54 protein-coding genes are annotated in these 53,717 nt (G+C 67.0%); 27 read left to right on the top strand and 27 right to left on the bottom strand.

From position 1 onward, the window contains the following. Positions 1-366 precede the first annotated feature (366 nt). Positions 367-795 (bottom strand): PaaI family thioesterase, encoded by a 429-nt coding sequence (locus RBT54_RS14315; RefSeq protein WP_320367749.1) that lies wholly within the window; start codon positions 793-795, stop codon positions 367-369. 234 nt (positions 796-1,029) lie between these two features. Between RBT54_RS14315 and RBT54_RS14310 the strand changes: the two genes are divergently transcribed. Beyond that, positions 1,030-1,305 (top strand): transcriptional regulator, SarA/Rot family, encoded by a 276-nt coding sequence (locus tag RBT54_RS14310; RefSeq protein WP_320367748.1) that lies wholly within the window; start codon positions 1,030-1,032, stop codon positions 1,303-1,305. Positions 1,306-1,379: 74 nt separating this feature from the next. Then, positions 1,380-2,273, top strand: coding sequence for a dienelactone hydrolase family protein (locus RBT54_RS14305; protein ID WP_320367747.1), 894 nt, complete (start codon positions 1,380-1,382; stop codon positions 2,271-2,273). A 107-nt stretch (positions 2,274-2,380) separates the two neighbouring features. On the opposite strand, the gene RBT54_RS14300 is transcribed toward RBT54_RS14305, so the two are convergent. The 5 genes from RBT54_RS14300 to RBT54_RS14280 all read right to left on the bottom strand — a co-directional run bounded on the left by RBT54_RS14300 (position 2,381) and on the right by RBT54_RS14280 (position 6,645). Continuing rightward, positions 2,381-4,018 carry a putative bifunctional diguanylate cyclase/phosphodiesterase gene (locus RBT54_RS14300; protein ID WP_320367746.1) on the bottom strand — a complete coding sequence of 546 codons (1,638 nt, stop codon included), beginning with the start codon at positions 4,016-4,018 and terminating at the stop codon, positions 2,381-2,383. A 44-nt stretch (positions 4,019-4,062) separates the two neighbouring features. Continuing rightward, the gene (locus RBT54_RS14295; protein WP_320367745.1) at positions 4,063-4,488 is read right to left on the bottom strand and encodes a c-type cytochrome; all 426 of its coding nucleotides are present in this window, start codon (positions 4,486-4,488) and stop codon (positions 4,063-4,065) included. A gap of 22 nt (positions 4,489-4,510) precedes the next feature. Then, positions 4,511-5,095 (bottom strand): ferritin-like domain-containing protein, encoded by a 585-nt coding sequence (locus tag RBT54_RS14290; RefSeq protein WP_320367744.1) that lies wholly within the window; start codon positions 5,093-5,095, stop codon positions 4,511-4,513. Positions 5,096-5,129: 34 nt separating this feature from the next. Further along, the gene (locus tag RBT54_RS14285; protein WP_320367743.1) at positions 5,130-5,819 is read right to left on the bottom strand and encodes an RNA polymerase sigma factor; all 690 of its coding nucleotides are present in this window, start codon (positions 5,817-5,819) and stop codon (positions 5,130-5,132) included. Positions 5,820-6,021: 202 nt separating this feature from the next. Further along, entirely contained in the window at positions 6,022-6,645 is a 624-nt protein-coding gene (locus RBT54_RS14280) for a glutathione S-transferase (protein ID WP_320367742.1), read from the bottom strand. A gap of 263 nt (positions 6,646-6,908) precedes the next feature. On the opposite strand from RBT54_RS14280, the gene RBT54_RS14275 reads away from it, so the two are divergent. From RBT54_RS14275 to RBT54_RS14260, 4 genes are all read left to right on the top strand, one after another. Further along, positions 6,909-8,117, top strand: coding sequence for a YbfB/YjiJ family MFS transporter (locus RBT54_RS14275; protein WP_320367741.1), 1,209 nt, complete (start codon positions 6,909-6,911; stop codon positions 8,115-8,117). Positions 8,118-8,340: 223 nt separating this feature from the next. Beyond that, positions 8,341-8,727, top strand: a complete 387-nt coding sequence (gene sdhC, locus RBT54_RS14270; RefSeq protein WP_320367740.1) for a succinate dehydrogenase, cytochrome b556 subunit — start codon at positions 8,341-8,343, stop codon at positions 8,725-8,727. After that, positions 8,724-9,065 carry a succinate dehydrogenase, hydrophobic membrane anchor protein gene (gene sdhD / locus RBT54_RS14265; protein WP_320367739.1) on the top strand — a complete coding sequence of 114 codons (342 nt, stop codon included), beginning with the start codon at positions 8,724-8,726 and terminating at the stop codon, positions 9,063-9,065. The genes sdhC and sdhD overlap by 4 nt, the downstream gene beginning before the upstream one ends. A gap of 17 nt (positions 9,066-9,082) precedes the next feature. Further along, complete coding sequence (locus RBT54_RS14260) at positions 9,083-9,778, top strand: succinate dehydrogenase iron-sulfur subunit (protein WP_320367738.1); 696 nt, start codon at positions 9,083-9,085, stop codon at positions 9,776-9,778. Positions 9,779-9,803: 25 nt separating this feature from the next. Here the strand turns inward: RBT54_RS14260 and RBT54_RS14255 are convergent, their stop codons facing one another. Continuing rightward, positions 9,804-10,544 carry a hypothetical protein gene (locus RBT54_RS14255; RefSeq protein WP_320367737.1) on the bottom strand — a complete coding sequence of 247 codons (741 nt, stop codon included), beginning with the start codon at positions 10,542-10,544 and terminating at the stop codon, positions 9,804-9,806. Between the two features lie 142 nt (positions 10,545-10,686). Then, complete coding sequence (locus RBT54_RS14250; protein ID WP_320367736.1) at positions 10,687-11,181, bottom strand: Rrf2 family transcriptional regulator; 495 nt, start codon at positions 11,179-11,181, stop codon at positions 10,687-10,689. 121 nt (positions 11,182-11,302) lie between these two features. On the opposite strand from RBT54_RS14250, the gene RBT54_RS14245 reads away from it, so the two are divergent. The 3 genes from RBT54_RS14245 to RBT54_RS14235 all read left to right on the top strand — a co-directional run bounded on the left by RBT54_RS14245 (position 11,303) and on the right by RBT54_RS14235 (position 13,789). Next, positions 11,303-11,659, top strand: coding sequence for a hemerythrin domain-containing protein (locus RBT54_RS14245; RefSeq protein ID WP_320367735.1), 357 nt, complete (start codon positions 11,303-11,305; stop codon positions 11,657-11,659). Continuing rightward, positions 11,656-11,979, top strand: a complete 324-nt coding sequence (fdxA, locus tag RBT54_RS14240; protein WP_320367734.1) for a ferredoxin FdxA — start codon at positions 11,656-11,658, stop codon at positions 11,977-11,979. Before RBT54_RS14245 ends, fdxA begins: the two co-directional genes overlap by 4 nt. A gap of 121 nt (positions 11,980-12,100) precedes the next feature. Beyond that, positions 12,101-13,789, top strand: a complete 1,689-nt coding sequence (locus tag RBT54_RS14235; RefSeq protein WP_320367733.1) for a hypothetical protein — start codon at positions 12,101-12,103, stop codon at positions 13,787-13,789. Positions 13,790-13,794: 5 nt separating this feature from the next. Here the strand turns inward: RBT54_RS14235 and RBT54_RS14230 are convergent, their stop codons facing one another. The 5 genes from RBT54_RS14230 to earP all read right to left on the bottom strand — a co-directional run bounded on the left by RBT54_RS14230 (position 13,795) and on the right by earP (position 18,854). Continuing rightward, positions 13,795-15,132: an MATE family efflux transporter gene (locus RBT54_RS14230; protein WP_413788459.1), complete on the bottom strand. Its 1,338-nt coding sequence runs from the start codon at positions 15,130-15,132 to the stop codon at positions 13,795-13,797. A gap of 45 nt (positions 15,133-15,177) precedes the next feature. Next, positions 15,178-16,335 carry a glutaredoxin family protein gene (locus tag RBT54_RS14225; protein ID WP_320367732.1) on the bottom strand — a complete coding sequence of 386 codons (1,158 nt, stop codon included), beginning with the start codon at positions 16,333-16,335 and terminating at the stop codon, positions 15,178-15,180. A gap of 28 nt (positions 16,336-16,363) precedes the next feature. Continuing rightward, positions 16,364-16,891: a hypothetical protein gene (locus RBT54_RS14220; RefSeq protein WP_320367731.1), complete on the bottom strand. Its 528-nt coding sequence runs from the start codon at positions 16,889-16,891 to the stop codon at positions 16,364-16,366. Positions 16,892-17,043: 152 nt separating this feature from the next. Continuing rightward, positions 17,044-17,601, bottom strand: coding sequence for an elongation factor P (gene efp, locus RBT54_RS14215; RefSeq protein ID WP_320367730.1), 558 nt, complete (start codon positions 17,599-17,601; stop codon positions 17,044-17,046). Between the two features lie 65 nt (positions 17,602-17,666). Beyond that, a complete protein-coding gene (gene earP, locus RBT54_RS14210; protein WP_320367750.1) occupies positions 17,667-18,854 on the bottom strand; it encodes an elongation factor P maturation arginine rhamnosyltransferase EarP in 1,188 nt (395 codons plus the stop codon). Positions 18,855-19,259: 405 nt separating this feature from the next. Here earP and RBT54_RS14205 point away from each other — a divergent pair, with 405 nt between their 5' ends. Continuing rightward, the gene (locus RBT54_RS14205) at positions 19,260-20,222 is read left to right on the top strand and encodes a hypothetical protein (protein ID WP_320367729.1); all 963 of its coding nucleotides are present in this window, start codon (positions 19,260-19,262) and stop codon (positions 20,220-20,222) included. 54 nt (positions 20,223-20,276) lie between these two features. Here the strand turns inward: RBT54_RS14205 and RBT54_RS14200 are convergent, their stop codons facing one another. Beyond that, on the bottom strand, positions 20,277-21,011 hold the full coding sequence (locus RBT54_RS14200; protein WP_320367728.1) for a 16S rRNA pseudouridine(516) synthase: 735 nt from the start codon (positions 21,009-21,011) through the stop codon (positions 20,277-20,279). Between the two features lie 60 nt (positions 21,012-21,071). Between RBT54_RS14200 and RBT54_RS14195 the strand changes: the two genes are divergently transcribed. From RBT54_RS14195 to hemG, 6 genes are all read left to right on the top strand, one after another. After that, complete coding sequence (locus RBT54_RS14195) at positions 21,072-21,539, top strand: SRPBCC family protein (protein WP_320367727.1); 468 nt, start codon at positions 21,072-21,074, stop codon at positions 21,537-21,539. 113 nt (positions 21,540-21,652) lie between these two features. Next, complete coding sequence (locus RBT54_RS14190; protein ID WP_320367726.1) at positions 21,653-22,651, top strand: recombination-associated protein RdgC; 999 nt, start codon at positions 21,653-21,655, stop codon at positions 22,649-22,651. Between the two features lie 392 nt (positions 22,652-23,043). Next, positions 23,044-23,487 (top strand): NfeD family protein, encoded by a 444-nt coding sequence (locus RBT54_RS14185; protein WP_413788458.1) that lies wholly within the window; start codon positions 23,044-23,046, stop codon positions 23,485-23,487. A gap of 19 nt (positions 23,488-23,506) precedes the next feature. Beyond that, the gene (locus RBT54_RS14180; RefSeq protein ID WP_320367724.1) at positions 23,507-24,376 is read left to right on the top strand and encodes an SPFH domain-containing protein; all 870 of its coding nucleotides are present in this window, start codon (positions 23,507-23,509) and stop codon (positions 24,374-24,376) included. Positions 24,377-24,441: 65 nt separating this feature from the next. Continuing rightward, entirely contained in the window at positions 24,442-24,813 is a 372-nt protein-coding gene (locus RBT54_RS14175) for a hypothetical protein (RefSeq protein WP_320367723.1), read from the top strand. A 25-nt stretch (positions 24,814-24,838) separates the two neighbouring features. Further along, a complete protein-coding gene (hemG, locus tag RBT54_RS14170; RefSeq protein WP_320367722.1) occupies positions 24,839-25,381 on the top strand; it encodes a menaquinone-dependent protoporphyrinogen IX dehydrogenase in 543 nt (180 codons plus the stop codon). A gap of 67 nt (positions 25,382-25,448) precedes the next feature. Here the strand turns inward: hemG and RBT54_RS14165 are convergent, their stop codons facing one another. Then, positions 25,449-27,152 carry a PglL family O-oligosaccharyltransferase gene (locus RBT54_RS14165; RefSeq protein WP_320367721.1) on the bottom strand — a complete coding sequence of 568 codons (1,704 nt, stop codon included), beginning with the start codon at positions 27,150-27,152 and terminating at the stop codon, positions 25,449-25,451. Between the two features lie 151 nt (positions 27,153-27,303). Then, positions 27,304-27,639 (bottom strand): pilin, encoded by a 336-nt coding sequence (locus RBT54_RS14160; protein ID WP_320367720.1) that lies wholly within the window; start codon positions 27,637-27,639, stop codon positions 27,304-27,306. A gap of 286 nt (positions 27,640-27,925) precedes the next feature. On the opposite strand from RBT54_RS14160, the gene RBT54_RS14155 reads away from it, so the two are divergent. Further along, a complete protein-coding gene (locus RBT54_RS14155; protein WP_320367719.1) occupies positions 27,926-28,483 on the top strand; it encodes a hypothetical protein in 558 nt (185 codons plus the stop codon). Positions 28,484-28,585: 102 nt separating this feature from the next. Here the strand turns inward: RBT54_RS14155 and RBT54_RS14150 are convergent, their stop codons facing one another. After that, on the bottom strand, positions 28,586-30,193 hold the full coding sequence (locus RBT54_RS14150; protein WP_320367718.1) for a peptide chain release factor 3: 1,608 nt from the start codon (positions 30,191-30,193) through the stop codon (positions 28,586-28,588). Positions 30,194-30,354: 161 nt separating this feature from the next. On the opposite strand from RBT54_RS14150, the gene RBT54_RS14145 reads away from it, so the two are divergent. Both RBT54_RS14145 and RBT54_RS14140 read left to right on the top strand, forming a co-directional pair. Further along, entirely contained in the window at positions 30,355-30,966 is a 612-nt protein-coding gene (locus RBT54_RS14145) for a mechanosensitive ion channel family protein (RefSeq protein ID WP_320367717.1), read from the top strand. Between the two features lie 96 nt (positions 30,967-31,062). Continuing rightward, entirely contained in the window at positions 31,063-33,171 is a 2,109-nt protein-coding gene (locus tag RBT54_RS14140; protein WP_320367716.1) for a D-(-)-3-hydroxybutyrate oligomer hydrolase, read from the top strand. A gap of 103 nt (positions 33,172-33,274) precedes the next feature. Here RBT54_RS14140 and RBT54_RS14135 read toward each other — a convergent pair whose 3' ends face one another. Together RBT54_RS14135 and RBT54_RS14130 are read right to left on the bottom strand one after the other, a co-directional pair. Further along, positions 33,275-33,493 (bottom strand): glycine zipper 2TM domain-containing protein, encoded by a 219-nt coding sequence (locus RBT54_RS14135; protein WP_320367715.1) that lies wholly within the window; start codon positions 33,491-33,493, stop codon positions 33,275-33,277. A gap of 240 nt (positions 33,494-33,733) precedes the next feature. Beyond that, positions 33,734-35,116, bottom strand: a complete 1,383-nt coding sequence (locus tag RBT54_RS14130; RefSeq protein WP_320367714.1) for a class II fumarate hydratase — start codon at positions 35,114-35,116, stop codon at positions 33,734-33,736. A 299-nt stretch (positions 35,117-35,415) separates the two neighbouring features. Between RBT54_RS14130 and RBT54_RS14125 the strand changes: the two genes are divergently transcribed. Both RBT54_RS14125 and RBT54_RS14120 read left to right on the top strand, forming a co-directional pair. Continuing rightward, positions 35,416-36,597, top strand: coding sequence for a glycerate kinase (locus RBT54_RS14125; RefSeq protein WP_320367713.1), 1,182 nt, complete (start codon positions 35,416-35,418; stop codon positions 36,595-36,597). Positions 36,598-36,712: 115 nt separating this feature from the next. Further along, the gene (locus tag RBT54_RS14120; protein ID WP_320367712.1) at positions 36,713-37,648 is read left to right on the top strand and encodes an AEC family transporter; all 936 of its coding nucleotides are present in this window, start codon (positions 36,713-36,715) and stop codon (positions 37,646-37,648) included. A gap of 57 nt (positions 37,649-37,705) precedes the next feature. On the opposite strand, the gene RBT54_RS14115 is transcribed toward RBT54_RS14120, so the two are convergent. After that, positions 37,706-38,257, bottom strand: a complete 552-nt coding sequence (locus RBT54_RS14115) for a hypothetical protein (RefSeq protein ID WP_320367711.1) — start codon at positions 38,255-38,257, stop codon at positions 37,706-37,708. Positions 38,258-38,413: 156 nt separating this feature from the next. On the opposite strand from RBT54_RS14115, the gene RBT54_RS14110 reads away from it, so the two are divergent. Next, positions 38,414-40,012, top strand: coding sequence for a glycoside hydrolase family 19 protein (locus tag RBT54_RS14110; protein WP_320367710.1), 1,599 nt, complete (start codon positions 38,414-38,416; stop codon positions 40,010-40,012). A 95-nt stretch (positions 40,013-40,107) separates the two neighbouring features. On the opposite strand, the gene RBT54_RS14105 is transcribed toward RBT54_RS14110, so the two are convergent. Genes RBT54_RS14105 through RBT54_RS14090 form a run of 4 tightly spaced genes read right to left on the bottom strand, consistent with a single transcriptional unit; the run spans position 40,108 to position 44,028 of the window. Continuing rightward, complete coding sequence (locus tag RBT54_RS14105) at positions 40,108-41,190, bottom strand: alkene reductase (RefSeq protein WP_320367709.1); 1,083 nt, start codon at positions 41,188-41,190, stop codon at positions 40,108-40,110. Further along, the gene (locus RBT54_RS14100; RefSeq protein WP_320367708.1) at positions 41,187-42,545 is read right to left on the bottom strand and encodes a polysaccharide pyruvyl transferase family protein; all 1,359 of its coding nucleotides are present in this window, start codon (positions 42,543-42,545) and stop codon (positions 41,187-41,189) included. The genes RBT54_RS14105 and RBT54_RS14100 overlap by 4 nt, the downstream gene beginning before the upstream one ends. An 11-nt stretch (positions 42,546-42,556) precedes the next feature. Further along, positions 42,557-43,357, bottom strand: a complete 801-nt coding sequence (locus RBT54_RS14095) for an ABC transporter permease (protein ID WP_320367707.1) — start codon at positions 43,355-43,357, stop codon at positions 42,557-42,559. Next, the gene (locus RBT54_RS14090) at positions 43,351-44,028 is read right to left on the bottom strand and encodes an ATP-binding cassette domain-containing protein (protein WP_320367706.1); all 678 of its coding nucleotides are present in this window, start codon (positions 44,026-44,028) and stop codon (positions 43,351-43,353) included. Before RBT54_RS14090 ends, RBT54_RS14095 begins: the two co-directional genes overlap by 7 nt. A gap of 256 nt (positions 44,029-44,284) precedes the next feature. Between RBT54_RS14090 and RBT54_RS14085 the strand changes: the two genes are divergently transcribed. Further along, positions 44,285-44,662: a hypothetical protein gene (locus tag RBT54_RS14085; protein WP_320367705.1), complete on the top strand. Its 378-nt coding sequence runs from the start codon at positions 44,285-44,287 to the stop codon at positions 44,660-44,662. Further along, positions 44,659-44,850 (top strand): hypothetical protein, encoded by a 192-nt coding sequence (locus RBT54_RS14080; protein ID WP_320367704.1) that lies wholly within the window; start codon positions 44,659-44,661, stop codon positions 44,848-44,850. Before RBT54_RS14085 ends, RBT54_RS14080 begins: the two co-directional genes overlap by 4 nt. Before the next feature lie 24 nt (positions 44,851-44,874). Here the strand turns inward: RBT54_RS14080 and mscK are convergent, their stop codons facing one another. Continuing rightward, positions 44,875-48,222 carry a mechanosensitive channel MscK gene (gene mscK, locus RBT54_RS14075; protein WP_320367703.1) on the bottom strand — a complete coding sequence of 1,116 codons (3,348 nt, stop codon included), beginning with the start codon at positions 48,220-48,222 and terminating at the stop codon, positions 44,875-44,877. Positions 48,223-48,393: 171 nt separating this feature from the next. Here mscK and RBT54_RS14070 point away from each other — a divergent pair, with 171 nt between their 5' ends. Both RBT54_RS14070 and RBT54_RS14065 read left to right on the top strand, forming a co-directional pair. Next, entirely contained in the window at positions 48,394-49,167 is a 774-nt protein-coding gene (locus tag RBT54_RS14070; RefSeq protein WP_320367702.1) for a hypothetical protein, read from the top strand. A gap of 89 nt (positions 49,168-49,256) precedes the next feature. Further along, positions 49,257-50,456: a YbfB/YjiJ family MFS transporter gene (locus RBT54_RS14065; RefSeq protein WP_320367701.1), complete on the top strand. Its 1,200-nt coding sequence runs from the start codon at positions 49,257-49,259 to the stop codon at positions 50,454-50,456. Between the two features lie 34 nt (positions 50,457-50,490). On the opposite strand, the gene nudC is transcribed toward RBT54_RS14065, so the two are convergent. Both nudC and RBT54_RS14055 read right to left on the bottom strand, forming a co-directional pair. Beyond that, positions 50,491-51,330, bottom strand: a complete 840-nt coding sequence (gene nudC, locus RBT54_RS14060; RefSeq protein ID WP_320367700.1) for an NAD(+) diphosphatase — start codon at positions 51,328-51,330, stop codon at positions 50,491-50,493. A gap of 14 nt (positions 51,331-51,344) precedes the next feature. After that, positions 51,345-52,457 carry an NADH:flavin oxidoreductase/NADH oxidase gene (locus RBT54_RS14055; RefSeq protein ID WP_320367699.1) on the bottom strand — a complete coding sequence of 371 codons (1,113 nt, stop codon included), beginning with the start codon at positions 52,455-52,457 and terminating at the stop codon, positions 51,345-51,347. A gap of 296 nt (positions 52,458-52,753) precedes the next feature. Here RBT54_RS14055 and RBT54_RS14050 point away from each other — a divergent pair. Further along, the coding region (locus tag RBT54_RS14050) for an NADP-dependent isocitrate dehydrogenase (RefSeq protein WP_320367698.1) at positions 52,754-53,717 on the top strand (964 nt) is incomplete at its 3' end.

The following is a 53,717-nucleotide window of genomic DNA, read 5'->3' as shown; positions in this document are numbered from 1 at the left end:
GAGATAATCGGATTGGAATAAAGCCTTCCACTCCTGTTCCGACAGATCTTCGTCAAGAAATAACTTCTTGATGGCAGAGTCCGCGAGTTCCATGTTCCTAAAAATTTGCTCTACAGATGGAACCCATGCTGCTGGTCCGCGACCTTTCCTCTTACGACGTTTCTTCTGCATCTAGAACTGGTCCCAAGTGGCGCCGGAACGCACAGAAAGTTTGGAGGTTTCGGGGGCAGGTCTCGCATTTGCTCATCCGTCAATGAGTGGTTTCGACCCGTTGCGGCCGTTCAAGACAATCGTGGCGTAACAGCAGGTATCTGGCTTTAGCTGCCGTATGCCGTCACATATGACGTTGTCGGCGCCATCTGCTTTTCACCTCGGCCAAAGAATCATCTGGGTGCACCGAAAGAGTGCCAATTTGCGACCACTGGCTTCGTCAGTTACCTCAGCATCCCAGACCTGGGTCGTTCGACCGAGATGTTGTGCTGTTGCGACACAGGCCACGGTGCCTTCGGTTACTGTTCCGAGATGATTGCTTTTTAGTTCTATCGTGGTGAAGGACTGAGCACCATCCGGCAAATGGGCAATGGTCGCGTAGCCGCAACTGGTATCGGCAAGGGCAACCACGCTTGCCGCGTGGAGAAATTCATTAGGCGCAATGTGCAATTTCTGAATGGGCATTCGGCTGCGTAACACATTTGACTGGAGGTCGATGACCTGAATTCCCAGGTATCCCGGGAGATATTCCTTGCCACGCTCGTTCAGAGTTTCAAGGCTGACATCGCTTCTCAGTTTGCTCATTTGATTATCCTCATAGTGATCCAGTCAACCTCATCGAATATAGCAGGACGTCGGTTTCATACGAAGCAACACTGACCTAACTGAGTAAGCAGGTAACCTGACAGCTTCCAAATTCAAGCACCCACTCCAGTGGCATTTTCCCCAAATCACTGATCGGCCGCTTCTGGCTGAATGTGTGAGGTCGGGCTGGGTGCTTAGTAGCTGCCGTTGGCGATCAGGCGGAGGTCGCCCTGAGTGGCCCGTCAGGCCGACAAGGTGGCACTGGACGCCGGCACACTGGTGCCACTTGTATGTAAGCTGGTGGCCCAGAGCCTTCTCCTGCGGGAACGTAGCCCCGAAGACGAACGGTCCGTGATCATTTCCCTCACGGACGCAGGCCAGGCGCTGCAACAGCAGGCCGATGCCGTGTATGCCCAGGCCGCATGTGCCACGCAGTGCACTCTCGAGCAACGCCAGGCTTTGACGGCCCAGCTCCAGGCGCTGCGTGCGGCGCTGAACCATTCACCGTGAGGAATATGGCGCGCACCGCGTTCCGTGCCCAAAGGTCTTTCCCTCCGCAACCCCCAACCACCCAAGGAATTCTCATGAAACTGATGGACTACGGCCTCAAGCCAATCGACTTCCAGAACCCCACTCAAGCCGCATCCGTCCCATCCTCGCGGCGTGAATTCGTCATGACGTCTCTGGCCTTGGGTTTTGCCCTCGCATCCAAACCGGTGCTGGCCCAGGCCATCGTCACTGACAGCAAGGGCCTGGTTGCTGGCGAGGTCAGCGTGCCGGTGGCCGACGGGAAGATTCCCGCCTACCGGGCCATGCCTGCGGGCCCCGGCAAGTTCCCGGTGATTCTGGTGGTGCAGGAAATCTTTGGCGTGCACGAGCACATCAAGGACATGTGCCGGCGCTATGCCAAGCAGGGCTACTACGCCATTGCGCCGGAGATGTTTGCACGCCAGGGCGACGTGTCGAAGATGATCGACATTCAGACGATTCTGTCGCAGGTGGTCTCCAAAGTGCCCGATGCCCAGGTCTGCGCCGACCTGGACGCCACCCTGGCCTTCGCGCGCGCCAGCGGCAAAACCGACGCCCATCGCACGGGTTTGGTGGGTTACTGCTGGGGTGGCCGTACGGCATGGGTCTACGCGCGGCACAACAGCAAGCTGAATGCCGCCGTGGCGTATTACGGGTTGCTGGAAGGATTGAAGGCGCCCGAACTGCGCCCCGAAGACCCGATCGACTTTGCCGACCAGATCAAGGTGCCGGTGCTAGGGCTATATGCGGGCATCGACGCCTTCGTCAAGCAAGAGACCATTGCCAAGATGCGCGGCCTGATCAACAAAGGCGGAAGCGGCTCGGAGATCATTGTGTTTCCCAACGTCGACCACGGCTTCAACGCAGACTACCGCCCCAGCTACGACAAAGCGGCGGCCACGTACGCCCAGAAGCTGGCCAACGATTGGCTGAAGAAATACAAGGTCTGAGGTCTCGGCCAATGCGGCTGCAAGGGAACCGGGGTGAGGCCTATTGCAGCCGCAGGTCACCGTTGGCTAAAGCGGACATCGACCACCCACCAGCGGCCGAGCGGCAGTTAATCGGACCGTTGCCGCACCCGTCGATGGAATTCCGACGGTGGCAGCGGGCGTCCGAACAGGAAGCCTTGCCCGACATCCACGCCCAGCGCGGTCAGCAGTGAAGCCTGTGCCTCGGTCTCGACCCCCTCGGCGATTGTTTCCAGACCCAGCCCGCGGGCGAGCGCCACGACGGCCTGGGCGATGCTGACGGCGGATGGGCTCTGCGGCAGGTCGCGCACGAAGGCGATGTCGATCTTCAGGGCATCGACGGCGAACTGGCGCAGGTAGGCGAGTGCCGTATAGCCGGTGCCGAAGTCGTCGAGCGAGACGCGGATACCGAGCCGGCGCAGCGCCTGCAGCCTTCCGCTGACCAGGGGCACGTCCTGCACCGCGGCCGATTCGGTCAGTTCGATCACCAGCCGGTCGGGCGGCGCGGCGGCAAGGGCCAGGGCGTTCTGCAGGCGGGCGACGAAGTCCGGGTGGTAGAAGTCCAATGCCGAGAAATTGACGGCGACGCTGACCGCCGGGTCGGGGCAGGCGGCGATCTCGGCCAGGCTGCGCTGCAGCACCCAGTCGGTGATTTCCCCCACCAGGCCGAGCCGTTCGGCCAGCGGGACGAACTCGGCGGGCGGGACCGAACCGAGCTGCGCGTCGTCCCAGCGCACCAAGGCCTCGGCACCCACGATCCGTCGATCGATCAGCCGGCACTTGGGCTGCAGCAGCAGCTGCAGCCGGTTGTTGCGCACCGCGTCGTGCAGGCGGGATTCGATGCTGAGTTCCCGCACGGTCGATTGCTGCAGGCCTGCGGTGAACGCATTGATGCGGCCCAGGCCGGCGACGCCGGAACGATAGCAGGCCCACTGCGCTGTGCGCAGGAGTTCGTCGAGCTCGCCCCCACAGCAGGAGAGACCGAACGTGACGGTCAATAGAAGGGAGGTCGTGTCCCACGCATAGGGCTGCCGGAGTGCGGCGGCGAGGGTTTCGATGCGCGACATGGCATCGGCGCCCAGGCACAGCGCGAAGCTGTCCTCGCGCAATCGAGCCGCCGCTTCGTGCGGGCCGAGTGTCGCCTGCAGGCGGGCGGCGATCTCCCGCAAGGTGGCCATGCTCCAGCGTTCGCCATAGGCGACGGCGAAGCGCCGGAATTCCTCGATGCGGAACACGGCCACGCGCCGCTCGCCGTCGGCCGGCCCGGCGCAGTGTTCGGCAAAGCCCCGATGGTTGAGCAGGCCGCTCTCGGCGTCGTGCAGCGCGAGGTAGCGCATGCGGTCCTCGGTGCGCTGGCGTTCGCTCATGTCGCGGACGAAGCCGGTGAAGAAGCGCCGCCCTTGGCGCTCGAAGGTGGAGATGCCGACCTCGACCGGTAAGCGCGAGCCGTCCTTGCGCACGCCCTCGAGCCGCGGGCCGCGGCCGAGCACATGCTTGACGCCGCGGTCCGGACGGAAGGCGCGCAGAAAGCCGTCGTGCTGTTCCTTGAGTGGCGACGGCACGATGATCGAGATGTTGGCGCCGAGGAACTCCTCGCGCTGCCAGCCAAAGAGCCGGGTGGCGGCCGCATTCGTATCGACGATCCGGCCGCGCTCATCGATGGTGAACACGGCATCGAGACTGGTGCCGAGGATGGCGGCGATGGCTTCGGGGTCGTAATCGAACATGTCTCTCTCCCGGTTGTGCGCCGCCCCCTCGCCGCGCCCACGCATCAAGGACGCTGCACTGCGTCCGCCGACAGCTTGCGACAAGGGGCCGTGCCGTTCACCTCGCGCAGGAACACGATCAGGTCCTGCCGCTCGGCGTCGTCCTTCACACCGTCGTAGCCCATGCTGGTGCCGGGGACGGCCGTCAAGGGCGAGCGCAGGAAGCGGTCGAGCGTCCTTTCGTCCCAGACGAAGCCCGCACGGCGCATCGCGGGCGAATAGGGGAAGCCGGGAACGCTCCCTGCGCGCCGCCCGATCAGGCCACAGTGGCGCGGTCCGGTGCGGTCCCACTTCAGCGCGTGGCAGGCCGCACAGCGCTCATACACCCGGGCGCCACGGGCATAGGCGTCGTCCGCGGGGGTATCCGCCGCTGCGCTGCCGGCGAGCGCGGTGCAGAGCAGCAGCCAGCCAACGGAGCCTGTCGCGCGCATGATCGTGGGTCTCCCTCCCGATTCAGGCGACGAAGGCGTCGGGCACCGGCACGTCGCCGACGGCATTGCGCAGGATCGCCCAGTGCATGGCTTCGTCGCCGAGGATGCTGCCGGCCGCCTTGGCGAGGTCCCGGTTGCCGAACAGCGGGATGGCGCCCAGATAGGCGCTGACCGCACCCTTTTCGAGCGCCGCCGCGAAGCGCAGCACATCGGTCTGATTCTTCAGCGTATCGACCGGGAAACTGTATTTGTCCCGGGCAGCGACCGCGCGTCCGCCGAGCTTGCCGATGGTGGTGGCGAGCAGCTCGGCGTGCTGCTTGTGATGGCCCTGGAAGGTGACCGCCAGGTCGAGTACGGCTTTTTCCATGAGGCCGCTTTCGGCGCCGACCTGGTAGGCGGCGATGGCTTCCAGCTCGGCCCCCAGCGCGGTGTTGAGGATGCGCAGGTCGCTTTCGACCGCTTGGTCGGCTTTGGCGGCTTTCGCGGCCAGCGCCTCGCGGCCGGAGAGCAGGGCAACGGCCGTGCCGGAAAGCAGGAGGCCGGCCTGGCCCAGGAAGGTGCGACGGGGCTCGACCGCCGCGATGGCCTGCTTGATCAGCGTGTTCATGTCTTTCTCCTTGGGTGGCGCAGCACCGGGCTGCTCAAACGGATTTCCGCTGCAGGCGTGCCAGCACGCCCGCGACGATCCGGTCGCATCGGTCGCCGGCAAAGGCGTACACCTCGCCGAAGACGGGGTCCATGTCCCGGGCCAGCGCCTGGCTCAGGAGATGTCGAGCGCGGAAGAAGCGGGTGCGTACCGTGGCCTCGGGAATGCCGAGCACGTCGGCCGTCTCTTCGCTGCTGAGCTCCTCGACGCCGCGCAGCACGAAGACCTCGCGGTACAGATCCGGCAGCGCGTCGATGTGGGATTCGAGCACGCGCCGCAGTTCGCTGTTGGCGGCGGCGGATTCCGGGTTCGGAAAGCGGCTTTCGCCCATGTCGTCCTCCTCCTCGCCTGCGGGAGCATCGACGGCGGCAAAGATCGCCCGCTCGCGGCCCAGACGTTGCCGGCGGCGGATCGCGCGATTGGCCACGATGCGGATCAACCAGGTGGATAGCCGCGCCTCGCCGCGATAGTGGTGCATGCCGCGGTAGGCGAGCAGGTAGGCGTCCTGCACCACCTCCTCGGCCTCCTCATCGTCACGCAGGATGCTGCGCGCGGTCCGGAACAGCACCTGGTTGTGGCGCCGCATCAGCGTCGTGAAGGCGTCCTGGTCGCCCGCCGCAACCGCCTGCGCCAGGTCGATGTCGGCGCGGGGAGCCGTGGTGGCGGGGTATCTGTCCGGGATCATGGCTTGCTCCGTTCTGGCCGTGTTTAACCCACTGGATGCAGGCGATGCGAACCGCGTTTCAGTCGAGGCGAATTAAGGGGGAGGCAATAGGATGGAGACAAGCCCCATGACCGAACCGGCCACCGGACCCGTCGAGCAGCGCTTGCGCCTTGCCTTGCCGTGCCGCGGCCGGTGCAACGGCTCGCGGCGACGGTGATCCGGCTCACGACCCGCCGCGCGCCTCGTAATACTGGGCGATGGCAGGAACCCTGGCGATGCGGTCGACAAAAGCCGCAAGCTTCGGCGCCACGGTCTCGACCAGGTCGGCAGGAATGTGGTCCAGCTTGCCGGAGCCAAACCAGCGCAGCATGACGAAGGCCTTGAGGTCGGCGACGGTCAGGCGATGGTCCGCAAAGAACTCGCCGCCGTGGGCTTCGAGCTGGTCCTGCAGCCAGCGCAGATAGCGCGGCAATACTTCCGCCGTCAGGGCCTCGCGGGCGTGCTTGAGCGCATCGCCAGTCAATCCGAAGGTCGCCCCGAGCTTGGTGTTGATGTCTTCCAGTGCGTCCATCACTTCATCGCAGAACAAGGCCTGAAGGTGGTCTTCGGGGTAAAGCCCGGCCAGCTTTCCGGCATAACGCGTGATCGCGTCGCTCTGGGTAACCTGCACGTCATTGACGTGAAGCGTCGGCACCTGGTTTAGCGGTGTGGTCTTGCGCACCTCGGCAAAATCACCGAACGCAAAGCGGTGGTCCTCGAACGGAATTCCGCCGATGTGCAGGGCCAGCCGTGCGGGCTCTGCGCGTCCGCCGGAAAAGTCGAAATAGGTAAGCTTGAGTTTGTCCATGGGTCCGTGTCCTGCCAGCGCGCTGTGTATGTGGGTTGGGGAGCCTTGCGATTGGGTCAGCGCAAGGCGGGTACTACAGGACACACGTATAGGCTACGCGGCGGGGGCGTGCAAGGGCATGCCGGCTGTCGCACGCGAGGGGGCGCAGCAGGCGCTGGCGCGCGATGGCCTGTCCGGCTCGCCGGGCGGCTCCAGGGGCACTCGCAACCAGGCGTCGTCGGCGCCACGTTCCGTCCGCGACCCGATCGGAGTCTAATCTCGCCATGGAACCCCACTCTTCATCCTCCCTGTCGCCCCGATCGATCGTCTTCATCGGCCTCGTCGCGCTCGCCATCGCAATGGGCATCGGTCGCTTCGCATTCACGCCGATGATGCCGCTGATGGTGCGCGACGGCAGCCTGGACGCCGTGACCGGGACGGAATGGGCGACCGCGAACTACGTCGGTTACCTGCTCGGCGCGATCAGCGCGTCGTGGTTTGCGCGCAGCCCGCGGCGGGGCTTGCAGGTCGGGCTGGTGGGCGTTGCCGCGACCACCCTGGCGATGGCCTGGGGCAACGCCGCGCTGCCGTGGGTGGGCATGGCGCTCCGGGGCAGCGCAGGCGTCTTCAGCGCGTGGGTGCTGGTGTGCGCCAGCAGTTGGTGCCTGCCGGAGCTGGCGCGCCGGCACGCGACCTCACTGGGGGGATGGATCTATACGGGGGTGGGGCTGGGGATCGCGGCAACGGGCGTGCTGACCTGGCTGGGCGGCGCGCAGGCGGCGACCGTGCTGTGGGTGGAGCTCGGGCTGCTCGCCACCGTCGGTGCCGTCCAGGTCATGCGGCGTCTGCCCGCGCAGCCCGGCGCCGCCGCGGCTTCCGGCGTGGCAGGTGCGTCGCGGCCCGCAGCTTCCCCGATCGCGAGCGGAAACCTGGGGGTGGTGCTGTGCTACAGCGCGTTCGGCTTCGGCTACATCATTCCTGCGACCTTCCTGCCCACGATGGCCCGCCAGCTGGTGTCCGACCCGCTCGTGTTCGGGCTCACCTGGCCCATCTTCGGCACGGCGGCGGCGCTGTCGGTGGCCTTTGCCGCGCACCGGCTGCACGGCTGGTCGCGCCGCAAGGTGTGGGCGATCGCACAGGGGGCGATGGCGGTGGGCACCGTACTCCCGCTGCTGCAGCCGGCCTTGTGGGTGCTGGCGGCCTCGGCCGTCCTGGTCGGCGGGACCTTCATGGTCACCACCATGGCGGGCCTTCAACTCGCGCGCGAGCGCATGCCCGCCAACCCGACGCCGCTGCTGGCGCGCATGACCACCGGCTTCGCCGCGGGACAGATCGCCGGTCCGCTGCTCGTGCGCCTCATCGGCGACACGCGCATTGCCGGCTGGGATGCACTGAGCGTCGCCAGTGCGGCAGCCGGCCTGCTGCTGGCGATCACGTCCATCTGGCTCTGGCGCGAGGGCATTGGCTCGATGTCGAACGCGCGGTCATCTTAGGACGCGCACGACCGAGCCTCGAGGCGCTGCGCGTGCTTGTCGCTCCCACAGAGGGATCGCGCCATGCGCGGTGGGAGCGGGCAAGCCCGCTTCCACAAGCCAGCCCATCCGTTCGTGCGATCGCCCTGCCCCGACGCCGGCACCACATCGGCCTGTGGTCTATGGTTGGGGTAAGACGCGCTCCGCCGCCACCGGCGGAGGCTCGAACTGCCCGGGAGCCGAAATGGACAGGCCGCCTCCACGCTTGCCGGTATTCCTGAATCTGGCGCAGATCCGCTTTCCGATCGGTGCGATCGCGTCGATCGCGCACCGCGTGGCGGGGGTGCTGCTGTTCATCGCCCTGCCCGTCGTTGCCCTGATGCTCGATGCCTCGCTGCGCACCGAGGCCGGTTTTGCCTCCGTGCGCGATCTGCTCTCGTCGCCCTTCTGGATCGCGACGGCAGCCGTGCTGTTGTGGGCGCTCGTCCATCACCTGCTGGCCGGGGTCCGCCACCTGCTGATGGACGTCGGCGTGGGCAGCGAGCTTGTGCGGGCACGCGCCAGTGCGCGCCTGGTCCTGGTCGCCGCGCCCGCGCTCGCGCTGCTCATTCTCGTCTGGGGGCTGTCATGAGGCTGTTCGACGGGCAGCGGGCATGGGTGGTGCAGCGCATCAGCGCCTTGCTGCTGCTAGTGCTGATCGTGTTCGGCGTGCTCGCGCTGCCCTTTGCGCCGCCGCTCGATTTCGCCGGGTGGCGCGCCTTCGCCGGCGGCGTGCTGGGCGGGCCGCTGATCGCGCTGCTGTTCGGCGCCTTGTGCGCGCATGCCTGGGTCGGGATGCGCGACATCGTGCTCGACTACATCCAGCCGCGCGGACTGCGGCTGGCGGTGCTGAGCCTGATCGCGGTCGTGCTGCTCGGCGTGCTGGTGCGCGTGCTGCTGAGCCTGGCCACGGTGGCACTCACCGCCTGAGCGGCGAAGGGACGGACATGAAACTGAACATCTATCGCTACGACCCGGAGACGGGCGATCCGCCGCGAATGCAGGCCTACGACGTGCAGCCGGAGGCGGGTGACAAGAAGCTGCTCGACCTGCTGATGCGGCTGCGCGTGCAGGACGACAGTCTGTCGTTCCGGCGCTCATGCCGCGAGGGCGTGTGCGGCTCGGACGCGATGAACATCAACGGCCGCAACGGCCTCGCCTGCCTGACCGCGCTCGACGGCCTGAAGGAGCCGATCGTGCTGCGCCCGCTGCCGGGCTTCCCGGTGATCCGCGACCTGATCGTGGACATGACGCAGTTCTTCGCCCACTACCACTCGATCCAGCCCTGGCTGATGAACGACGAGCCCCTGCCCGAACGCGAACGGCTGCAGAGCCCGACCGAGCGCGAGCGCCTGAATGGGCTGTACGAATGCATCCTGTGCGCCTGCTGCAGTGCGTTCTGCCCGTCCTACTGGTGGAATCCGGACAAGTTCATCGGGCCTGCGGGGCTGTTGCAGGCCTACCGCTTCATCGCCGACAGCCGCGACACCGCCACCGCCGAGCGCCTGGACTTCCTCGACGACGTCTATCGCCTCTACCGCTGCCGCACGATCATGAACTGCACCGAGGTCTGCCCGAAGGGTTTGAGCCCCTCGCACGCGATCGAGCGTATCCGCCTGGCGTTGCTGCGGCGTTCGTCCTGACGCACCGCGCGCGGCTGCGTTCCCTTCACTGCGTGCGCGAACGAAAGTGCGCGCTGCAGCCTTCGAGTTCGAGCAGGTGGGGCAGCAGCTCGGAGTGCTGCTGTACGTGGAACACGAAGCGCGGCACATCCCGCCCAGTCGCCTGGGCCATGAAGGGTTCGCCCCAGAAGCTGAGCAGGGCCTCGCAACCGCCGCTGTGCTGGCTGTCCGCGAGGATGAAGGAAAGCGTGCGTTCCAGCTTGCACCAGCGTGGCGGACGGACACGCGCGTGACCGGCGCAGGCGGCGATCTGGGGCGCGATCGTGCTGTCCCACAGCTCGCGCTGGCTTTCATCGAGCACGAACTGGATCGACCCGACCGCCGGGTTGTCGATGGCCGGCCGCAGCAGGGCATCGAAGAGCGCGGGGGTGCGGTACATCGACAGGCACACGTTGAACCAGATCGAGTCTCCACTCATCGCAAGCAGGAAGCGGTGATACGCCGTCTGCAGCTGGCGCGGCCCGATCAGGGCCAGGCCCGGACGCTCGAGTGCGGCCGCCAGGCTGTCGACCGTGTGCCCCATGCGTTCGACCTGCTCGGCGGTCAGCTCGTTGTTACGGCTGTGGCGCATGAAATTGATGAACAGCAGGCCCACGAGCGCCAACAGGATCGGCAGCACGACGGTCTCGTCGACGATGTGCAGCAGGTGCAGGACGATGGCCACGAAGGCGGCGGCGATGCCGGCGATCGCGTCCCACTCCCAGCTCATGGCCTGACGGATCTTCATCGCTTGCCCTCCACTGTTTTTCCAACATAGCACAGCCCCCCGAAAGGGCTCGGCAGCGGCCTTGGGTTCGGTTCAGCGCAAGCTTGAAGCGATTCGATCCGGCCGGCACCGCTCGCGAACCCGGCGTGGGCCCTTGCCTGCGCTATCGTCCTTTCGTCCTGGCCACCTGGCGCAGGATCGTGACCGGCAAGGGCTGACGCCCTGGCGGTTCCAGGCCGAGCACCGCGTGCAGTCGTGCGTCGCTGCCGACGAGGTCCGCGAGCGAAACACGGTCGAGCGCCGCCAGGAAGGCCTGCAGCGCACCGTCGAGCGCGCCCTTGAGCCGGCAGACCGGATCCAGCACGCAGTGCGATTGCGTTCCGAAGCACTCGACCAGTGCGAGGCTGGGTTCGACCTGGCGGACCACGTCGCCGAGACCGATCTCGCTGGGGGCACGTGCCAGCCTCAAGCCCCCGCCCTTGCCACGCGCGCCATCGACGAAGCCCTTCGCCACCAGTTCGGTGACGATCTTCATGAGGTGGCTGCGCGAGATGTCGAAGCGCTCGGCCACTTCCTTGATAGTGACGCGCCGCTCGGGGCATGCCCCGAGGTACATGAGGACCCGAAGCGCGTAGTCGGTGTGCTGTGTGATGTTCATCGCCAGGGTACGCAGAGGAGTGGCTGTCGGCCGCATGCTAACAAAAAAAGATTCATCTTATTTGACTCTTTTAAAGAGGAGTCTTAAATTCCTCTTCAAGGAGTCATCACAGGGATCCACCATGAAGCGCCACACCCGCCTCGCCCAGTTGTCCCGTGAGCATCACACCGCGCTGCGCCTCGGCAGGCATCTGCTTGCCGGCGGCGCCCGGGCCGAGCTCGGCGCCGAACTTCCCGGCATCGAAGCCCATTTCGCCGAGGAAGAGCGCGATCTGCTGCCGCTGCTCGAGACCGATCGCCACGGCGCGTTCGCCGAACGCCTGCGCGCGGAGCACGCACAGCTCAGGCATCTTTTCGCGGCGGCGCTGAGCGGCAGGGACGAAGCGCAGGCCGGGCAGGCACTGATCGATCACGTGCGCTTCGAGGAGCGCGAGCTCTTTCCCGTGCTCGAGACCCTGTTCGAGGAGACAGGGTCATGACCCACGTCGTCACCGAGGCGTGCATCCGCTGCAAATACACGGATTGCGTGAGCATGTGTCCCGTCGATGCCTTCCGCGAGGGCCCGAACTTCCTGGTGATCGATCCCGAGGAGTGCATCGACTGCACCTTGTGCGTGGCCGAATGCCCGGTGGATGCGATCGTGCCCGAGGATGAACTCACCGATGCGCAACGTGAATACCTCGCACTCAATGCCACGCTGGCGAAGGCGTGGCCGCGCATCGTCGAGGCGCATCCGGCGCTGCCCGATGCGGACGAGTGGGCGAAGGTGGCCGAAAAGCGGAAGTGGCTCGAAACCTGAACGCGCGGGACGGGCGCGTGAGCGGCACACGCTCGATCGACCGCCAGCACGAATGACCATCTCCTTCACCTGTCGCTAAACTGCCTGCACGACATCCTGCGACCGCGAAGGGAGACACGCCATGGCCGAGCCCGCCACCGAGCCGATGGTGAAGCATTTCCGCCTCGCCCTGCTGTGGCCGCTGCGGCTACTGCCGGTCGCGGGGAGCTCGGGCGCGCAGCAGCGGCCGTGGCAGATCCTGCGCGACATGGGCGAGGCCTGCCCGTGGCGCGAGCTCGAGCACGATGCCGAGCTGGCGGGCAGCGTCTTCCAGGAGCGCCACTACACCGAGTTCGTCACCTTCCTGCCCTACGTGCAGCAGTTTCTGTACGGCGAGGGTCGCCTGCGCCGCGATGATTCGGACGCCGATGCCGGCCCGCCGATGCGCGTGTTCCGGCGTCGCGACATCGCCGCGGTCCGCGTCGCCGCACGCGAGGGCGACCCGCCGGTGACGCTCGACGTGGTGCATGTGCATCTGTACTTCTTCTTCGACGTCGATGTGGTGATCCTGAACGTCGAGGTCGCCGGCAACGACATGCCGCTGTCGCAGGTGCAGGAGCTGATGTACCGCGCCGGGCGTGCCTACCCCTCGGGCTGGAACGCCGACGGCCGCGCGCTGCACAGCCTGTCGACCGCCGAATGGATCGGCCGCGACGGCAGCGTGCTGGCGCAGACCGATGCGCACGAGCGCGCCGCGTTCATGACCCACGTCAGCCGCCATCGCGCGCCGCGCATTGCCGCGCACTGGGCGTGGCTGATGCAGCCGCTGACGAGTGCCTATGCGGAGCAGGGCGGCGTGCTGCGCTACCGGCAGATCGAATACCACCGCATGCCGCTGGCCGCCTACCTCGCGGTCGATGATCCGCGTGCGCTCACGCGCAATGATTTCGTGCGCCTGGGCCTGGTCACTGGCGCGGGGCCTGCCGACGCCCGCGATGAGCACAAGGTGGAGGATACGGGCCCCGGCGCGCTGCCCTACGCCGCACCGCATCTGGACGACTTCGAGCGCCGCTACTGCTACGACCGCTTCTGGTCTGCCGGCGGCGCGGCGCCCTGGACCCGCTACCTGTGCAGCGGCCACGCGCTGGTCGTGGTCGGCGACGCGAAATCGGCCTACTTCACCGACCGCGAGCGCGGCGTGCTGGCGCAGTTCCGCCATCAGCACTTTTTGCTGTTCCTGATCGCGCACTTCCAGAAGGCGTCGCTGCTGATGTTCTCGGAGCGCCTGGTCGAGGCCCTGAAGCGCCTGCACGTGGCCGACCCGGCGAGCGTGCGCCGCTTCAAGCGCAGGATTCGCGCCAGCTTCGAGGGCTTCCTGCGCTTCACCCACCGCTACTGGTTCCACGACATCGCCGAGCAGGCGCAGACGCGCGCGCTGTTCCGCATGACGACCGCGCATCTCGGCACCGACGCGCTGTATGCCGAGGTGAAGGAGCGCACCGCGGACATGAACAGCTACCTCGACGCCGACAGCCTGCGCCGCCAGGCCAACACCGTGGTGCGGCTGACCGTGGTGACGATCTTCGGCCTCATCGGCACCATCACCACCGGCTTCCTGGGGATGAACCTGCTCGCCGAGGCCGAGTCGCCGATGAGCGAGCGCCTGCTCTATTTCGCGCTGGTGTTCCTGGTATCCACCGCGCTGACGATGTACACGATGGTCAAATCCAAGCGCCTGTCGGACTTCCTCGACGCGGTGTCGGACGAGCGCCTGTCGGCCTGGCAGAAGCTCGGTGCGCTGGCCGCGGTGTGGCGGCGCGGCTCGGACTGAGGCCGCTACGCTGCGCCCGCCGCATCGCGCACATGGCGCCGCGCCACCCCGCGCAGCATGGTGCCGAACAGCAAGGTCGCGACAATCGTGGCCACCACGCAGGCCTCCCAGAACCCGGCCACCGACGGCGCTGCGGCGCGCCACGGGGCGTGGAAGCTCAGCCAGTAGCCACCGGTCAGCCCGATGCCCCAGAAGCAGAAGGTGTGCACCACCATCGGCAGCAGCGTGACCTTGTAGCCGCGCAGGGCGTGCGCGGCCACCGTCTGCAGGCCGTCGAAGAGCTGGTAGAGCAGCAGATAGACGACGAGCCCGAGCGCCACCGCCTGCACCGCCGGGTCTGCGCTCGAGAACGCCACCAGCGGCGCGCGCAGCACCCACAGCAGCGCACCGATCAGCAACGCGAAACCGAGCGCCAGAAACATGCCGAGCCGCGCGGTTCGGTTTGCGCGTCGCCAGTCATTGGCGCCGGCGGACTGGCCGACCAGGACCATGGTGGCAATCGACAACGACAGTGGCAGCATGTAGATCATGCCGGTGAAGTTGGAGATGACGCGGTGCCCGGCCACCGTCTCGGTACCGATGCGGGCCGCGAGGATGGCGATGAGGGTGAAGGAGCTGATGTCGATGAAGGTGGACAGACCCATCGGCAGGCCGAGGCGCACAAGTTGGCCAAGCGCCTTTGCCTGCGGCGGCTGCCAGGCGTGGAAGATGCGATAGGGCCGGTAGGCGGGATTCAGAACCAGATAGACGAAACCACAGCCGAGGGCGAGCCAGCTCACCAGCGCGGTGGACAGCCCGCACCCGGTGCCACCCAGCGGGGCGAAGCCGAGCGCACCGTTGGTGAGCGCCCAGGCCAGCGGAATGTGCGCCGACGTGGCGATGGCGCTGATCGACATCAGCACGCGCGGACGGCCGACCGCGTTGTTGAACGCGTAGAAGGTGCGGTAGAACAGCACCGCCGGCAGGCCGATCGCCGTGGCTGCCAGGTAATCGGCGGCCTTCGCGGCGACGTCGGCCGGCACATCGGCCAGCGCGAGCAGGTAGCCGGGCGAGAGCAGCAACGCAACCCCGGGCACCGCAAGCAGCAACGCGAGCCAGAAGCCCTGCTGCAGGGCCGGGCCGATCGCCTCCTGGCGGCGGGCGCCGACATGGTGGGCGACGGTCGGCGCCACCGCCTGCAGCGTTCCGGTGAGCAGCATCACCACCGAGATGTAATAGCTGCTGCCGATCGCCACCCCGGCCAGGTCCGCGGTGCCGTAGCGTCCGGCGATCACGGTGTCGGCGACCATCATGGTCATCGACAGCAACTGGGCGATCAGGATTGGCCAGGCCAGATGCAGCAACTGGCCGACGATGGCGCGATTGTCCGAGGCGATTTTCCGGTACTCCTACATCAGCCACTGCGGGCGCAGCAACATCACCAGCCCGAGCGCCAGCATCACCGCACCCGACAGCAGCTTGAGCCGGCGCCCGCTGCGCTCGTCGAGCTTGCCGCTGCCCAAGGCGAGCACCGCGGTGCCGACCATCAACGCATCGTCGGCGATATAGGCGAGGATGTAGAGCCCGAGGTAGCCGTAATGCGCAAGCGGCGACAGCGCGTGCTGGGTGAGCACCGCGGTATAGATCGCCGGCAGCCCGGCGGTGCACAGCAGCTCGACGAAATTGACCACCACCGCCAGCACCGCCACCGCGGCGAGCGAGGCGGGCAGGGATTCTGCCTTCAGGATCGCGCGTGCGCGGGCGTAGAGGCCGGGCTTGGCGGATTCGGGAATCGACAGCGACACCCCGCGCCGGAAGGCGAAGAAGTCCTTGACGTTGATGAAGCCGATCAGCATCGCCAGCACCGCCAGGCCGATGCGCAGCGCCTCGCTCATGCCGACGAACAGGAACACGTTGAGCCACGCCGCCATGAAGGCGTAATACACCGCGCCGCTGGCGAGCACGAAGGTGCCGGCCACCATCGCCATGCGCCGTCGGTCCTTGAGCCGCACCAGCAGCGACAGCAGGAACAGCAGCACCCACATCGCGCACGGGTTGAAGCCGTCGAGAAGGCCGAGCGCGAGCGTGAACAACGGCAGGCCGATCTCGCTCGCCTTGAGGGTGCCGAACAGGCTGGATTCGACCGTGTCGGGCGGCGCGCGCGGCGCGGCCTCGTCGAGCAGGCGGACGAGTTCGGCACCGACGTGTTCGGCATCGTCAAAGCCGACCAGCACCCGCGCGCCGAAGGCGAAGGTCGGCACCCCGGGCGGCCAGGCGCCGGCCTGGCGGCTGAGCGCGATCAGCGCATCACGTGCGGCAGGGTCGCCGTCCACTTCGCGATAAACGATCGCGAGGCCGGGCCGGTGCGTCGAAAGTTCGGCCAGAAAGTGCTTGGCGTCAGCACAGTGCGGGCAGCCCTCGCGCACGAAAACTTCGAGCACCGCCCCATCGGCGGCAGCCTTGCCGGCTGAACCTGGCGCGGAGTCTGCCGTCGCTGGCGATCCGACGAGGGTGGCCAACGACAAGCCGCAAATCAGCAACAGGCGGAACAGGATCGTGGAATGCATGCTCGCCAGCGTGCCCTGGCATCGCGCCTCAGCGCGTCGACTCACCCTCGACCGGATTCGAAGGACTGCGCTCCTCCACCGGTGCCGGCAGCTGTTCGGTCTCAACTGCGGCCTCATCTGCAGCCACCTCGGGCTTCGGGCGTACGCTTTCGATCGCACCCTTGCCCACCTCCTTCAGCCGTTGCGCGGCATCGCGCGTGGCGTCGGCGATCCGCTGTGCAGCGTGTTCGGCGGCTTCCTTGGCGTCGCGCACGGTCGCCTCGCCACCCGCTGCCTCGACGCCTTCGCGCACCTTTTCTTCGGTGCTTTCAACCACGGCCTGCACGGCGGCGGCGCCCGCTTCACCGAACTTCTTCGCAGCTTCGCCAGCCTTGCCTGCCGCTTCGCGCGCCGCATCGACGGCCTCCCGGCTCGCTTCCTTGGCATCCTGCCGCGATTGCTCACCCGCAGGTGGGGTCTCTGCCGCCTTGGGCGTTTCCTGCGCGGGCGGTTCCGGCGAGCACGCAGCCAGCAGGCTCAGGGCAAGGGCAGACAGGAGGGGAAGCAGGGTTTTCATGGTGTGGTCGGCGCGAGGGGGCAGTGAGGGGTCAAGTCATGAGGTTACGGAATCCGACGCGGAAAACAATGCAAGGATTCCACACTGCAACATCCAGAAAACCAAACGGGCCCTCACGGGCCCGTTCGTGCTACCGACGAAACGCGTGCGGCTTACTTGACGCGGTTCTTGTACTCGTCGGTGCGGGTGTCGATCTCGATCTTGTCGCCGATCTCGACGAAGGCCGGCACCGGCAGCTCGAAACCGGTTCCGATGCGGGCCGGCTTCATGACCTTGCCCGAGGTGTCGCCCTTGACGGCGGGTTCGGTATAAACGACTTCGCGCACCACGCTGTTGGGCAGCTCGACCGAGATCGCCTTGCCGTTGTAGAACACCACCTCGCACTGCAGGCCGTCTTCGAGGTACTTGAGCGCGTCGGTCATGTTCTCGGCTTCGACTTCGTACTGCTCGTAGTCGGCGTCCATGAACACGTACATCGGGTCGGCGAAGTAGGAGTAGGTCACTTCCTTGTGGTCGAGCACGACGAGTTCGAACTTGTCGTCGGCCTTGTAGACCGATTCCGACGGCGCGCCGGTGAGCAGGTTCTTGAACTTCATCTTCACGACTGCAGCGTTGCGGCCGGACTTGTTGTATTCGGCCTTCTGCACCACCAGCGGGTCGCTGCCGACCATGATGACGTTGCCGGAGCGGAGTTCCTGAGCGGTTTTCATGCTGTTTCCTGAATTGATGGCAGCGGCTCGTGACCGCATGTCCTTGAAAAAATTAGCGCGCGATTCTACCCCGCGCCGTCCTGGATGTGCGAACAGAATTTTGTCAAGCGGTGTGCAAGATCGGGCAGCGCAGCCTGGGCCTCGCACCAGGCCCGGGCGTGGGCCGCGAGCACCGGCAGCGCACCGGCAAAGGCGGGCCATGCGGCAGCCGGCGTGGTTTCGTCATCCGCGCAGTCGTTCCACGCACGCCAGAAGCGCGCCTGCGCATCCGCAACCGCCGGCGGTAGTCCGACAAGGTAGCGCGCGAGGAAGGCCTCGAGCTTGTCGTGGTGCGCGGTGTCCGTCTGCGGGTAAATCTGCCACACGAAGGGCCGCGCCGCCCACTGCGCGCGCACGAAGGAATCCTCCCCGCGCACGAAGTTGAGATCGCAGGCCCATAACAACTCGTCGTAGCCGTCCTGGTCGGTGAAGGGCAGCACGTGAACGCAAAGCGCACCGCGCTCGATGCAGGTGCCGACCGCGGGGATGGCGCAATCGAGCGCGGCGGCAACATCCGGCAGGATACGCGAGACCGGCACCAGCACGTGGATCGGACGCAGACTCTGTTCCCACGCATGCAGCAGCGCGCGCACCGCCGGCTGCTCGTAGGCGAACAGGGACACGACCAGGCCTTCATCGTCCGCCACAGGTAGCCCGCGCGCCGCGCGCCACGCGGCCCGCCCCTGCGGCTGCGTGACGAAGCGATCCCGACGCGCCAGCAGGTCGGGCTCGCGCAGCAATCCGCCGGTGTTGGCGTCGAAGCCGGGAAAGAAGAAATGCTTGACCAGGGCCACGCGCGGATGCGGCGAGGCCAGGCCGTGGCAGCCCGCCACCCAGTCCTCGGCCGACAGGTACTCGAGGTTGATCCACACCGGTGGCAGCGCCTGCGCCGCCATCGCCTCGAGCTGCGCCGGTGGCAGCTCGCAGGCAAAGGCCTCGATCACGATCTCGCCCGGTGCGGACGCGGCAAATGCGGGCGTCCAGTGGCGCAGGTCCACGCCTTCCACCTTTCCGCCCACCGCCGGATCCAATGCGGCCGCCGCCGGACAGATGCGTGCCAGCACCGCCCAGTCATCCACCCAGAGCCTCACCGCGCCTTCCTCGCGCCGAGCCAGATCCCTTGCCAGCCGCCAGCAGACGCCGATATCCCCAAAGTTATCCACAACCTGGCAGAAGATTTCCCACTTCGGGCGGGCTCGGGGTGCTGAATCCATCATCGTGGTGAACAATCCTGGGCAAAGAGGCGGGACAACTTGTGAACAAGGACGCCTGCGGCGCAAGGCCGCAAAACAATGGACAAAGCACGCACAGCCCGCCAAGGGGTTTATCAACCTGTTCTTAGGGACCTGAATGTGGCGACAGTCATGCGCTTGGAGCAGTTATCCACAGTTTTCGGCGCACTGTTAACTTCTTTGTTATTTAAATCAATATAAAAACTAAAGAACAAACCAGAAGCCCGATTCAGCGCAATCCTGCCCTGCACCCGGGGATCGGACAGCAGCGCGGACTTGCGGGTAGAATCCTTCGGAACCAACATGCCGGCATACGCAGCGCGGCCTGGCAGTGTCCGCAAACATTCATCCTGCAGTCCCGGCGCTGCAGGCAGAGGGAGTTTCACCGTGGCAAGACGACATGCCGTACCGCTGCTGTTGATGCTGATCGCCCCCATCGCAAGCGCAGCCGAACCGGGTCTCAGCCCCAATCCTGTCAGCCCCGAGGCGGCCCAGGAGGAAGGCATCCTGGACACCACCCGCGGCCAGGTCCGGGGGTTTTCGTTATGGCTGGGTGAGTCGGTGAACGACTGGTTCGGCGATCGACCGTTCGAGGATGGTGGCACGGTGACCAAGGGTAGGCTCGGGCTGCGCAACCTGTGGCGGCAGGACGAAGGCTGGGATACGAACGTGCGTTTCCGTGCGCGCTTCGATCTGCCCAACCTGCGCGACAAGGCCTACGTCTTCATCGGTCGCCAGAACGAGCGCGAACTGCTGACCGACCAGTCCGAAGCCTTCACCCGCGAGCAACTCCTGCTGGAGGAGCGTGTGCGCGATGATCAGACCGGCTTCGCCGGCCTGGGCGTGGCACTGCGCAAGAACATCGACTTTCGGGTCGGTGTGCGCGGCGGCCTGAAGTTCTTCACCCAGGCGCGCTATCGCAAGCAATGGGCGCTGAGCGAGCAGGATCGCATCGAGTTCCGCGAGACGATCTTCTGGAACAACAAGGACAAGTTCGGCTCGACCACTGCGCTCGATTATGAACATGCGTTCACGCCCAAACTCTCCCTGCACTGGCAGAACGCGACCACGATCTCGGAAAAGACCGACGACTTCGCCTGGGGCAGCAGTCTCGGACTGTTCCGCCGCTACGGCGACGACCGCATGCTGTCCGGGGAAATGGTCGTGACCGGCGAGACCGGGGCTGAGGAGAACGTCGATGAGTACGGCGTGCGCATGAAATGGACCCAGCCCGTCTATCGCGACTGGCTGATCGGCGAGTTCATCGTCGGCCACTACTGGCCCCAGCGCGAAGACCGCGAGCGCGACAAGTCGTGGGCGCTCGGGGTCAATCTCGAGATGCGCTTCTAGGCGCAAACGGCACGCATCGCGCGGCGCGACGGCCAGCGATGCGTGGGTCGGGCATCATGTGAAGTCGGCGAGGCGCTGCAGGTCGGCTGTCTCGAGCCAGCGCCATTGCCCGGGCGCGAGTTCGGCCGGCAGATCCAGCCCGCCGACGCGGCTGCGATGCAGGGTTTCCACACGATTGCCGGCGGCACCAACCATGCGCTTGACTTGGTGATACTTGCCCTCGCAGATCGTCAGCCGCAGCGTGGTCGGGCTGGTGAGTTCGCACGCGGCGGCCGCGATCGGCTCGGGTTCGTCGTGAAGCTCCACACCGGCGACCATGCGATCGGCAAATTCCTGCTCCACCGCATGCTTGAGGGTCACTTCATACACCTTGGGCGTGCGCTTCTTGCCCGAGCTCCACTGGTGGATGAACTGGCCGTCGTCCGACAGCAGCAGCAGGCCGGTGGTGTCCTGGTCGAGCCGGCCCACGCATTGCACGCCGCGGATCAGCAGTTGTGGCGGCAGCAGCGTGAATACCGAGGGGTGAAAGGTCGGCTTCTGCGAGCATTCGTAGCCGGTGGGCTTGTGCAGCACGACGTAGGCCTGGGCGCGGAAGCGCCACTGCTCGTCACCCACCGAGAATGCAATCCCCGGCGAGCCGTCACTGCTGCCAGGATCGAATTCCGCAAAGGGGTCTTCACAGGGTTCGCCGGCGACGCTGACGTGGCCGGAACGGATGAGGGCGCGGCATTCCTTGCGGCTGCCGAAGCCCTGGGCATGGAGGAGGCGTTCGAGTTGCATGGGGCGCATGTTATCGCGGGCGAGGGTGCGAGCGGGTAAACTGCCGCCCTGCCCGTTCAGGAGACTGCCTTGAAATTCGAACACCTGATCGAGGTCAATGATCTCGCCAACCCCCTGCAGGCGCCGCTTTCGCGCGAGGAGCTGTGGTTCGGTCTGCTCTGCCGTGCCGAAGACGCGCGCGCCTTCCTGCCTGGCCTGGAAGCCTGCCGGATCGTCGAACGCAGCGAAGGCCGGCTGCTGCGCGACCTGCACTTCGGCAACGCGGTCATCCGCGACTGCGTCACCTTCGAGGCGCTGTGCTGGATCCGCTTCGAATCCGAAGCCAACGAGCAGCACGCCGGCGGCAGCCTGACGATCACGATCGAGGAGCCCGAACCGGGCGCCCTCTTCCTGCGTTTCGCGTATCGCACCTCGCTGCCCGAGGGCGGCGAGGACGGCCGCTACGCTGAGTTCGTGCGCTCGGCCTACCACCAGTCCGACATCGACACCGTGCGCGTGATCCGCATGATCGCCGAGTCCGGCGGCCTGGCGCAGTAAGCCCCTCCGCGTTCGGAAACGGCATCGGGGGCGGCCTTGCCGTGGGAGCTCCCACGGTTTCAGTCGCCAGCGCACCCTCATCTTCAATCTCACCAACAGGAAACACCCCCGACATGTGGTTCAAGAATCTGCAGATCTATCGCCTTCCCGCCCCCTGGGACATGAGCGCCGAGCGCCTCGAGGAACAGCTCGCGAAGAAGCCCTTCCACCCCTGCGGCAGCCAGGACATGGAAAGCCGCGGCTGGCTGTCGCCGCTGGGTAACGAGGTGCTGGTGCACGCCGTGGGCGGCCAGTTCCTGATCTGCCTCGGCTTCGAGCATCGCCTGCTGCCCTCCGCTGTGGTCAAGCAGGAGGCCGACGAGCGCGCCGAGGAACTGGCCGAGCAGCAGGGCTACAAGCTCGGTCGCAAGCAGATGAAGGAACTGCGCGAGCAGATCACGCAGGAGCTGCTGCCGCGCGCCTTCACCCGCCGCCGGCGCATGTTCGCCTGGATCGACCCGGTCAATGGCTGGCTGGTGGTCGATGCGGGCAGCCAGAGCAAGGCCGAGGACATGCTCGAGCAACTGCGCCACACGCTCGACAGCCTGCCGCTGACGCTGCTGCGTACCGAGCAGTCCCCCACGACCGCGATGGCCGGCTGGCTGGCCGGTGGTGAGGCCCCAGAGGGGTTCACGATCGATCAGGACTGCGAATTGCGCTCGGTGGCGGAGGACAAGGCCGCGGTGCGCTACGCGCGCCATCCGCTCGAAGGCGACGACGTCAAGGCCCACCTGGAAGCCGGCAAGCTGCCTACGCGCCTTGCGCTGACCTTCGACGACCGCATCAGCTTCGTGCTCACCGAGAAGCTCGAGATCAAGCGTCTCGACTTCCTCGACGTCGTGCGCGACCAGGTGGGCGATGCCGACAAGGACGACGCCGAGGCGCTGTTCAACGCCGAATTCGCGCTGATGACCGGCGAGCTCGCCCATCTGCTACCGGCGGTGGTGAGGGCGCTGGGTGGCGAACTGGCGTCTGCGCCGGTGGATACGGGCAGCGTCACGGCAGAACTGCCGCGGTTGCAGTCCGAAAAACCGGTTGTGCAGCCGGTTGCTGCTGACGATCCGCCCTTCTGATCTGCCGACCGGGCAGGTCGGCCCACGGGTTCTGGTTTCTGACGGGAGCGGGCTTGCCCGCCTCGTTGGTTTTTCTTTTTGGTGTACACAGGTTTTTAAATATTTAAAAGATCATAAAGATCATGTACGGCCCGTTTCTGTGGATAAGGGCTTTAAGCTGATTGAATACAGGGACTTGGATGACGGGAAACCCGGTGCACGACCTTTCTGTTAACGCAGGATGCTTTGTTGATGGAAATCTCGCTTTCGCAGTTCCATGCACTTATCCACAATCCGCTGCACTGCCTGACCACAGCTTTTCCACTGCGCGATCAAGGCAGTGCGAGGACGCATCAGCGCATGCAATCCACCTCGTCACCGAGCTGCGCTAAAGTTCGGCCATGGATAACGCAATGACCCTCGAATGGTGGCACTGGGAGATCGCCGGCCTTGCGCTGGTGCTGCTCGAGCTGGCCGTGCCGGCCTTCTTCATCATCTGGTTCGGCTTTGGCGCGATGCTGGTCGGACTGGTGCTGCTGATGGCACCCGGGCTGGCCTTGAGTGCGCAGATCGGGGTGTGGGTGCTGGCCTCGGTGGCGATGACGGTGCTGTGGTTCCGCGTCTTCAAGCGTTCCCAGCACAAGACCCTGATCGGCACCGCGGCCGGCGAGGTGATTGGCGAGATCGGTCTGCTGGTGAGCGCGGTGGCACCCTTCGAGCGCGGCAAGGTGCGTTTCCAGCGTCCGGTGCTGGGCGCAGAAGAGTGGGCGTGCGTGGCCGAATCGGCGATCGCCGCCGGCCAGCGGGTGCGGGTGGTCAGTGTCGAGGGCAGTTACGTCAAGGTGGCGAAAGCCTGATCAACTAGGGAAAGACAACGTGTTCGCATCCGAAGGCCTGGCCATCGCAATCGCAGTACTGATTTTTGTCGTCATCACCATCGCCAAGGGCGTGCGCCTGGTCGCGCAGGGCGAGGAGTGGGTGGTCGAGCGCCTGGGCAAGTACCACGCCACGCTGCGCCCCGGCCTCAACATCCTGATCCCCTACCTCGACCGCGTCGCCTACAAGCTGGTGACCAAGGACATCATCCTCGACGTGCAGGAGCAGGAGGTCATCACCCGCGACAACGCGGTGATCCTGACCAATGCGATCGCCTTCGTGAAGGTCACTGACCCGGTCAAGGCGGTGTATGGCGTGACCGACTTCTCCGAGGCGATCCGCAACCTGATCATGACGACATTGCGCTCGATCGTCGGCGAAATGGAGCTCGACGCGGCGCTCTCATCGCGCGACAAGATCAAGGCGCGGCTGCGCGAGAGCATTGCCGACGAGGCCGTGGATTGGGGCCTGACGGTGAAGTCGGTCGAGATCCAGGACATCAAGCCCTCCGAATCCATGCAGCGCGCGATGGAGCTGCAAGCGGCCGCCGAGCGCGAGCGCAAGGCCGCGGTGACCAAGGCCGAAGGTGCCAAGCAGGCGGCAATCCTGGAGGCCGAGGCGCGCCTCGAATCCGCCAAGCGCGACGCCAACGCCCAGGTCATGCTGGCCGAGGCCTCGGCCGAATCCATCCGCCGCGTGACTGCCGGCATCGGCGATCAGACCGGGCCGATGATGTACCTGCTCGGTGAGAAGTACATTGCCGCGCTCGAGAAGCTGGGCGAATCGAGCAATTCGAAGCTGGTGGTGATGCCCGCCGACCTGCAGGAAACCGTGCGAGGCCTTGTCGGCAGGCTCGGCGCGCGCGGCTGACCCGCTACATTGCTGTTTCCCTTACGAACACGAACCGCAACCGATCCGCAACAAGGAAGACTCCGATGCAGAAAAGCGCACGCACCCTCCTCGCCGCCCTTGCCATCGCCACCGCATCCGGCGGCGCGCTGGCGCAGAAGTTCATCACCGACAAGGCCGAAGTCGAAAAGCTGCTCACCGGCGCCACCTTCATCGGCGTCTATCTGCGCACCGAGTCGGCCTACACGCTCAAGTTCGGCACCGATGGCACGCTCACCGACACGACCGGCGCCAAGGCGCGCTGGTGGGTGGATGAGCAGGCGCGCTACTGCCGCGAATGGCTCGACGGCAAGCTCAAGGGCAACACCGGCTGCATGAACGTCGAGCTCGAGGACGGCCAGGTGGCGCTGTATTCCGAAGGCAAGAAGGTGGTCGAGGGCATCGTCACCGGCAACTGAGTCCCGCTGCCGATCGGGCGCGGTCATGCGTCTGCTGATCCTGTGCTCGACAATCGACGGCCACACGCGCGAGATCTGCGAGCGGCTCGCGGCAATCGCGCGCGCGGCGGGTCACGAGCCGGAGGTGGTCGAGGTCGAGGCCGCATCCACCGCAAAACTCGAGGCCTGTGACAGGGTCGTGATCGGCGCCAGCATCCGCTATGGTCACCATCGCCCCGCGGTGAAGGCCTTCATCGACCGCCACCAGGCGGCGATCGAGGCGCGCCCGAATGCCTTCTTCTCGGTCAATGCCGTCGGCCGCAAGCCGCACAAGCGCCAGGCCGACACCAACCCCTACGTGCGCAAGTTCCTCGGCCAGATCCGCTGGAAGCCGCAGCAGATCGAAGTTTTCGGCGGCAAGATCGAATATCCGCGCTACGGCTTCTTCGACCGCAACATGATCCGCCTGATCATGTGGGTCACCGGCGGCCCCACCGATCCGCGCTCGGTCACCGATTTCACCGACTGGGCGCAGGTCGAGGCTTTCGCGCGGCGCCTCATCGCCACCCGACATCACGAATGTTCGTAGCCCGATCCAGCCCAACTCATCTCGATTTGCGGGTCGTGTGGAAGGAATTCGGGACGACCTGCCTGACCTATGGGGTCGGCCATGCTATCTCTGCAAGATCAGGGTGCTTGTTGCGTCGCTCATCCCAAGCGCGTTGGGCTATCTCGCAATGCTCCTTTGGAACTATTGCGCAGGTACGACTCAACCAAAACTTTGCTTCCTCCACGTCACCGTTCATTGCGAGCACGAACGCCAGTTTATGAAGGTTTGCAACGCTCGGGTAGGATCTTGTAACGGTACGCATCCAGTGTAGTTCATCCTTTGATGGCGGTTTCTGTTCGTCAAATCGGGCCATCCGAAGATTCTCGCGCAATTGCGTAAGCACAATTACATCAGGCGTTCCCTTCGGAGAATTCTTGTTGAGTGGACCTTGCTCGAATTGCAGGGCAAAGTGGCTTGACTCGATCCTAAAATAATCGTTGATTGTCAAGGCAAGCCCGATCGAGACAAGAAAAAGGAAGCTGGCTAGTACCCTTCGACTCGTGACCATGATCGGTACTGAATGAGACGCAGCATCGAGCATACCCATGAACAGCCCGGTGGGGAGCAAGAAATACGCGTAGTGCAATGGATACTCCACCATGGCGTGCAATCCAATGGCGCCTACACAGATCCAGATAATGGACTGTTCGGGTGTTGCCACCGATCGAAATCGGTGCCAGAACCACACCAAGAGGGCAACCGAAAACAGGATTCCGAGTGGTATTCCTACCCAAAGGACGAGATCAATAAATAGGTTGTGCGACTGTGCCCAGGATATTCCGTACGTACCCGGATTGTAAAAGGGGAAGTCCAGTTGTGCAGAACGAAGCTGATTCCACCCATAACCGAATAGCGGCTTAGAAAATGCAGCATTTGCGAACATCGTCCAGATCGCGAGCCTCACCGAACTTCCGCCAATGCGATCGGTAATATCTGTTTGCGGGTCGAGCAGCAATAGGGAGGCGATCGTCTCGATCGACAGGCTAAGTGCGACGAAAAGCATGGCGCAGAGGGAAACGAACCACGGTATTTCCCTCGAGGTCCAGAGTTCACGCCAGTACCATATTGCGAACGTGAGCAAGGACATGCTAAGCCAAGCCGTTCGTGATTGTGTGAGCACGAGACCCAGAACAATCAGCGCCGAATAGATGGCAAGCAGAGGCAATCGCAAGTAGCCTCGGGTTCGCCCCCAGAGGCCCGCTAGCAAACCCCACAGGAGTAGGGTTGCAAGTTGGTTGGGCTGTGCCAGGTTCGCGTAAGGTCTGCTGCCCTCAATCGGATAGACCCAGATTGCATCCGGAGGCGCGCTCTGCGTGAAGCCGAACCACTGGTAAAGCTGCAAGCCAACCGAAACGAGGGCTGCGACCCCGATGGAAAGAAATAGAAAATCGCCCAGCTGGTGGGGGTTGAGTCTCTGCGAATAGTTCCCGACCAGAAGTGCGAGCAGAAACCCGGCGAGGAATAGGATTGCGATCCAGGCGTTCCCAAAAAAGGGAAGAAGGCCCAATGCATACTGTATTAGTGGCAGGGCGAGAGCTATCAGCACCAATGCCGCGAGGCGTGTGCAGTGAACAACGTCCACCTTTCGTGTGGCCAAGAAAACAATGCTGACAAAACAAAGCACGATTCCGACCCACGCATCTGAATGGAACGCTGTCCATGGATTGTTGTGGTTTGGGAGCAGCCAACCGATCGACAACGTCAGTGCTGCAAGTGTCAACCAGTCGTTCTCGGAAGATTTGGCGAACATAATGGTGGCTGTAGAGAGTGGGAAAGGCGTCATCCACTCGATTGTGAAAGATTCTTCCGATCATGAAAAAGGCCCTATCAAGGGCCTCTTTCACTAGATTTAGAGCCAATTTGAATGAAATTCGGCTAAATCTATATTGTTATTCATATTGTTACTGTAGCTCGCAGTTTCCAGAGCTGTAATCGCAAACAACGTTTTTGCTACCCCTAGCGGACGCAAACGTAGCCGAGCCAGTGGCTAGTGCGGCGGGTAGGCTCCCCGAAGTGCAGGCTGAAAGAGCAGTCTGTGATAGCAGAGCAATGTCGCTGTTCGCATTTGCCGCCGCCATAGCGCGTGCAACCGCGGTGGCCTCTGCGAGACACGCACTGTCAGCAGATTTCTGTGTATAGGCTTGGTATTGCGGTAGCGCAACTGCGGCCAGAATACCAATAATCGCCACCACGATCATCAGTTCGATCAGCGTGAAGCCCTGTTGCATCTTTTTCATGATCATCCCCTTCAGGAAGTTTGATTTCGTGTCCGGCTTAGGTCGCGGTGTTGATGACTTGTGCCTTCCATTGACCTTTAAGCAATGACCATGCCAGGTGTTTTGTGTGACCTAGTTCACGAGCGCATTCAAGGGGGTGTGACAAAAGGCGTTCGCGCCTGAGCCATGAGGCTGCGTTGGCACAACGTACTATGTGCCACAGGCGGATATGGCACACGGGACTGCGCGCTGCCCGTGATGCCCGACCGGCGCTAAACTAAACCTTTTCCGCACAACGGATGCCGCGATGGTCTACATCACACTTAATACCGCTGTGTCGATCACTGGGCTCAGCAAGCGCACGCTGTGGCGGCGCATTGCGGACGGTCAGTTGCGCGTACATGACGCAGGCGCGGGGGGCGGAGAACACACACGAGTGCGGCTTGACGATGTCGTCGCTATGTCGCCGCTACGCTTGGAGGGGGATGACTGGGTACTGATCGTGGAGGCCGATGGCGGAAGTGCCGAGGCGCAGTGTGACCTGGCGCTCTTGTTGCTGGTGCGTAACCTGCTGGTTGAGGCGGTGCGGTGGCTCGAGTTGGCGGCGAAGCAGAACTACCCGGAGGCGATGCACCAGCTCGGCCGCTGCTGTATCGCAGGGAGGGGTATGGCGGCGAACGAGGCGCTGGGCGTCGAGTGGATCGCGCGCGCGGCGGCGCTGGGGCACAGCACAGCGCGGCCGATGGCGCGCTACCTGATGGATCCAGCGCGTCCGGCGCTGGATCCAGCTGCGCTGGAGACGCGGCTCGACGCGATTGAGCGCGAGCAGGTGCTTGCTGTATTGCGCGAGACGGCGGAGGATTAGGGCCCTGAGATGAAGTGCTTTGCGGCTACTGCGCCCGAGCGCCCGGGCCTGCGCTTGTTTCTGTGGGAGCGGTGGCACCCTTGAATGCCTGCGAGCGCCTAATCAGGCCAGTACTTCCCCGTGCTCGCGCGTGGCGTGGAAGGTCACCTTCGGCCACTTCTCGGCGGTCACTTCGAGGTTGTAGCGGCTGGAGGCCAGATACACCGGGTTGCCGTCGATGTCCTTGCCCATGCGCAGCGCCTGTTCGCGCTCGAAGTTGCGGCGGGTGAGGTCGTCGGGGAAGCTGAGCCAGCGCGCGGTGTGGATGTCGGCGGGCTCGAAGATCGCATCGACCTTGTATTCGTCCTTCAGGCGCTGGGCGACGATCTCGAACTGCAGCACGCCGACCGCGCCGAGCAGCATCTGGCCGCCTTCTAGCTCGAACACCTGGATCGCGCCTTCTTCGCCCAGCTCCTGCAAGCCCTTCTGCAACTGCTTGGATTTGAGCGGGTCGCGCAGGCGCGCGACTCGGAACATCTCGGGCGAGAAGTAGGGAATGCCCTTGAAACCGAGGTTCTCGCCTTCGGTCAGGGTGTCGCCGATCTGCAGCTGGCCGTGGTTGTGGATGCCCACGATGTCGCCGGCGACGCCGTCCTCCATGATCACGCGCTCATTCGCCATGAAGGTCAGCACATTGGCCAGCTTCATCTCGCGTCCGGCGCGTACGTGCTTGACCTTCATCCCGGCACTGTAGCGGCCAGAGCAGATGCGGAAGAAGGCGATGCGGTCGCGATGCCTCGGGTCCATGTTGGCCTGGATCTTGAACACGAAGCCGGTGAAGGCGGGTTCGGCCGGCTGCACCATGCGCGCGCCAGCGTCGCGGGCCTGCGGTGGCGGCGCCCAGTCGATCAGCGACTGCAGGATCTCCTGCACACCGAAGTTGTTGATACCGGAGCCGAAGAACACCGGGCTCTGCTTGCCGGCAAGGAAGTCGTCGAGATCGAAGGGCGGCGAGGCGCCGTCGATAAGCTCGACATCGTCACGCAGCTGGCCGACTTCCATCGGGAAGCGCTTGTCGAGTTCGGGGTTGTCCAGGCCCTTGATGATCTCGCCGTCGGTGCGCCGTTCCTCGCCCGGGGTGAAGGTCAGCACCTGGTGCTGCAGCAGGTGATACACGCCGCGGAAGGCCTTGCCCATGCCCAGCGGCCAGGTCACCGGCGCGCAGGTGATCTTGAGCACGTCCTCGATCTCGGCCAGCAGTTCGAAGGGCTCGCGCACCTCGCGGTCCATCTTGTTCACGAAGGTGATGATCGGCGTGTTGCGCAGGCGGCAGACCTCGAGCAGCTTGATGGTCTGCGCTTCCACGCCCTTGGCGGCGTCGATCACCATGACTGCGGCGTCGACCGCGGTCAGCACGCGGTAGGTGTCTTCGGAAAAGTCCTCGTGACCCGGGGTGTCGAGCAGGTTCACCGTGTGCCCCTGATACTCGAACTGCATCACCGAGCTCGACACCGAGATGCCGCGCTGCTTTTCCACTTCCATCCAGTCGGAGGTGGCGTGGCGGGCGGACTTGCGCGCCTTCACCGTGCCGGCGAGCTGGATCGCGCCCCCGAACAGCAACAGCTTCTCGGTCAGCGTGGTCTTTCCCGCGTCGGGGTGGGCGATGATGGCGAAGGTGCGGCGCTTTTCGACGTCGCGCAGGAGTTCGGGCGGGAAGGGTGTGGAGGACAAGGGAGGACAACCAGTTGGGGTGAACAGGAAGTGCGCGCCGTGCTGGCACGGCGGCCGAACTTGCGGATTCTACCAAGTGCCGGGCAGAACAGGCTTTTTTGCGGGCGGATGGTCGAGTCCGCTTCTAGAATGGGGTCCCCGTAGCTGGAGTCCGTGTCGCCGTGTCCGAGCGTATCCCCCGCATCATGCAGTTGCTGCCCGACTGGGCCGAACCCTGGCTGGAGGTCATCGAGCTTGGCCTGCAGATCACCCTGATCGCGTTTGGCGCCTGGGTGTTGAATGTCCTGTTCAGGCGCCTGATCCGCCGGCTTGGCGCAAGCTACAGCCTGCCCGCCGAGCTCATGATGGGCGCGCGCCGCGTCATCGGGCTGGTGATCTACGCGGGGGCGACCCTGCTCATCCTCGATCGCTTCGGCGTGTCGGGCACGGTGTTGTGGACCGCCTTCACCGGCTTTGCCGCGGTCGCCGCAGTGGCCTTCTTCGCGGCCTGGAGCGTGCTGTCGAACATCTTCTGCACGCTGCTCATCTTCACCACCCGGCCCTTTCGCCTGCACGACCATGTCGAGCTGCTCGAGAGCGGCGACAAGCTGGGGCTGAAGGGGCAGGTGGTGGACATCAACCTGATCTACACCACGTTGCGCGAGGAGGCCGACGGCCAGGTGCTGCAGGTGCCCAACAACCTGTTCTTCCAGCGCGTGGTGCGGCGCTTCCGGTCAGCCCCGTCCCGCACTGGGGTTAGTCCCGATACCGCCGCCAGCGCGGACGGTCGATAAGGACGGGCGCATCGCGCCGGCGAGGACACTGGAATCAGCCTGTCCCCGCCTGCCATTCGCGCTGCGCCGCCAACATCAACGACCGGAGACCCCCTGATGAATCGATGTCTGCATGTCCTGAGCCCGCTCGCTCTCGCGCTGGCCACCCTGTCCGTCGCCCTGCCCGCATTCGCGATGCCGGAGCAGGCCCAAGCCTTCAACGTCAAGCCGCGTTTCATTGGCGACATCCTGATGCAGACCTACGACGGCGACAGCGATGACCTGCTAACCGCCGGACTCGGTCGCGCCGGCATCCAGTCGGCCAGTGCGCCCACGGTGTCCACGCCGCCCACCGCGGCCGAGTTGCGCAAGCGCGCGATCCATGGGAATTACCGCGCCCTGGTCGACACCAGCGCCGCGGGCGGCTTCGGCACGCTGTACGGGCCGATGATCAGCGTCAGCGCCGGCGGCACGGTCACCAGCCCGGGTGACGGCCGCATCGCCGGGACCGAATACCTCGCCTTCGCCGACCGTGGCAACGATGGCGGCAACGTCACGCTGATGGTGCAGGTGCCGGCCCACTTCAATCCGAAGAAGCCGTGCATCGTCACCGGCACCTCGAGCGGATCGCGCGGTATCTACGGCGCCATCGGCACCTCGGGCGAATGGGGGCTGCAGAAGGGCTGCGCGGTGGCCTATGCGGACAAGGGCAGCGGCAACGGCATGCACGACCTCGCCACCGATACCGTCGGCCTGATTGACGGCTTGCGCGCGGACGCCGCGCTGGCGGGCGCAGACTCGCACTTCACCGCCGACCTGTCCCCGTCCGAGCGCGCCGCCTTCCTTGCTGCCTGGCCCAACCGTGTCGCCATCAAGCACGCGCATTCCAAGCGCAACCCCGAGGCCGACTGGGGCCGTGACACGCTCGATGCGGTGCGCTTCGCCTTCTACGTGCTCAACGACCGTTACGGCGTGAAGACGCCCAAGGGCAAGGTGCGCACGATCCGCCCCGGCAACACGGTGGTGATCGCCGCCAGCGTGTCGAACGGCGCCGGTGCGGCGCTGGCCGCGGCCGAGCAGGATAGCGAGCGCCTGATCGACGGCGTGGCGGTCAGCGAGCCACAGGTGCAACTACAGGAAAACGACCGGGTGACGGTGCGCCGGGGCGCCCAGGTGCGCAGCGGCAGCGGCCGCCCGCTGTACGACTACAGCACCCTCGCCAACCTGTTGCAGCCGTGCGCGACGCTGTCGCCGCGCGCGGCGGGTTCGCCGTTCGCTGTGGCCGTCTCGCCCGTGCTGGCCGCGAATCGCTGCGAGGCGCTTGCCGCGCGCGGCGTGATCGACGGCGATACCCCAGAAGCACGCGGCGACAGCGCGCTACAGGCCCTGCTCGATTACGGCTGGGAGCCCGAATCGATCCCGCTCACCGCCACTCACTTCGCCTTTGCCGTGCCCGCGGTCACCCTGACCTATGCCAACAGCTACGGCCGCTTCGGCGTCGAGGAACGCGTGTGCAATTACAGCTACGCCGCCGTGGCCGGGGTGACACCCGCGCCGTGGTCGGCCACCGATGCCGCGCTCAGCTTCGCCACCGGCAACGGCGTGCCGCCGACCGCCGGATTGCAGATCATCAACGACGCGGCCCAGGGCGGGCCGACGCTGGATGGAGCCTCGGTGACGGCCTCGACCGGCAAGCAGGACTACAACGTCGATGGCGCGCTGTGCCTGCGCGAACTGTGGACCGGCGGCAGCGTCGATGCGGCGCGGGTGCGGGAAGGCGTCGATGCGGTGCGGGTGAAGGGTGATCTCGGCGGCCGGCCGGCGATCATCGTCCATGGCCGTGCCGATGCGCTGGTGCCGGTCGGCTTCACCTCCCGCCCCTATCTCGGCATGAACCAGCTCGCCGAAGGGCGGCGCAGCAAGCTGCGCTACGTCGAGGTGACCAATGCCCAGCACTTCGACGGCTTCATCAGCCTCTTCCCGGGCTATGACACGCGCTACGTGCCACTGCACGCGTATTACGTCGAGGCGCTGGACCGCATGTATGCGCATCTGACCGCTGACGCGCCACTGCCGCCCTCGCAGGTGGTGCGCACCACGCCGCGCGCGGGCAATCCGGGCCAGGCGACGGCAATCACCGCGTCCAACGTGCCACCGATGAGCCTCTCCCCGGCGGCGGCCGACCGCATCACGGTGCGCGGCGGCAGCGTGGTCGTGCCGGACTGAGCGTGATCCGTCTTCTCGTCTGATCGGCGCATGAAAAACGGGGCACGTGCGCCAATTCGCGCACGTGCCCCGAGCGAGGAGAGACGAAGTGGGGGTCGGTCGCTTACTTCTTCTTGCCGAGCTGGTCGCCGATGACGCCACCGATTGCTGCACCCCCGACCGTACCGAGGATGCCGCCGTCAGTGACCACCGCGCCCGCCACGCCACCCACGGCTGCGCCGGTGGCTGCACTCCGTTCGCGTGAGGACATGTTGTCCCAGGTGGCGCAGCCGGTAGCGGCAAAGGCGATGAGGAGGGCGGGGATGAGGGTACGGGTCTTCATGATGGACTCCTTGTGATTGTCGGTGCGCGGCGTCAAAGGGGGCGCTGCCGCGCGGTTGGGGTGTGTGCAGTATGAGTGCGGGATCGATGACGGGATCCCGGCACGAGGTATCGAATTGTTTCTGCGCTGCCCACGCCTGCGGCAGCGCACAAGGTCGGCATGCCCAGTCGTTCCCACGTTCGTGCGCACCTTGCGTGCTTGCGCGGGGTCGGGGGCCACGATCACATCCGGATGCAGCTTTCACCCGCCGAGCATGTCCTGCGGGCGCACCCAGGCGTCGAATTCGGCGGCCGTGGTGAAACCGAGCGCGAGCGCGGCGACGCGCAGTGTCGTCCCTTCGGCCCACGCCTTCTTCGCGATCTGTGCCGCCTTGTCGTAGCCGATGTGCGGGTTGAGCGCGGTGACCAGCATCAGGCTGCGCTCGAGGTGCTCGGTCATGCGTGCCGTGTCCGGCTCCATGCCGGCCACGCAATGGCGCTGGAAGTTGCGGCAGCCGTCGGCGAGCAGGCGGATCGACTGCAACAGGTTGTGCGCGATCACCGGCTTGAACACGTTCAGCTGCAGGTGGCCCTGGCTGGCGGCGATGCCGATGGTGACGTCGTTGCCGAGCACCTGGCAGGCGAGCATCGACAGCGCCTCGCACTGCGTCGGATTGACCTTGCCCGGCATGATCGAGCTGCCCGGTTCGTTGGCCGGTAGCTTGACCTCGGCGAAGCCGGCGCGCGGGCCCGAGCCGAGCAGGCGCAGGTCGTTGGCGAGCTTCATCAGCGCCACCGCCAGCGTCTTCAACGCGCCCGACAACGCCACCAGTGCCTCGTGGCCGGCGAGCGCGGCGAACTTGTTGGGCGCGCTGGTGAGCGCCAGGCCGGTGAGCGCCGCCAGTTCGGCGGCGATCGCGTCGGCGAAGCCGGCCGGTGCATTCAGCCCGGTGCCGACCGCGGTGCCGCCCTGGGCGAGCTCGCACACCGCGGGCAGGGTCGCGCGGATCGCCTGCGCGGCGGTGTTCAACTGCGCGACGAAGGCCGACAGCTCCTGGCCGAAGGTGATCGGGGTGGCATCCATCAGGTGTGTGCGTCCCGTCTTGAGCACGCCGGCATGGCGTTCGGCCTGGATGGCGAGGCCGTTCGACAGCTCGGTGATCGCCGGCAGCAGCTCGTCTTGCACCGCGCGCGCGGCAGCGATGTGCATCGCGGTGGGGAAGCAGTCGTTCGAGCTCTGGCCGCGATTGACGTGGTCGTTGGGATGCACGGGCGCCTTGCCGCCGCGGCCCTGCCCGGCGAGCTCGTTGGCGCGCCCGGCGATCACTTCGTTCACGTTCATGTTGGTCTGGGTGCCGCTGCCGGTTTGCCACACCACGAGCGGAAACTGCGCGTCGTGGTCGCCGGCGAGGATCTCGTCGGCGGCCTGCTCGATCAGGCTGGCGATGTCGGCAGGCAGCGCGCCTGCGCGCGCATGGATGCGCGCCGCCGCCTTCTTGATCAGGGCGAGCGCCTGCACGATCGCGAGCGGCATGCGTTCGCTGCCGATGGCGAAGTTGATCAGCGAGCGCTGGGTCTGGGCGCCCCAGTAAGCGTCGGCGGGGACGTCGATCGGGCCAAGGCTGTCGGTTTCGATACGGGTCATGGTCGGCCTCCGCGGGCGGGTGAGCGGGGAAGTTGTGGTCACGGTGCTCGGGTGATTCTGCGCCTGCCCTTGTTCCGTAGCACGCCGCACGGCAGCATGTCGCAGGGTCTCCGTCCCTGTCCCCGCCGCTGCCCGATCCACCATGTTCCTGCTCGATGCGTCGTTCGCCCAGTCCATCGTCGATCGCGCGCGCATCGGTAACCGTCTTACCTGAACGAATACGCTGCGGCCGAGCTCGCCCAAGCTCGCATTCACCTGCCGCGCTCGCTGGCACCGCCAAAAACCGGGAGACACCCGCCATGAAGATCGTCATTGCCCCCGATTCATACAAGGAAAGCCTGTCCGCGCTCGAAGTCGCGCAGGCGGTCGAAGCTGGCTTTCGCGAGGTCTTCCCCGACGCCGACTACGTGCTGTTGCCGATGGCCGACGGCGGTGAGGGCACGGTCGAAGCGATGGTCGCCGCAACCGGTGGGCGCAAGGAGATCGTCGCCGTCGCCGGGCCGCTCGGCGAGCGCGTCGAAGCTTTCTATGGCCTCACCGGCGACGGCGACACCGCGGTGATCGAGATGGCCGCCGCCAGCGGCCTGATGCTGGTGGCCCCGGCTGCGCGCAACCCGCTGTGCACCAGCTCGCGCGGCACGGGCGAGCTGATTCGCGCAGCGCTCGACGCCGGCGCGCGCCGCTTCATCCTCGGCATCGGCGGCAGCGCCACCAACGACGGCGGAGCCGGCATGGTGCAGGCGCTCGGCGCACGGCTGATGGACGGCGAAGGCAAGGAACTCGACGGCAGCGGTGGTGACCTCGCGCGCCTGGAACGCATTGATGTTTCCGGGCTGGATGCGCGCCTGGCCGAGTGCCGCATCGAGGTCGCGTGCGATGTGGATAACCCGCTTACCGGTGCGCACGGCGCCTCCGCCGTGTTCGGCCCGCAGAAGGGCGCGACGCCCGAGATGGTGCAGGTGCTCGACGCCAACCTTGCGCGCCTGGCCCGCATCGTCGAGCGCGACCTCGGCGTGGCGGTCGATCAGGTGCCGGGTGCCGGCGCGGCCGGCGGCATGGGGGCGGCGATGCTGGCCTTCTTCGGCGCGACGCTCAAGCCGGGCATCGAGATCGTCACCGCTGCGGTCGAACTCGATGTCCATGTGCGCGACGCCGACCTGGTGATCACCGGCGAGGGTCGCATCGACTTCCAGACCGTGCATGGCAAGACCCCCATCGGCGTCGCTCGGGTGGCGAAGCGCTACGGCAAGCCGGTGATCGGCATCGCCGGTTCGCTCGGCGCGAACGTGGGCGTGGTGCACGAACATGGCATCGACGCGGTGTTCAGCGTTTTGAACAGGCCGTGCTCGCTCGACGAGGCGCTGCGCGATGCGGCCGTCAACGTCGAACTTACCGCGCGCAACGTGGCGGCGGTGCTGCGCATGGGCGCGCTGCCCGGCGGATCGGTGAACGGGGCGGTGGGCACCGGCAATCCGCATTAATCCGGCTGCGGCGCGCTACCGGAGCAGGCATCATGGCGACTGAAGCACCTGACTGATCCTCGCAGGTGTGCATTCCCCTGCTGCAAACCACCGCCCACGCGGCCTGCCACTCGTCATGGACATCATCTTCGGCATCATCCTGCCGGTCTTCGGCACGCTCGGCCTCGGCTATGCCGCGGCGCGCTTCGGTGCATTCGACGAGGCCGCCAACCGCGGGCTGTCGCTGTTCGTGTTCAACTTCGCGCTGCCGCTGATGCTGTTCCGCGCGATCGCGCAGGCCGAATTGCCGGACGCGATGCCCTGGGGCTACCTGCTGTCCTACTACATCGGCGCCTTCGGGATTTATGCGCTGGCGATGTTCGGCGGGCGGGTGCTGTTCGGGCGCCGGCTCGACGAACAGGCCGTGCTCGGGCTGGGTGCGGGTTTCTCGAACACCGGGATGCTCGGCATTCCGCTGGTGATGACCGCCTACGGTCCGTCTGCGGCGCTGCCGCTGTTCGTGATGATCGCTTGCCACAGCCTGCTGCTGTTGCCGCCGACCACCGCGCTGATCGAGGCGGCGCAGGGCGGCAAGCAGTCGCCCGGCGCCATGCTGGCAAAGCTGGCGAAGAGCGTGCTGGCGACGCCGATCATCTGGGGGCTTTCCTGCGGGCTGGCGTTCGCGCTGTTCGGCATCGAAATTCCCGGTCCGCTCGACGCGGTGGCCAAGGGTCTCGGCAGCGCGGCAACGCCGTGTGCGCTGTTCGCGCTCGGCGCCTCGCTGACGCGCTACAGCCTGGGCGGAAACCTGCGCGAACCGGCGCTGCTGGTGGTGCTGAAGACCGTTCTGCACCCGCTGATCGTGTGGGTGCTGGCCACCCAGGTGTTCGACGTGCCGCCGCTGTGGGTGGCGACCGGCGTGCTGCTGGCAGCGCTGCCGGCAGGTATCACGCCCTACCTGTTCGCGCAGCGCTACGGCGCGTGCCAGTCCACCGTGGCGTCCGCGGTGTTCCTGTCCACATTGGTATCGGTGGCGACGCTGTCGGCATTGCTGTTCGTGCTGCGGCCCTGACGAGGTGGCATGCCCTCGCCCTCATCCGGGCGCGGTTGTGCGGGGGCGTTCAGGTTTTTAGGGGTTCGCGCCAGTGCGCGTTTGCTCGAAGCGCCGGCACTGCACGGGCGAGACGTCCGTCAGATTGCCGGTGGCGGCATGGAACAGCGAACCGAGCGCGCGATCGTTCTGCCAGCTCTCATGCAGGGCGAGCGAGCCGCGCAGGCCCTCCAGTTGCACCGCATCGGGTGCCGGCGCAGTGAAATCGAGCATGCGCAGCTCACCATCGGCATCGGCCAGCGCCGCGAAGCGCAACGCGCCGGCGAGGTCGGGCGAGGCATCGCTCTGTCCGGCGGAGAAGCGTCGGGTTTCGGGCTGGCCGGGAATGCGCCACAGGAAATCGGGCGTGACGATCTCGAAGCGAGTCACGCTACGGCCGTCCGCGCCGAGGCCGAGCAGAAGTCGCGTTTCGTCGGCGTTGTCGAGGCGGCTGCACGCGATCAGCCATGGTGTGGCGGCAGGGCCGGGTATGGGGCGGGCTGCCGGGGTGTCCTGCAGTGGCGATTCGGCGCTGCAGCCGCCGGTGAAGGCGAGACCGACCAGCACAGCGAGCGCGGCAGCGGTGTTCATGGCCGGCGAGCGCCGGCGCGCAGGAGTCGTTCGCATCGCTTCCATCCGGGGCATGACTGTGCGGGCATTATGTCCGAACTGCGCGTCGGCCCGCCGGCTTGAAAAGCCGCATTCCGTGGGCTTAAGTTGGAAGACGGACCGAGAACGGAGAGCGCCATGCTGATCACCCGCGACCTGCTGACCCGGATGGGAGCCACCGCAGCCAATGCGGACAAGCATCTCGATGCGCTGAACGCGGCGCTGGCGGTGCATGGCATCGACTCCGAACTTCGGATTGCGCACTTCCTCGCCCAGGTCATGCACGAGTCCGGGTGCCTGCGGCTCGTCGAGGAAAACCTGAAGTACTCCGCCGAAGGTCTGCGCAAGACCTTCCGCAAGTATTTCCGCACCGACGCCGAGGCCCAGGCCTACGCCCGCCAGCCCGAACGCATCGGTAGCCGGGTCTACGGCGGGCGCATGGGCAACGGCCCGGAATCCACCGGCGAGGGCTACCGCTATCGCGGCCGCGGCCTGATCCAGCTCACCGGCAAGGACAATTACCGCAGCTTCGCGCAATGGGTCGGCGCCGACGTGCTCGCCAACCCCGACTGGGTGGCCGAGCGCTACGCGGTGCAGTCGGCGGTGTATTTCTGGGAGAAGAACCACCTGAATGCGCTCGCCGACATCGATGACCTGGCCGGGATCACGCGCCGGATCAACGGCGGGCTCAACGGCTACGAGGATCGCCACGACCTGCTGCTGAAGGCCAAGCGCACGCTGGCCGAACTGGCCGCGGCGGGTGCCGTGGACACGGTGCCGGCGCCGGTGGCGCTGCAGCCGACTCACCGCGTCAAGGCCACCCAGCTCACCCTGCGCAGCGCGCCGGTGGTGGCCGAGCGCACCAGGGTCGCGCTGCTCAACCAGGGCAAGGATGTGCACGTGCAGGGGGCGGCGTCCGAGCCCGGCTGGGTGCGCGTGCGCGTGTCGCTCAGCGGTCTGCTGCGCGAGGGCGTGGTGGCCGAGCGCTTCCTCGAAGCCCTGCCCCTCACGCGCAGCCGCGGTGCGGCGATCAGCATGGCTGCGCCGGCGCTCCCGGCCCTGCCCGCGGCGCACATGCAGGAAGACCGCGCCGAGATCACCCGCTGCCTCGACGGCGGTCGCGCCTACCCGCTCGGCGAGCCTGGCCGACCCGCGCGCAGCGGGCGCAGCGCGGAGCGCCTGGCGCAGTCGGTGGCGGCGATCGTCGACTATCTGGACGTAGCCAACCCGGCACACCTGCGCTACCAGCCGCGCGGCGGCACCACCTACTGCAACATCTACGCGACCGACTTCGCCTGGCTGTGTGGTGCCTATCTGCCGCGGGTGTGGTGGACCGACCGTGCGCTGCTGCGCCTGCGCGCGGGCGAGCGCGTGGCGGTGGAGTACGGCCGCACGGTGCGCGAAGTCAACGCCAACGCGCTCTACGACTGGCTCGAGGATTACGGCCCGGCCTTCGGCTGGAAGCGCGAGGTCGAGCTCACCGCGCTGCAGGCGGTGGCCAACGTCGGCGAGGTGTGCGTGATCGTCGCCCGTCGGGCGGACCTCAACCGCCCCGGCCACATCACCGCGGTGGTGCCCGAGACCGGCGACGCGAAGGCGGTGCGCAACGCACAGGACGAAGTCGTGCGCCCGCTCGAATCCCAGGCCGGCACGCGCAACGTGCTGCGCGCTCCACCGGCGAGCGCGTGGTGGCAGGGCAGCCGCTTCCAGGCGTTCGCGTTCTGGCGGCATCCCTGACGCAAGGTCATGGCGGGCGGGATGGCGTACACGCTCGCCGCGCTGCTGGGCGCCGCGGAGGCGCCTCAGCGCCCAGCAGCGCGGCCTGCTGCGCCTCAGTTGCGCGCGGTTTCTTCCAATGTCGGATAGTCGGTGTAGCCCTGCGGTCCCGGGGTGTAGAAGGTCTCCGGGTCGGGCGCGTTGAGCGCGGCCTTGCGCCGGATGCGCTCGGGCAGGTCGGGGTTGGCGAGGAAGGCGGTGCCGAATGCGACCGCATCGAGCTGGCCGGCGGCGATCGCGGTGCTGGCCTCGTCGGCGCCGTAGCCCATGTTGCCGATCAGCACGCCACGGAAGGCGGCGCGCGCCGGCGTCACCACGTCGCCGTGCTGCTGGCCGAAGAAGTCGCCGCGCATCAGGTGCAGGTAGGCGAGCCGCCAGTCGTTGAGGCAGCCCGCGAGCCAGGTGGTCAGGCCGATCGGGTCGCTGTCGATCATGTCGTTGTAGCTGTTGAGCGGCGACAGGCGCACGCCGACGCGGCCGCTGCCCCACACCTTGCACACCGCATCGAGCACCTCGAACAGCAGGCGTGCGCGGTGCTCGCGCGGGCCGCCGTAGGGGCCGCTGCGCTTGTTGCTGCCGTCGCGCAGGAATTCGTCGAGGAGGTAGCCGTTGGCGCCATGCACTTCCACGCCATCGAAGCCGGCCGCGCGTGCGTTCTCGGCCGCGCGCGCGAAGCCGGCGACGATGCCCGGCAGCTCGTCGTCGCGCAGCTCACGCGGCACGACGTAGGGCTGCTTGCCCTGCGGCGTATGCACCTCGTCGCCGGTGATCGCGAGCGCGCTGGGCGCCACCGGCTGGCGGCCGTCGTTGAGTAGCGGGTGGCAGGCGCGGCCGCCGTGCCAGATCTGCAGCACGATGCGCCCGCCTGCGGCGTGCACCGCGTCGGTGACCTTCTTCCAGCCGGCGACCTGGGCCTCGGAGTGGATGCCGGGCTCGTGCCAGAAGGCGGAGTTGCCCTCCATCGCCATCGTCGCCTCGGCGATCAGCAGGCCGGCACTGGCGCGCTGGGCGTAGTGGGTGACCATCAGCTCGCCCGGCACGTGGCCGTCCTCGGCGCGACAGCGGGTGAGCGGGGCCATCAGGATGCGGTTGGGCAGGGCGAGCTCGCCGGCCTGCAGCGGGGTGAAGAGATCGGTCATGGGGTCTTGTCCTCGGGGTCGATCGAATCGAAAAGTTGGGCGAAGGCTGCGCGCGCTGCCGCCTCGGCGAGGTCGGCGAGGCGCACGGCCTGCGCCTTGCGTTCGGCGAGCGCTTCGTCAAGCACGGAGTGGGCGAGCGCGCGTAGGTTCCCCGGCGCGGCCAGATGATGGCGTTGCGGCGGGTACCAGGTGTCGAGCCAGGCGCTCACCTTGGCGGCCTGCGGTGCGCCGCCGACGATGCTGATCGCCGGGCGTGCGAAGGCGTCGGCAATGATGCGCGCGTGCAGGCTGCTCGCACAGCACAGCGCTGAGTTCGCGATCAGCGCGCACAGGTCGAGGACGTGGCGGGACTCGGCGACCACCACGGAGTCCGGATTGGGCAGGTGGCGGCGCAGGCGCTGGAGCACCTCCGGGTCGTCGTGCCAGGGTGCGCGGCCGGTGCAGAACAGCACGATCCCCAGGCCGTGGTCGCGGTGGATCGCTGCCAACTCACGCGCGAGCGCGGCGAGGGCGGCGTCGTCGCCGAGCTCTGCCGCGAGTTGCACCGCCACGTAGCCTTGCGCGAACTGCGTCCGCAGCGCCGCGGGTTCGCCCTTCGCGGCGTGGCGCGCGACCTCGGCGCCGAGCAGACGCTCGACCAGCACCGCCGGATCGGGGACGAGCGCCGCGTCGATGCCCGCCGCGGCGAGCGCGTTCCAGGTGCGCCGGTCGCGCACCTGCACCCGTCCGGCCGCGCGCAGCTCGGCGAGCGCTTCGGCACGCAGCGCGGCGGGCAGGGCCGTGAAGCCGACGCCGCCGATGCCGGTGTGCACGATGTGCGTGCCGCGGGGAAGCGCGGCATGCGGGGCGAGGTAGGGCAGTCCGCGCGGGCACTCCAGCGTATGCCGCGCCCACGCTTCGCGTGTGGCCGGATCGCGACCGTGCAGCGCGATCGCGCGTGCGGCGGCGGCGGGGTCGAGCAGCATCACCGCCGCCTCCCAGGCGCTGCAGCCGAGGATCTCGCCGCCGACCTGCAGCAGCGCGGGGGCCGCCGCGGGCGCCGCGCCGCAGGGGGCCTGGCGCCATCGCCCGGCGAGCGTCGCGAGCGCTTCCACGCGGGCGCCGCCGTCCGCCCGCAGGTCGCGCGCGGCGAGGCCGGCGAAGCGCACATCCCGCCCGGGCAGGCGGCGCGCGGCCAACTCGGCGGCGATGCGACCGAGCAGCAGGTCCCCGAGGTTGTGGCGGTCGAAGGCGCCGAACAGGATGAGCGGGGCGCGCTGCGCTTCGCCGCCGGGGGTTTCCACGGCAGAAGGCGTGGGTGCGGCATGCGCCAAGGCGACGGCAGCAGACGTCGGTGGCGGGGCGGCCGCGTTCATTGCGCTCGCCCTCAATCCGCGCTGGTACGCAGGCGGTCGAGGCGCAGGCGCTGGCGCTCGTCGAACAGCCGGCGCGCGCCCAGGCTCACCGCGACCACGGTGCCGAAGCCGGTGCCGCCGGCGATCAGGAACATCACCAGGATCTGGTACTTCACCGCCTCGACCGGCGGCGTGCCGGCGAGGATCTGGCCGGTCATCATGCCGGGCAGGCTGACGATGCCGGCGGCGGCCATGGCGTTGATGATCGGGATCATGCCGACGCGGATCGCCTCGCGCCGACTGTCGGCGATGGTCTCGTTCCAGTCCTGGCCGAGCGCGAGCCGGGCTTCGAGCACCGCGCGTTTCGCGCTCGCCTCCTGGGTCAGGCGGTCCAGCCCGAGTGCGATGCCGTTCATCGTGTTGCCCAGCACCATGCCCAGCAGCGGGATGGCGTATTGCGGCGCGTACCAGGGGGTGTTGCCGATGACCACGACGAGCGCCAGCACGCTCACGGTGAAGGACGACACGAACATCGACAGCGTGCCCAGCCCGAAGCCCCACCAGCCGGAGAAGCGGCGCCTCTGGCGTGCCATCACCTCGCGCCCGGCGGCGGTGATCATCACCGCCGCCATCGCCGCCACCCACAGGAAATGCACGTTGTCGAACAGCAGCTTGAGCACCAGGCCGATCAGCAGCAACTGGATCGTGGTGCGTGCGGCCGATATCACCAGGTGCTGCTCGATGCCCAGGCCCAGGCGCATCGACAGTCCGGCCAGGGCGAGGATCAGCAGCGCCGCGAGCGACAGGTCGAGTACCGAGAGTTCGATCACCATGCTGCTCCCTCCACGCCGGAGGCCTTGTCCGCGCCTGCGGTTTCGCCCCCGTCTGCGCCCGCTCGGTCGACTTCGCCTTCCTCGACCAGCCGGCCGTCCTCGAGCACGAAGCGGTGCTGCGCCACCCGGGCCGCCTGGCGCGGGTCGTGGCTGACCCACAGCAGGGCGGCGTCGTGCTCGCGGCGATAGTCGTCCAGCAGGGCCTCGACGCGGGCAGTGCTGTCCTCGTCGAGGTTGCCGGTGGGCTCATCCAGCAGCAGTGCGGCGGGCTGGCGCATCAGCGTGCGCAGCAGGGCCAGGCGCTGACGCTCGCCGGTGGAGCAGCGCGCCACCTCCCAGTCGAGCGCCGCGGCGGGCAAGCCGAGGCGCTCCAGCCAGGCGGGGTTGCAGCCGTCGGCAAAGTGGGTGCCGATCGTGTCCGCCCACCACTGGCCCTCGGCCATCACCAGCGCCACCTGGCGCCGCCACTGCGCTGCGGGCATCGCGGCGCAGGCGCGGGCGTCGAGGCGGGCCTCGCCCTGGTGCGGGTCGAGGTCGGCGATGGCGCGCAGCAGCAGCGACTTGCCGCTGCCCGAGGCGCCGCGGATGCAGACGCATTCGCCGGCGCCGATGGCGAGGTCGATCGGGCCGACGTGGAGGGTGCGAAGCTGGTGCAGGACGAGGGCGGGCATGGACCGCATCTTCCCGTGCGGCCGGCGCTATTTCAACCGCGGGTGTCACGCGCGGTCCGCACGCATGCTCCTGGCCGCGCAACCCGCGCCGGGGCGCCTGCCGTGCGCGATGCTTGCAATTGGAGACCGCGGTCGCGGTGCATTTGCGCGAAAATGCACGCTCCGCGCGCACGGCGACGGAATTTTTTGATCGCGCGGGGTTCAGACTTCGGCGATGCGGCGCAGGCGGTCTGCGCAGCTCATCCAGGACACGCACATGCACAAGGATCCCCGCTTTTCCGGTCTTTTTCTCAACCTCGACCGCGGCAGCGCCACCCCGCCCTCGCTCTGGCAGAAGATCGTCGGCGGTGTGGCGATGGTGGGCGTGTTCGTGCTCGCGCTGACCTTCTCGGTGGCGCTGTTCGCGGTGGTGATCACCGTCGGTGCCGTCGTCTGGGGCTACGTGTGGTGGAAGACGCGCGCGGTACGCAAGGCCATGCGCGAACACATGGCGGCCGAGATGGAAGCCCGGCGCGCTGCCGGCGCCGCGCATGCGGGCGGCGCCGCTGTGCGTGGTCTGATCATCGAGGGCGAGGTGATTCGCGAGGTCAAGGCAGACGAGCCGTCCCCGGGCCCGGGGCGGGACCGCACATGAGCCCGACCGATGCGGCGGGTCGCCCGCCCGCGCGTGATGTCAGCGCGGGCGAATGTTGTGCGCAGGCGCAGATGGCCTCCTACGCGCGCCTCGAGGCCGCGCGCCGCGCACCCGAGCAGGCCGCGTCCGGGCCCGGGCGCCATCTGCTGCGCGTGCTTGCACGGGTCTTGCGCATCGCGCCACGCTGAGCGCGCCGTCGCCCCGCGCCCGCCTCAGTGTGCGTCGCTCGCGCTTGCCTGCGGTGGCTGCATGATCGTCTGCAGCCGCGCTTCCTTGCCGTCGATGCTGCGGATGTGCACATCCATCTGGTTGAAGGCGATCTCGATGCCGTTTTCCTTGAAGAGACGGTCGATCTCGCGGTTGATCTCGTCGATGGCGGCGTTGCGATCGGCGAGTTCGCGCACATGCACGCGCAGCTCGTGGTCCAGCGTGCTGGCGCCGAAGCTGAGGAAGAACACCAGCGGCGCAGGCTCCTTCAGCACACGCGCGTTGTCGCTGGCGATCTGCAACAGCAGCTTGCGTGTGAGCTCGAGGTCCGAGCCGTAGGCCACGCCCACCCTGACCGTGATGCGGGTGACGGTGTCGGTCAGCGACCAGTTGGTGAGCTCTCCGGTGATGAAGGCCTTGTTGGGGACGATCATCTCCTTGCGGTCGAAGTCGGTGATCGTCGTCGCGCGGATTTGGATGCGGCTCACCGTGCCCGACACGTTGCCGATCGTAACCGTGTCGCCGATGCGCAGCGGGCGCTCGAACAGGATGATCAGGCCGGACACGAAGTTGGCGAAGATCTCCTGCAGGCCGAAACCCAGGCCCACCGACAGCGCCGCAACCAGCCACTGCAGCTTGTCCCAGCTCACGCCCAGCGTACCCAGCGTGGCGACGATGCCGACGCCCATGATCAGGTAGGACAGCAGCGTGGTGGTGGCATAGGCACTGCCCTGGGCCAGCTTGAGGCGTGACAGCACCAGCACCTCGAGCAGGCCCGGCAGGTTGCCGGCGAGCAGGAACACGATCGTGGCGATCACCAGCGCGGCCAGCAGGTCGCGCAGGCTGATCGGCGTGACGCTGGCGGTATCGCCGCTGCCGCTGGCGTACTCGTACAGGGTGATGTTGTCGAGGTAGGAGAACACCGTGACGAGGTCGGCCCACACCCAGTACAGGCTGACGATCAGACCGGCGAGCAGGCCGAGGTGCACCAGGCGAAGCGACTGCTTGCTAATGCGAGCGATGTCGAGCCGTGGCGCCTCGGCGCCATCGTCGGTGTCGGTGCCGGCGAGGCCGTCGCGCTCTGCGGCCTCGCGTCGTGCGACGGCCTGCTGGTGGTCGAGGCGGCGCGCGGCGACGCCGAGGGCGCGGATCACGGTGGCCTCGACGAGGCGCCAGACGATGAGCACGAACAAGGTGTCGATCAGTCGCCCGGTCAGCTTGAGTGCGGTGTAGTAGTAGCCCATCAGCACGGCGGCGATGAGGGCGATCGGCATCAGGCCGAGCGCAACGCCGATCGCCACGCGCACCGGCGAGAGCCGATCCTCCTGGGAGCGGTGGATCAGCAGCCGTGCCATCAGCCAGGCCATGATCGCGTAGCCGGTGAGCAGGGTCAGGATGCCGAGCACGTCATTGGCGAGGACTTCGGGCTGGCGCTCGGTGACGGTGATGATGGCGACCACGGCGAGCACGACCAGGCCGAGCTGGCGCATGTTCCGATGCAGTTCGCGCACCCGCTCCACTGGCCAGCAGAAATGGCGCTCGGCGACGCCGCCGGGAGCGAGCACGCGGTAGGCGGTGTAGAACACCAGCCAGGCCTGGGCCATCTGCAGCAGAGCGGCCCCGAGGCTGGCGTTCTGGCCACGGGCGTCCATCTGCAGGGCAAGGCCGGCGAGCGCAAGCAGCAGACTGCCGGGCAGTGCGAGCAGCACGTTGAGGAAGATGGCCAGCGGCGTGTGCAGCTGGCTGTCGCGCCGCACGTAGCCGATGTCGGCATGCAGGCTGTCGAGCTTGTCGCGCAGCCAGCGCCGGCGCAAGACCAGCCCGAGCGTCAGCAGCAGCACCGGCAGGAGCAGGAAGGGGCGCGCCTGCAGCCCGGACCACAGCTCGGTGGTGGCCGACTGCCACGGAATGGCGGCGAGCTGGGCCTGCAGCGTGGCGGGAATCGCCTTCAGCCAGGCGAGATCGAGCGGGCGGTTGCTCGGGATCCAGAACATCTGCTCGTCGAGGGTGATGCGCAGGCGGTCGGCAGTGGCCTGCAGCTGGCGCTCGTTGAGCTGCAGCGTGATCGACTCGTTGAGCACCGTATTGAGCTCGCGGTTGAGGCGCTCGAGCAGTTCGGCGCGTGCCGTCAGCAGGGCCGGCAGCTGTTCGCGGGTGGTTTCGTCCACCTGTCCGGGCGGGCCTTCGGCGATCAGGCGCTCGGCGTAGGCGGCGGGGCGGCCGAGCGCCTCGCGCTGCTTGTTGACCTCGAACTGGTAAAGGCGGATGTCGGCGATCTGTTCGGCAAGCTGCTTGTCCACGCTGGGCTGCGGCAGGGCGCGCTTCTGCTCGAGCAGGATGCGCGACAGCAGCAGGCTGCCCTGCAGCACGTTGATCTGCTCGTCGATGATGGTGCCGGCGCGGTTCAGGCTGTCGAGCTGCTGGCGCGTGGCGAGGTTGCGCTGGGTCAGGGTGTTGAGGTGCTCGGCGGCGCGCAGCAGGTAGGACGACAGCTCCTGGTTGGTGGCGACTTCGCGTGCGAGCAGGCTGTCGCCGCCACTCGAGGCGGCCTGCTCGCGCGCGATCGCGGCGACGGTTTCCTCCGCCTGCGCGCTGCGGCGGACGTTGATGGCGGTCTGCAGGGCCTGCGCTTCTGCGCCCAACAGCTGCAACTGCAGGGTGGCGAGGTCGCGCCGTGCCTGGCCCAGGTCCTGCAGCACGCTGCCGGCGGCGAGTTCCTGCTGGCGCAGCGTGCTCTGGGCGTCGAGTGCATGCCATTCCGCCGCCAGCGCTTCGCGCCGGTCGATGCTCAGCGCGCGGCCGTCGCGGCCCGGCTCGCGGTTGGCGGTGAGGGCGGCCTCGATGATCGCCATGCGCGTCTGGTTGGCGCTGATCTCGGTCTGTGCGCGCTCGGGTCCGGTTCGTGCACCCAGCAGCAGGGCGTTGGCTTCGTCCAGGCTGCGCTGCCATTCGGCGAGCGTGGTGTTGCGCTCGGCAAGGCGCTGTTCGAGTTCGGCGGCGGGCAGCTCGGGGTCGATGACGATATTCGGGCCGGCCTCGCTGTCGGTCTGCAGGCGGGACAGCTGTGCGCGTGCGTCGGCGGTGCGCCCGGGGGCAGCGGCCAGGCGCTCGTTGAGGGCCGTCAGCTGCTGCCGGTAGTCCTCGGCCGCCGCCAGCCGCGACAAGGCCTGATCCAGGGTCTGCTGGGCGGCCTGCTGCTCGGCCTCGGGCAGCTTGCGATCGGCCAGCGCGGCGATGCGCGCGCGCAGCTCGTCGGCCGATGGCACCGGCGGCGGCTCGGCGGCGGCGTGCGATGCAAGCAGCGCAATGAGCACGAGGGCAAGGACGCGGAGCAGGTGCGTGAGCGAGGTCATGCTGGCGATGGGATGCGCGGAGGCTGTCGGGGCAAGGCCGGAGTGTACCCTGCTCGCGCGCGCGCCGCGGCTATGTAGCGTAAGCCGGTGTCGGCGCCCGCTCCGGAACTCTTCGTGCCCGCGGGGGCACTCATTGCTGTCCGCCGCCCACGCTGGGAAGTTCTTGCCGCCATGCCGCCCCTCGCTCGCCTGATCCTGCCCCTCTTCGTCCTGCTGCTCGCCGCGCTGGCGTGGCTCAAACCGCTCGACCAGCTCGCCGAGACCCATGCCGAGGCCGGGCTCAAGCGTGCGGTGGCGAGCTTTGCCGCCGCGCGTGCGCTCAACGCGGTGATCTCGGTGGTGCAGGGCACCGAGATCACCGGCGGCGTGGTGGTGGGTGTCAAGCTGGCGCCTGGCCAGGTGCTGGACCCGGTCAATGACCTGGTCGAACAGTTCTCGACCCTGATGCTGGCGGCCAGCATCGCCTTCGGCGCGCAGCTGCTGCTGATGCAGATCGGCGCCGGCTGGCTGATGGCCGGGGCCGTGAGCCTTGCGGCCGTGGCCTGGGCCGGGTACGCCCTGCGCGGCCCGCCGCCCGCCTGGTTGTCGCGGGTGCTGGTAGCGCTGCTGCTGGTGCGCTTCATCGTGCCGGTGGCGGCGCTGACCAGTGAGTACGCCTTCCAGACCTTCATGGCCGAGGAGTACCAGGTGCATCAGCGCGGCATCGAGCAGGCGGCCGATGCCTTCGGCGCCCTGCCTGCGGCCGAGGAGGCGGCCAAGGCGCGCTGGTGGGAGCTGCGCGAGCGTATCGACGAGCTCAAGGCTTCGGCCGAACGCATCGTCGACCACACCATCCGCATCGCGGTGGTGTTCCTGCTGCAGACCCTGGTGCTGCCGTTCGTGGTGATGTGGGCAATGCTGCAGGCGGCGCGCCTTTTGCTGTCGCCGACGGGGCAGCGCGCGTAGCGCCGGGCAGGCTGTCTGCGCAGGGCGCTTGAATCCATGGTCGGTGCAGACTATGGTGTGCCCCCCCGGGGAGACGGAAAACAACAACGATGGACGATCAGATCCAACGCATGAAGGTGCTCGGCGCCGGCATCTTCAGCCTGGTGCTCGCGCTCGGCGTCGCGCGCTTTGCCTACACGCCGCTGCTGCCGCTGATGCAGGCGCAGGCCGGACTCGGGCTCGCCGAAGGCGGCTGGCTGGCGGCGATCAATTACGCGGGCTACCTGACCGGTGCGCTGACCGCAGCCTCGATCAGCGACCTCGTGCTCAAGGACCGGCTGTTCCGCATCGGCATGGTGGTGGCGGTGCTGACCACGGTGATGATGGGGCTCACCACCGACTTCTGGGTGTGGGCGCTGTCGCGTTACCTGGCAGGCCTGGCGAGTGCGGCGTCGATGCTGCTCGGCACCGGGCTGATCCTGAACTGGCTGATCCGCCACAATCACCGCAGCGAGCTGGGCATCCACTTTGCCGGCATCGGCCTGGGCATCGCCGGCTGCTCGGTGGCAGTGGCGTTGATGAGCCAGTGGCTGGACTGGCGCGAACAGTGGTTCGTGTTCACCGCAATCGCCTGCGTGCTGCTGGTGCCGGCGCTGGCCTGGCTGCCGGCGCCCGACACCAGCGCGGTGACCCGTACCGGCGCGCCGATGCATGACAATCCGCCGAGCACGCTGTTCATGCGCGTGTTCATGGCGTCGTACTTCTGCGCGGGCGTGGGTTTCGTGGTGAGCGCGACCTTCATCGTCGCCATCGTCAATCGCCTGCCGGGGCTGGAAGGCCAGGGCAGCTGGAGCTTCCTCGCCATCGGCCTCGCGGCAGTGCCGGCGTGCATCGTGTGGGACTTCATCGCTCGCCGCACGGGAGCGCTGAACGCCCTGATCCTGGCCGCGGTGTTGCAGATCGTCGGCATCCTGCTGCCGGTGGTGATGGGCGGCATGGTGGGGGCAATCGCGGGCGCCTTGCTGTTCGGCGGCACCTTCGTCGGCATGGTGAGCCTGGTGCTGACCATGGCGGGACGGTACTACCCCACGCGGCCGGCGAAGATGATGGGCAAGATGACCATCTCCTACGGCGTGGCGCAGATCCTCGGCCCGGCGGTCACCGGCTGGCTGGGTGCGACCTTCGGCAGTTACGCGGGCGGCCTGTATTTTGCTGCGGCGATGATGGTGCTCGGCACTGTGCTGCTGGTGCTGCTGAAGCTGGTCGAGGGACGCGACGCGCGCGCGGCGAAGCTGGCGCCCACCGTTTGACGCAGTGCGCCGAGCGGTCCGGCCCGGCGGACGCTCAGCCGGCTGGCGGCCACGGCCGGCCGTGGCGCAGGCAGAAGTCGCGCAGCAGCAGGTTGGCCATCGCATAGCGGGTCGGAAACACCGCAGGCAGGGTGTCCACGTGGAAGAAGCGCGCGTCCTCGATCTCGTCGGGCGCACAGACGATCTCGCCCGCCTCGTATTCGGCCTGGTAGCCGAGCATCAGCGCGTGCGGAAACGGCCACGGCTGGCTGGCGAAGTAGCGCAGCTTGCCGATGCGCAGCCCGGTCTCCTCGTGGATCTCGCGATGCACCGCCTGCTCGGCCGACTCGCCCGCGTCCACGAAGCCGGCGAGCGCGCTGTACAGCCCGGGCGGAAAGTGCGGCGAACGCCCGAGCAGGATCTCGTTGCCGCGCTCGACCGCGACGATGACCACCGGCGACACGCGCGGGTAGTGCTCGCGGCCGCAGTCCGGATTGGTGCAGCGGCGCATCAGCGCCGGCCGCGTGGCGAGCGCCGTGGGCGCGCCGCACTGGCCGCAGAAGCGGTGCGAACGGTCGAACTCGAGCAGTTCGAGGGCGCGTGCGGCCAGGCTGCGGGTGCCGACGGGCAGGGTGTCGAGCAGGGACTTGAGGTGGCGGAATTCGTGCCCGGGCGGAGGTTCGTGCTCGCGCTCGACCTCGATCACCGCCCACGGCCGGCCGTCGGGGCCGCTGAAGTCGAGCGTGCGCAGCGGGCGCAGGCCGGCCAGCCAGGGACGCGGCGTCGCCGCGAGTGTGCCACCGGCATCCACCAGCAACTGATGCCCGCGAAACACGAGCGTGCAGGCCTCAGAGGGAACAGGGTGCTCCGGGAGGACACCGGGTGCGTTCAGCATGCGGGCCTCGACCCTCAGCGCTGGCCGATGTGCGCGCCGGCGAACAGCGCCTTGTGCTCGGCCGGTTGCGAGCGCCAGTACTGACGCGGCGCTTGCACCTGTGCGCCGAGCCGGGCGGCGGCGTGCCACGGCCAGCGCGGGTCGTAGAGCATGCCGCGGCCGAGGGCGACGAGGTCGGCGTGGCCTTCGGCGATGATCGCTTCGGCGTGCTCGGGCGTGGTCACCAGGCCGACCGCGATCACCGGAACCTTGACCGTGCGCCGGATCTCGGCCGCCAGCGACACCTGGTAGCCGGGGCCGAGCGGGATCTTCTGCAGCGGCGACACGCCGGCGCTCGACACGTGCAGGAAGCTGCAGCCGCGCGCTTCGAGCGCCTGGCAAAAGGCGATGCTCTGCTCCACGTCCCAGCCGCCCTCGACCCAGTCGGTGGCCGAAAAACGCACGCCCACCGGCAGTGCTGCGGGCAGCGCCGCACGCACCGCGTCGAAGACTTCGAGCGGGAAGCGCATGCGGTTCTCCAGCGACCCGCCGTAGCGGTCCTCGCGCTGGTTGGCGAGCGGCGACAGGAACTGGTGCAGCAGGTAGCCGTGGGCGCAGTGCAGCTCGATCAGGTCGAGCCCGAGGCGGGCGGCGCGGCGCGCGGCGTCGACGAAGGCCTCGCGCACGCGGTCGAGTCCGGCTTCGTCGAGCGCCACCGGTGGCCGCTCATCGGGCGCATGCGCGATCGCCGACGGCGCGACCGTCTGCCAGCCGCCTTCCTCCGGCGACAGCAGCGCGCCGCCGTCCCACGGCGACTGGCTGGAGGCCTTGCGCCCGGCGTGTCCGAGCTGGATGCCGATCGGCATCGCGCAGTAGCGGCGTACGGCGGTGAGCACGCGGTCGAGTGCGGCCTCGGTCTCATCCGAATACAGGCCGAGGTCGCCCGCGGTGATGCGGCCCTCGGGTATGACCGCCGTGGCCTCGATGATCAGCAGGCCGGCGCCCGACTGTGCGAGCTGGCCGAGGTGGATCAGGTGCCAGTCGGTCGCGCAGCCCGCTTCGGCCGAGTACTGGCACATGGGGGCGATGACGATGCGGTTGGGAAGTTGCAGCTTGCCGATGCTCAGGGGCGAGAAAAGCGCGCTCATTGCAGCTCCTTGGGGCGTGATGGTTTGCGGAGGACGATTCACTTCGTCCCCTTGCCTGAAAACGGGATGGGGAGGATCGGACAATTCGGAGTCGATGTCGACCGGCAGCCTCGAATGCGGGTCATGTGTGCTGCGCGGGGCGTTCATTTCGCGATGTGAATGCAGGTTTCGATGTCGGCACCGTCGATAAGTGGTATTTTTCCGGCGACTGCGTTCGAGCGGCCAGCGGGTCGCGCTGGCGACAGGGGGTCGCCGTGCGGTCGTCGAGACAAGATCTAAAACACTAGGGGAAACAAATGTCTGCAGGGAAATCGAAGATCATCTACACGCTCACGGACGAAGCGCCACTGCTGGCGACGTGCGCCCTCCTTCCGATCATCCGGACCTTCACCGGCCCTGCAGGCGTCGATATCGAGAAGGCCGACATCTCGGTCTCGGCCCGCGTGCTGGCGGAGTTTCCCGAGTACCTGTCGGAAGACCAGCGCGTGCCCGACACGCTCGGCGAACTCGGCCGCCTGACACTCGAGCCCGACACCAACATCATCAAGCTGCCCAACATCAGCGCTTCGGTCGCGCAGCTCAAGGCCTGCGTCAAGGAACTGCAGGAAAAGGGCTACAAGATCCCCGATTACCCCGAGGACCCCAAGACCGATGAGGAAAAGGCGCTCCGCGCCCGCTTCGGCAAGTGCCTGGGTTCGGCGGTCAACCCGGTGCTGCGTGAAGGCAACTCCGACCGCCGCGCCCCTGCTGCGGTCAAGAACTACGCGAAGAAGAACCCGCACTCGATGGGCGAGTGGAAGCAGTGGTCGCAGACCCACGTCTCGCACATGCACCACGGTGACTTCTACCACGGCGAGAAGTCGATGACGATCGACAAGGCGCGCGACGTCAAGATGGAGCTGATCACCAAGTCGGGCAAGACCATCGTCCTCAAGCCCAGGCTTGCGCTGCTCGATGGCGAGATCATCGACTCGATGTTCATGAGCAAGAAGGAGCTGTGCGAGTTCTACGAGAGGGAACTCGACGACTGCCGCGAGGCCGGCATCCTGTTCTCGCTGCACGTGAAGGCGACGATGATGAAGGTGTCGCACCCGATCGTCTTCGGTCACTGCGTGCGCATCTACTACAAGGAGGCCTTCGAGAAGCACGGCAAGCTGTTCGACGAGCTCGGCATCAACGTCAACAACGGCATGGTCGATCTGTACGAGAAGATCAAGACCCTGCCCGAGTCCAAGCACGACGAGATCATCCGCGACCTGC

It is taken from the genome of Thauera sp., from assembly GCF_034003485.1.
Lineage (GTDB): Bacteria > Pseudomonadota > Gammaproteobacteria > Burkholderiales > Rhodocyclaceae > Thauera.
The sequence above is the reverse complement of the archived record's forward strand: the minus strand, read 5'-3'. Positions and strand labels throughout refer to the sequence as shown.

Bases quoted from the DNA above. Each gene is read 5' to 3' on its own strand.
- efp (WP_320367730.1), bottom strand. From the start codon at position 17,601: ATGAAAACCGCTCAGGAACTCCGCTCCGGCAACGTCATCATGGTCGGC.
- RBT54_RS14250 (WP_320367736.1), bottom strand. From the start codon at position 11,181: ATGAACATCACACAGCACACCGACTACGCGCTTCGGGTCCTCATGTAC.
- RBT54_RS14115 (WP_320367711.1), bottom strand. From the start codon at position 38,257: ATGAACACCGCTGCCGCGCTCGCTGTGCTGGTCGGTCTCGCCTTCACC.
- RBT54_RS14065 (WP_320367701.1), top strand. From the start codon at position 49,257: ATGGACGATCAGATCCAACGCATGAAGGTGCTCGGCGCCGGCATCTTC.
- RBT54_RS14090 (WP_320367706.1), bottom strand. From the start codon at position 44,028: ATGCCCGCCCTCGTCCTGCACCAGCTTCGCACCCTCCACGTCGGCCCG.
- RBT54_RS14315 (WP_320367749.1), bottom strand. From the start codon at position 795: ATGAGCAAACTGAGAAGCGATGTCAGCCTTGAAACTCTGAACGAGCGT.
- sdhC (WP_320367740.1), top strand. From the start codon at position 8,341: ATGGACAGGCCGCCTCCACGCTTGCCGGTATTCCTGAATCTGGCGCAG.
- RBT54_RS14125 (WP_320367713.1), top strand. From the start codon at position 35,416: ATGAAGATCGTCATTGCCCCCGATTCATACAAGGAAAGCCTGTCCGCG.
- RBT54_RS14055 (WP_320367699.1), bottom strand. From the start codon at position 52,457: ATGAGCGCGCTTTTCTCGCCCCTGAGCATCGGCAAGCTGCAACTTCCC.
- sdhD (WP_320367739.1), top strand. From the start codon at position 8,724: ATGAGGCTGTTCGACGGGCAGCGGGCATGGGTGGTGCAGCGCATCAGC.
- RBT54_RS14105 (WP_320367709.1), bottom strand. From the start codon at position 41,190: ATGACCGATCTCTTCACCCCGCTGCAGGCCGGCGAGCTCGCCCTGCCC.
- RBT54_RS14305 (WP_320367747.1), top strand. From the start codon at position 1,380: ATGAAACTGATGGACTACGGCCTCAAGCCAATCGACTTCCAGAACCCC.
- RBT54_RS14200 (WP_320367728.1), bottom strand. From the start codon at position 21,011: ATGCGCCCCATGCAACTCGAACGCCTCCTCCATGCCCAGGGCTTCGGC.
- RBT54_RS14245 (WP_320367735.1), top strand. From the start codon at position 11,303: ATGAAGCGCCACACCCGCCTCGCCCAGTTGTCCCGTGAGCATCACACC.
- RBT54_RS14290 (WP_320367744.1), bottom strand. From the start codon at position 5,095: ATGAACACGCTGATCAAGCAGGCCATCGCGGCGGTCGAGCCCCGTCGC.
- RBT54_RS14165 (WP_320367721.1), bottom strand. From the start codon at position 27,152: ATGTTCGCCAAATCTTCCGAGAACGACTGGTTGACACTTGCAGCACTG.
- RBT54_RS14285 (WP_320367743.1), bottom strand. From the start codon at position 5,819: ATGATCCCGGACAGATACCCCGCCACCACGGCTCCCCGCGCCGACATC.
- earP (WP_320367750.1), bottom strand. From the start codon at position 18,854: ATGGATTCAGCACCCCGAGCCCGCCCGAAGTGGGAAATCTTCTGCCAG.
- RBT54_RS14130 (WP_320367714.1), bottom strand. From the start codon at position 35,116: ATGACCCGTATCGAAACCGACAGCCTTGGCCCGATCGACGTCCCCGCC.
- RBT54_RS14185 (WP_413788458.1), top strand. From the start codon at position 23,044: ATGACCCTCGAATGGTGGCACTGGGAGATCGCCGGCCTTGCGCTGGTG.
- hemG (WP_320367722.1), top strand. From the start codon at position 24,839: ATGCGTCTGCTGATCCTGTGCTCGACAATCGACGGCCACACGCGCGAG.
- mscK (WP_320367703.1), bottom strand. From the start codon at position 48,222: ATGACCTCGCTCACGCACCTGCTCCGCGTCCTTGCCCTCGTGCTCATT.
- RBT54_RS14175 (WP_320367723.1), top strand. From the start codon at position 24,442: ATGCAGAAAAGCGCACGCACCCTCCTCGCCGCCCTTGCCATCGCCACC.
- RBT54_RS14095 (WP_320367707.1), bottom strand. From the start codon at position 43,357: ATGGTGATCGAACTCTCGGTACTCGACCTGTCGCTCGCGGCGCTGCTG.
- RBT54_RS14100 (WP_320367708.1), bottom strand. From the start codon at position 42,545: ATGAACGCGGCCGCCCCGCCACCGACGTCTGCTGCCGTCGCCTTGGCG.
- RBT54_RS14235 (WP_320367733.1), top strand. From the start codon at position 12,101: ATGGCCGAGCCCGCCACCGAGCCGATGGTGAAGCATTTCCGCCTCGCC.
- RBT54_RS14110 (WP_320367710.1), top strand. From the start codon at position 38,414: ATGCTGATCACCCGCGACCTGCTGACCCGGATGGGAGCCACCGCAGCC.
- RBT54_RS14085 (WP_320367705.1), top strand. From the start codon at position 44,285: ATGCACAAGGATCCCCGCTTTTCCGGTCTTTTTCTCAACCTCGACCGC.
- RBT54_RS14280 (WP_320367742.1), bottom strand. From the start codon at position 6,645: ATGGACAAACTCAAGCTTACCTATTTCGACTTTTCCGGCGGACGCGCA.
- RBT54_RS14140 (WP_320367716.1), top strand. From the start codon at position 31,063: ATGAATCGATGTCTGCATGTCCTGAGCCCGCTCGCTCTCGCGCTGGCC.
- RBT54_RS14155 (WP_320367719.1), top strand. From the start codon at position 27,926: ATGGTCTACATCACACTTAATACCGCTGTGTCGATCACTGGGCTCAGC.
- RBT54_RS14300 (WP_320367746.1), bottom strand. From the start codon at position 4,018: ATGTTCGATTACGACCCCGAAGCCATCGCCGCCATCCTCGGCACCAGT.
- RBT54_RS14255 (WP_320367737.1), bottom strand. From the start codon at position 10,544: ATGAAGATCCGTCAGGCCATGAGCTGGGAGTGGGACGCGATCGCCGGC.
- RBT54_RS14260 (WP_320367738.1), top strand. From the start codon at position 9,083: ATGAAACTGAACATCTATCGCTACGACCCGGAGACGGGCGATCCGCCG.
- nudC (WP_320367700.1), bottom strand. From the start codon at position 51,330: ATGCTGAACGCACCCGGTGTCCTCCCGGAGCACCCTGTTCCCTCTGAG.
- RBT54_RS14070 (WP_320367702.1), top strand. From the start codon at position 48,394: ATGCCGCCCCTCGCTCGCCTGATCCTGCCCCTCTTCGTCCTGCTGCTC.
- RBT54_RS14225 (WP_320367732.1), bottom strand. From the start codon at position 16,335: ATGCATTCCACGATCCTGTTCCGCCTGTTGCTGATTTGCGGCTTGTCG.
- RBT54_RS14160 (WP_320367720.1), bottom strand. From the start codon at position 27,639: ATGAAAAAGATGCAACAGGGCTTCACGCTGATCGAACTGATGATCGTG.
- fdxA (WP_320367734.1), top strand. From the start codon at position 11,656: ATGACCCACGTCGTCACCGAGGCGTGCATCCGCTGCAAATACACGGAT.
- RBT54_RS14220 (WP_320367731.1), bottom strand. From the start codon at position 16,891: ATGAAAACCCTGCTTCCCCTCCTGTCTGCCCTTGCCCTGAGCCTGCTG.
- RBT54_RS14295 (WP_320367745.1), bottom strand. From the start codon at position 4,488: ATGCGCGCGACAGGCTCCGTTGGCTGGCTGCTGCTCTGCACCGCGCTC.
- RBT54_RS14120 (WP_320367712.1), top strand. From the start codon at position 36,713: ATGGACATCATCTTCGGCATCATCCTGCCGGTCTTCGGCACGCTCGGC.
- RBT54_RS14080 (WP_320367704.1), top strand. From the start codon at position 44,659: ATGAGCCCGACCGATGCGGCGGGTCGCCCGCCCGCGCGTGATGTCAGC.
- RBT54_RS14135 (WP_320367715.1), bottom strand. From the start codon at position 33,493: ATGAAGACCCGTACCCTCATCCCCGCCCTCCTCATCGCCTTTGCCGCT.
- RBT54_RS14190 (WP_320367726.1), top strand. From the start codon at position 21,653: ATGTGGTTCAAGAATCTGCAGATCTATCGCCTTCCCGCCCCCTGGGAC.
- RBT54_RS14275 (WP_320367741.1), top strand. From the start codon at position 6,909: ATGGAACCCCACTCTTCATCCTCCCTGTCGCCCCGATCGATCGTCTTC.